Source organism: Candidatus Woesearchaeota archaeon, assembly GCA_016928155.1.
In the GTDB taxonomy this organism is placed as follows: Archaea; Nanobdellota; Nanobdellia; order Woesearchaeales; family JAFGLG01; genus JAFGLG01.
Genome location: JAFGLG010000017.1, coordinates 1 through 57,671, shown reverse-complemented (window position 1 = coordinate 57,671; position 57,671 = coordinate 1). Strand labels below are relative to the sequence as shown.

Genomic DNA, 57,671 nt, shown 5'->3' with positions numbered 1-57,671 from the left:
GAAGCCAATTACTAATATCGAAACTAAATTTGATTATAAATCGGGTGTTCAAAATTAATGATAATCTTTTCATAACCTTCGTGTCAATCATCGCTATAGTTGCAATAGTCTGCCTCACTATAGTGGAACATTTGCCGAGGAGACTGAAGAAGTGATTCTGGTAGACGAGCAGGGCAATGCAGTGGGTCAATTCGCAATAAGAGAAGGTGGCAGGACAGTAGGGGCTGGAGTAGTCACAGAGGTAATTGAATAACTTACATCGCTTCCAATCTCTTTATCCTGTCATTGATGTCAGGATGAGTGGAGAACAAAGATTTCACTTTACCTTTCTTTTTCTTCAGAGGATTCTCGATGAAAAGATGGGCTGTCGCCTTATTTGCAGCTTCCACCAATGGCTCATTGTCATCCCTGATCTTCTTCAGGGCATCGGCCAGGCCTGGCGGGTATCTTGTCAATAAAGCGCCGTCAGCATCTGCCAAATATTCTCTCTTTCTTGATATGGCAAGCTTCATGAGCTCAGCAATCAATGGTGTGAGGAGTGCAAGCACAAGGCCAAGCACGATAAGGATAGCACCAGCAGAACCTCCGGACTCGCGTTTCCTGCCACCGCCCCACAGGAAAGAGCGCAGGATGAAATCTGAGAGGAGCAAGGCAATGCCGACCATGATGACAGTAAGCATCATGATCCTGATATCATAATTCTTGATATGGGACATCTCATGAGCAATGACCCCTTCAAGCTCAGTCCTGTTGAGCTTGTCTATGCATCCTTTTGTGACTGTAATGGCAGCATGCTCAGGGCTCCGGCCAGTCGCAAAGGCATTGATTGCAGTATCATCGATGATGTAGAGCTTGGGGGTCGGGATGCCTGCAGCAATTGCAAGACCTTCCACTGTGTGGAAGAGATGAGGATATTCCTGCTTTGTCACAGGCTTTGCCCTTGACAGGGTAAGGATCATCCTGTCGCCTGTGAAATACATTATCACTGCATAGATTATGGAGATGAAGGCAGCGATGAAGACGCCGATGTATATATCGCCGATATATATCCCGAAGAAATAACCAAGAGCAGAAATAAAAAGAATGAAGAGGATTATCAGGATGACTGAGTTCCTCTTGTTGGCTGAAATTGCCTCATACATCTTGATTCCTTAATCAAAACTTGACCTTGACAGCTTCCCGCTCAACACCCTCTGTCTTGAAATATTCCTTGGATGCGAAGTTGAGCATCTTGCCGACCATGTTCGTAGGGAACTTCTCAAGCTTTGTGTTGAACTTCATCACCATATCATTATAGAACTGCCTGGCATAAGCGATCTTGGACTCAGTGCCTGCTAATTCCTCCTGAAGCATCAGGAAGTTCTGATTGGCCTTCAGGTCAGGATAAGACTCAGCGACAGCGAACAAGGACTTCAAGGCATTAGTTATCATGTCAGAGGCCTTTGCTCTTTCCTGCATGCCACCTTTCATCAATCCTGCCCTGGCCTTTGTGACCATGTCAAGAGTCTCTTTCTCATGCTTGGCATAGCCCTTGACAGTCTCGACCAAGTTCGGGATCAGGTCATATCTTCTCTTCAATTGCACATCGATCTGGCCCCAAGAATTCTGGACACGGTTCTTCAGAGTTATCATGCTGTTGAAGACATAGATCACATAAAGGATGATCACTGCAGCAATGATAAGCACAATCCATAAAGTTGACATTTCAACACCCCCTGTTTGAGGTTTTCATCAGTAAACCTATATTTAAATATAACGAAATATATGTCATATGGAGTCTGCTGGGCAAAATGATGGCTATTAATATATGATATTACATAAAATTTATAAATACATTTCTGATTAGCATATCTGATGAAAAGAGGCCAGGTCACAGTATTCATAGTTCTCGGCATAGTAATCCTGATGATAGTGAGCCTGGTCATCTACATGACAGCCCTGAGACACAAGGGAGAGATTGAGATGACAGTGGAGCAGGCAAGGGTGACAGACTTCGAGCAGATAAGGATGCTCACACAGAAATGCGTCGAGGATGTTGCTGAGACGCAATTCTTCTCTATGGGGCTTAAAGGAGGATATTATACCCTGCCCCCGCTGCATTTCAAATCAATATATTCAGATATACCCTATTTCTATTTTGAGGGATATGTCGGACTGGTGAATAAGACAGACCTTGAGCGCGAACTATCAGAGGCAATCGAAGAGGCATTCCCTTATTGCCTGCAGGGCTTCAGGAACTACAAGATGATGGGATACTCATTCAATGAGCCAAATGTCACAGCCGATGTTGAAGTCGGGATTAAGAACATCATATTCAAGATAAGATATCCTCTTGAAATAAAGAAAGGGGATGCTGTGAAGAGCTATGAGGAATTCGAATATGTTCAACAAGCCAGGATGCTAAACATAATAGATGCAGCGAAGGAAATAGTCCTTGAGGTCATAAAGGATCCAAGATACACCCCCACCTCTACAATATTAGAAATGTCTGCAAAGCATGACCTCCAGATAGACACGCTGTCATACGGGACAATCGTGACATATGTAGTGCAGGACAAGAGCCTACTGAGTGACGGAGGGGTGCCTTACATGTTCCTGTTTTCGACAAAGACAAGCCCAATGAACAACCCGCCCACATTACCCATCGAGGACATGGAAGCAAAGGTGAATGAGACGTTCTACTATGAGATAGAAAGCTTTGACGCAGACTATGACTCTTTCGAGTTCTTTTCAGACAATCCAGCACTGCCAGTGGGAAGATACTCAGGATTCATCAATTTCACGCCAACTGTCACAGGTGTGTATGATGTGAACCTGTCAGTTGTTGATGAACTCAATGCAACAAACTGGAAAATGATAAAATTCACGGTGACAAGATGAAGAAGATAATACTGCTGGTCCTTTTGCTCTTGGTAGCTGGAGTGGTTGCTCAAGATCCACCTGTTGAGGAAACAGACGAGGAGCAGGTTTTTCAAACAGAATGTGAAACCAGGGCTTCATCTGATGTATGCAAAGGATTAAGCGGAACATTTGCTGATAATGTCTTTACAGTGACTGGCGGGGAACCAGAACTCAGTAGTTTCGGAAACAATCAAGTAGTACTGAAAACAAATGCAAAATACAATGGGATGCCCCTGAAACTTGATGGAGCGAGCTCAGTCACAGTCCAAAATGGGGTTGTGACAAACGGGAAGAACACGCTTGATCTGAATAAAGTGAAAGCAGAGTCAGTCTCAGCTATTGGAAATAATAAGTTTCGCATAACTAATAAAAATAGCATCTTAGTTATCTCAAATGTCCAATTTTCGAATACTGGTGGATCAGAAAAAATTACCTATAATGATAAAGATGTTCTTTTTTCTTATTCTGGTGTGAAGGAGGTTTCAGTGGAATATAATAATGAAGAATTAAGTATTGATGGTGTCAAAGTTTCAGGCGATCTTGTCGGCAGCACCATAAGTGTAGACCCCTCTAAATCTGTAATTATTTCTAGTTTGAAGAATTTGGAAAGCTCAGGTAGAGTTATTACATTGGGAGATTTGACTTATACTGTCCATAGCGGGGAAGCTGTAAGATTTAGTAGAAAAGAAAATAGTTATTATGTTTCATCTATAAAATCAGGTATTTTACATTATAAAGACTTTGATATTGCCATTTCCAAAGATACAACTTCAGATACATCTTGGCCCCTACCTACAACCCAGAGCGAGGAATTTGTGGGCCCTTTTAGGATCAACCTTCACGACGATTATGTTGCTATTAATCGTATTTCTGTAGGAAGTGATGATCCAAATTTAAATGTTAAGTGCGAGTATGGTGATACAGGCATTATCACACTTGGAATGGCAAGATTAGCTTTTCATGATGGGAAACCTAATAGTATAAGTGGTCAAAGATCCAATTTTCCCTATAAAGATGGTCATTATAACGTTTATTCCGAACATGAGCTCTCATTTCAGGATAATAAAGTTGAACAAATAATATTCCCCTCTGTTAGTGATACTAGTATGGTCAATTATGTTGAAAATGGTGTCCCTTATAACTTGATCACTTTGTCAAGAAGTGATTTACTTGCAGGTGATGATAACCGTAGGCCTCTACGGATAAAAGTTGGTGATTCTCCAAATATCGAATCTGATATTTTTATTAATTATGATGAAACACAAACCCCACAATCCAAATTTAGTATACAAGGGCCCCAAATTTTTTTTGATTATAGTGTTACATATAATATCAATTATGGTAAGTGTATACATACCCAAAATGATATAGGCAAAGTTTCAGAATTAAAGAATCCAATATCAGATTCATCTGTTACACGAGAAATACCTGTGGCTAATCCAACAAATCAAGGCGATTCTACAACCACGGTTGAAACTCCAAAAGTTGTAATAGTTACTGAGAAAAATGCACCATCTGTCAAAATTTTGGATGACACAGCCCACAACCAAGATACAACAGTACCACTTATCCTTCAACCTCAGGCACAACAAACATCCAATGCCCTTGTGGGTTCGGATCATATTGAAGCGGTAGTTCCACAGCAGACTGGTGATGATACTGACGATGCCTTTGAAAGGGGGTATGTTGAGGTAAAAAAGGGAGATACATTGCAGAAGATCGCTGACCTTTATGGACGTACTGTCCAGGATTTGATGGAGATGAACCCGCATATTGAAGGAAGATGCATAGAGCTTGCAAGTGACAGTACACTTAGCGGAAAAAACCTGATATTCATCGGTGAGGAAATAAAGATTGCAGAATCTTTTTGGGGCAAACAAAAGCAAGGAGTAGTAGGACAAGACCATAAACTAAAGACCATAACAACAAAGGATCTATCTGGAGCAACAGATGAAGCTGCAAATAAAATTCATGAGGCTACTAAACAAGCGGATGAACAAGTGGATGATGGAGTAAGATTTGATGCAAGAAATTTATTCAGCAACAAACCGTTCTACCAACCCACACTATTCGACCCTATTTCTGGACGGCAATATCTGCAAAATCCTTTATTAAGTGATTTGCCACCCTTTGCGTCTGATGTGCAACCAGCATCTAATTCAGATACTACAACTCTTGAAGGTCCGGCTGTATTACGTTCAGATTTGACTGAAAAAGCAGATGAATATGAACACAGAGATGATCTGAGGTTTGGAGAATTTGAGCGAGGACAGGGGGCTCCAACAAGATGGTATCATAGAGAAGGGACTGAGTGGAAAAGAACATACTCAGACATTCCGGTGTCAGGAGAGTCATGGTGTGATGATGCATGCTGGCAAGCAGTGGCCAAGAAGGTCGGAACTGAACTTGGAACAACAGCATTAACTTCTGTCAATAACCAGCAGAGAACAATCAACATATGGCAGCTTGATCCGAGTAAACAAAATGAAGCGAAGGAATTGATAAAAACAAAAATGAAAGACTACTGGTTGCAACAATATCTAATTAGAAATCCAAGTCAATCACTAGTCTGAGTATCGGAACATCTTAATCCTATCATGGAAATCCTTGTCCATACCATCTGGTCATGCATCACAAGTAATTATTTTCTATATTGTAAATAGTTTATTTTGTCATTATATAGTGATAAAAACAATAAAATTTTTATATTGAAACAATTCAGGATAATACATGGATAAAAGTGAGTATTTCAAGGATCTCAAAGAAAGATATGCAGGCCAGCCTGAGCTGGAGAACATCCTTAAGATTGAAAAACAAGCAGGCAGGACAAGATTAAGCATACCTATCGCAGTGGCATCCCTTATAACACTGGCAATCTCTTATTCTCTGTTGGATCATCATGAAGAACCTCCAGAAAAAACAGAACCGACAGAAGAGAGACAGCCAGCGCAACCAATCCCCAAAAAAACCAATCAAAATCATGGCCTGGATGCCATGATATACCACTTCAATGAATTTGGCGAGATGACAGAACAGGACAAAGAAGAATTCAGCTACTCTATGCAAGACATGTTCGAAAAAGGAGAGTGGAGAGAGGCAGTACAGCACTACCTTGAGCTGGCAAAACAAAAAAATGCGTTTGACTTCACTGAGGTCTATGCAACCGGCAGGGGATATGAATCCAGTGAAATACTAATGGAAGGCCTGCACAAGAACCGGATAGACATGGCTGAGCTGACAAAGCTCTTTGTAGATTCGCTTGGCGCAGACCGTACAGCAAATTTCCTGGACAGGTTCGCAACATACACAATGAATCACACAGAACAAGAGATGATGGACCAGATAACTGACGAGATCAGCCACCTATGCGAGACAGGGCATTTCAGAAATCCGGAAAAACCATACACACTGCTCCAAAGAGCATATCAAAACAATAATCTCATATCAATCGCGCCACAATACTACAGAAAATCCTTATCCATGAACAAGAACCTGTCAAGAACAAGCTCTCCAGTAAGAGATATTGACATAAAAGAAGGACTGCAGATCTACCAAGAAGAATCAGACAAAGCACTTCAGAATATTAGCCAAAATCCCAACCATGCAATAGGGGTCCTCTCGCACCCAATAAATTATATTAAAGAGTGGGGAGACAGGGATCAGCAGATGATGTTCTGCCATGAGATGCTCAGTAACCTTTCATATGCATTTAACCATCTAAAGAATAAGCCGGGAGAACAAACAGCATCATATGAGTACCAAGAAACCATGAGCAACCTGCTATTAAAAATCTCTCAAGTGAATCAGATCATGTCTAATAACCTCAGTCAGGGATCTTTCTGATCTCTTTGGCTTTTATTGACCCTATCTTATCTATCTTCTGAAGCCTGCCGCATGGCATCCTGCGGCATCATGTCAAGGCAACCAAAACCTTTAAATAATGCTGTTAACTATATGTTAATAGTTGTTAATGATTTGGAAATAGCAAGAATACGGGCATCAGATGATGACAACAGCAAAAATCTGAGGATACTCCTGAAAGAAACTGCAATCAAGCCGACAATCACTTATCTGGCAGAAGAAACCGGAACAAGCAGGGCAGGATGATGGCTATTAATATATGATATTACATAAAATTTATAAATACATTTCTGATTAGCATATCTGATGAAAAGAGGGCAGGTCACAGTATTCATAGTTCTCGGCATAGTGCTCATAATGATCATAAGCCTCATAATCTACATGTCATCCCTAAGAAACAAGGGAGAAATGGAGATGGCAGTAGAACAGGCGAGTATAACCGACTTCGAGCAGATAAGGATGTCCACGCAGAAATGCGTCGATGATGTTGCAGAGATAGGATATTTTCATCTTGGGCTCAAAGGAGGATACCACCATATACCCCCACTTCATTTGGAAACAATATATTCACCAGTGCCATATTTCTATTACAAAGGTGCAAAATCAGTGCACACAGAGAACAGCTTAGAGATAGAATTAGAAGACTATGTCGATGAAGCTCTCCAGTATTGTCTCAATGACTTCAAGACATATAGGTTCCAAGGATACCAATTCGACAATTTGAGATATGCAACTGATGTTAAATTCAGCGATGAGACAGTCGTATTCAAAGTGGAATTCCCCTTTGAAGTGAAGCAAGGTGAAAAAGTTAAGACTTTCACAGAATTCCAATATTCGAGGCCATCAAGAATGATGACTATCCTTAAAGCCTCTGAGAGAATAACTGACTCAATAGTGAAATATCCCAGACTAATACCAACAAGCACACTGCTTGAAGTATCATCAGACCTGAACCTACAGATAGATACAATCTCCTATGAAGATTCAGTTGTCTATATAATCCAAGATCCTGAGACAGTGAGCATAAATGAAGTTCCCTATGTCTTCCTATTTGCAGCATCATATGACATTGAGAATCATGCCCCAATAGTGCAAGTTGCTGACCTAGAAGCTGAAGTGAATGAATCATTCTATCACAAGGTCGAGGCATATGACCCAGAAGATGATTATATGATATTCAAATCAAGCAATCCGAAAGTGCCTATTGCAAAATACACAGGGATAATAAGCTTCACACCAAGTGAGATAGGTTCATTCGAGACAAACATCAGCGCCACAGATGAAAAGAACATGACAGGCTGGAAAGTCATCACATTCACGGTGAAACCATGAAGAAAATCATTGTCCTTCTAGTATTGCTCTTGATTGTCATAAATGTTGCTGCTCAGCCAACAGAAGAAGGGACAGGAGATGATGAAGAGGAGACACTTTCTGATGACCAACTTCAAGATTTTACCGGAATCAGTTCTCAAGGGGTACAGGCAATAAAATCAGGCAATACAATAACAATAACTAGAGGAAGCGTAGACCTTTCTAATATGAACACAGGAAGCTACACAGTTATCCTTAATTCAGATGCAACCTATGGTAGCACACAGATAAAGAGCGGTCCAGGAATATCAATATCAGGAACAACATTGACAAACACAGCTGGTGGGACTCCTCTCCCATTATCTGCTATAGGACAGGCATCATCAGTTGAGGCTGTTAGTGGTGATGGTGGCGGATTTACAATAACAGGTGGAAACGCACAAAACCAACAGAATCCCATCACTGTGAAAGGGGGCGGACCCGGATCAACTGTTGAAGGATATGATGCACAGCATAATCAAGTAAAGATGAGCAATGATCTTATCCTTCAAGCTGATACAGAGACAACATTTACCACAGATGCAACAGGGAACACAGTTGTAGTAAGCTCCTCTGACAGTTCTGAGACAATCACAATCGTCGGACCAATGCAGCAGACTTATATCAGATCAGGAGATGATCAAGGTAATCTTGGAGTTGAGTTATATTATGGTGGTGCAGTTGGCACTGAAGGAAGATACACAATAGATGATCATGAGATAAGACTCCCAAATGATAGGGGCATCACACCAAGAGCGACTTATGTAAAAGAGAATGACAATGATTATAATCTTCAAGTATATTCAATAGGTGATGACTCAGATATCAGGACTTCAAGCAACAGCCATTTGCTTCTGGCAGATGATTCAGAGTCAATACAAGTCATAACCCTAGGAGATACAACAAGACTCTTAGGACCTGTGAGAGTTGTCGATGAGAATAGTGTTGAGATAAGGATGGAGACAACGCAGCAACCTGTCCTGATTTTAGATGCAACCACTGGGAAAACATATACGGATATGAATGGGGCAGCAGATCTCACATTCCCTAGAACACACGGAATGCTGGCGGGGGTGCATGCAACCGGACAGGCATCATACACCTGGGTTGATGGACAAGGGCTTGTAAGGGCAGAAGAAGGAACAGATCTCAGGATACAACAGTTAGGAGTCCAGCAACCTCAAACAATACTCACACAAAGCCATTCATCTGATCCGATAACATTGACTTTCGGATCATCCCCAACAGGATTAAGTGATGGTACTCAAGTCTATCTCAATACTGTACCTAGAAATGATGGGCCCATAATTTCAATACAGCCCATAACAGGCAATATGGGAGATGGGGTATATTCAATTCAGATAGCAGAAGGCCAACAAGTATTTGATTTCAATGATCCTCTGGGCAGTATGTTGATTGGTTCAGGTGTAGATCCGACACTGGCGGGTCTAATGGGTTTTGGAGGATACAGCGCCAGTGAACAGTTCTTAGCCTATACAGAACCATACGGGCCCGTGATACAACTAGGGCCAGTAGAAACTCCTCAACAGGTGGCAACAAACACACCACCTCAACCTGATCCTGAAGCCCCAGCTGTTTCACACAGGCCATCAAGATCATTTGATGTGGCAGTCGGGACTTACGATGTCAAATCAGGGGACACATTATCACACATTGCACAAGATCTAAGCATGCAAACAGGACAAACAGTGACATGGCAGGACCTTGTCAGAATGAATCCTAATATCCAGGAGAGAAGCGATAGAGGAGGAGACCTTATCTTTGCAGGAGAGCAGATATTTATAAACCCCGGGACAGCAACAGAAGTTAGACAGTACTCGGCTGGTGCGGGGGGGAGGATTCAGATGAGCACGATCTCAACCTCGCAAATGCAAGCCATCAATGAAAGACAAAGAGAGGAAATAAGGCATACCACAACATTCGACATCGGGAACCTAGACCTACTTGACACAGAGCCTACATTTGTGACTGATGCACATCACTCAGAGGAGTTCCTCGCAGATTTTGAGCCATTCCAGGACTGCGGGTCATCCAGCCTATTCTGCGCCATTGGAGACAGATCACCATCTTCACTCTTCAGGTCTGATGCATTAGCAGAAAATCTTCAATTAGGATTTGAGACCACGATAGTAGATGAGCCACTAAGACTGAGAGATGTTTCTGATTCAATTGATGAATATTTTGCAGAAATGAGACAGCAGCGAGCTGACCCTTTTGCACCTGAATTAATATGGGATCAATCATTATGGGAGTCACAGTGGCAATCACAATATGATTTCGGCGATGATTTCGAGCAAAGACTTGATGATGCAATGGGGCCAATGTTCTCATATGATGAACCTACAATAACCAATAAAGGACTAGTGGGAGACAAATCAATAAGAAATGCAGAACAAAGACTAAACACTCATTTCTCAATCGGAGATTGCGATTTCTGCTCAGCAGATGCAAACCAATTTGTGCATGACAAGCTAGAGGAAAAATATGGGGTAACAACTCCTGTATCAAGAGGTTTCTATGTATATGGTGTCTCATCTGAACAATCTAACCAGATCATGCAAAACATGAGGGATTGGTATCAAGAATATTATAGGAATAGAGTGCTCACAGGATATCCTTATTCATTCCTTCAATTGAGGCCTCCAACCCCCCCGCCACCACCTGAGTATGTTGATTCGTACCCATACCCGCCAGGAAATGGCGGTACAGCCTAATAATCCTCATCAAGGATACTTCTTATCTCCTTAGCCTTGTTAGGGCTGATACCCACGGTTTTCTGGGGAATCCCCATATGGCCCAGCTGTCCTAAACAGAAGCTTTATAAACTATCAGTTTATATATATAAACTTGATGTTTATATGAGAGACATAACAGCAGCAGAGATGGAGATTGTACTGACAATAGCCAAGAGCCCGGAGAGGCATTACAATGCGAACAGCATATCCAAGAAAGCCAATATAACACCAATGGGAGCACTGAAGATACTGAAAAGACTGGAAAAAGAGGGTGTCCTGAAATCAAGCAAGATAGGGCAGGCGACAATCTACAGGATAAGCAATGCAGAATATGCCAAAAGATATGTTTCCCTGATGCTGTCAAGAGAGGCGCTGCACGCACCTCCGAGGATAAGGAGATGGATAACAGAGCTCAGAAAAATAAGAAATGCCGACATCATCATCCTGTTCGGATCAGTGCTCAGGAAACCAGACCCGAATGATATCGATGCGCTCCTGATAACTGACAAGAGGAGATTCAGGAGGCTGCAAAAAGAAGTCAATGAGATAAATAAGGTAAACCCGAAAAAAATCCATCCTTTGTACCAAACTTCCGGAGAAATCCAGGAAAATGTTAAAAAGGAACACAAGCCAATATTAGATGCCATCAAGGGCATCCTTGTGACTGGCGAGGACCAATTCATCAGGGTTTACCATGAGTCACGCAAAGAATAAACTAAGATGGTGCCTCAACAAAGCGCAGAAAGAGCTTGAGAAAGGGCACAAACACAGGGGCATTGTCAGGACAGAGCCAAGCCTGACGAGAGCCAAAGAACACATGACCAAGGCAGAACACAACCTGAAAGCCACATTATACCTAAACAAAGGAGGATTCACAGACTGGTGCTCAATCAGCCTTTTCTACACAATATACCATTGTTTCTTGTCAATACTCTTAAAAGAGGGATTCGAAAGCAGGAACCAGGAATGCACATTCTCCCTGATCGAGTCATTGATCGATGACAAGAAAATAAACCTAAATAAGGAGGATATACAAAAAGTGGCACTCATCAATGCACATGAAACAACAGCAATCAGCCTGAGGGAAAAGTATCAATACAACACAAAAACAACACTGGAAAACGGAGAATATGCAGACCTGCTCAATACAGCAAAAAAAATCCTGGACAAGACCAAGGTAATCATGGAAGAGTAATCTCAATAATCCTCATCAAGGATACTTCTTATCTCCTTAGCCTTATTCGGACCGATCTTATCGACTTTCTGCAGTCTCTCCTCTGATGCATCCATGACCTTCTTCACGCTTCCAAAATGCTCAAGCAAAGGTTTAGCGAGACCTGAGCCGACGCCAGGCAAGGATGATACAATATATTCCTGCAATTCCTTCTGAGACATGGGCTTCCTAGAGCCATGAGGATTGAAATCCTTGGATGTCTGCTCCTGCTCGCGCTTTGCCATGATAGCAAGCAGAGAAGCTGCTTCCTGAGAATCCTTTGCCTGCATTATGGGGATGCCATAAGACAAAGCGATAGTAGAAAACATGCCCCTGATAGCATTAGGGTGTATCTTCCTCTGGGAATAGATATCCTCCTGGCCGACAAGCAGGACAAGAGGCCTCTCAAAATTCTTCTTAAGCTCCTTGAGCTGGGACAGAAGACGGCCATCAATAATGGAGTCAACAAAATCAGGCACAGTCTTGATCTCGACAGCGCATCTTGAAGACAAGACATAATCACCGACCTCAAGATTCTTGAGCTGGATAGAGAAACCCTTGCCAATCAGATCTTTCATGATGCCAGAGCCCTTCTCACGCAGGTCAGCATAAACATACAGGGGGGTTTCAGACAAGAATCCATCCAAAGGAGCCTCTTTCCTGGGCTTCTTGAGCTTCATGCTGGTCTTGAGCTCATGCAAAGTGCGGTACATCTTGTTCTCCTTATGATGAGCGCTCCATCTATAACCTTCATCCCTTGTGCCTTTTGTCATAAGGACAAAGACCTTGCCCTTCTCCTGCCTTCCAGTCCTGCCCTTCCTCTGGATCGTCCTGATGACAGAGGGGACTGGCTCGTAAAAAATGACAGTGTCAACAGCAGGGATGTCAAGGCCTTCCTCAGCAACAGAAGTCGCGACAAGGACATTGAAGCCATTGTCCCTGAACTTCTCCAAAACCTCCTGCTGCTCTTTCTGGCTCATCCCTGTATCCTTCTTCTTCATCTGGCCGACAAAAAGCACAGGATTCACCCCATCTATCTTCTTGAGCTCACTGACAATCTTCAAGGCGCTGTCCCTGAACTGGTTGAAGACAATGATCTTCACATCCTGGCCTTTTGACAGTTCGCTCTTGACCATCTCCCTGAGCCTCTCAAGCTTGGGATGCTCCACACCTTTTTCAAAAAGCTCCCTCGCACGATAATAAGCAGTCCTGAAATTGAGATCCCTCACAAGATTCTGCACTGCCTTGACATTAGATGTCCTCGCATCATTATTCAGCTTCTCCATGTACTGGAAAAGAGGGGTGATGCCCTGGCTCTCAAGAAGCTCAAGAGCATGCTGCACTTTCATTGCCTCAGCAAGAAGAGAGACAGCACGCATGAGATCAAAGTCCTTATTGCCGCCCGCGATGTCCTTATGCAAAGAGCCCATAATGGAAAGAAGCTCCTTCTTGCCCATCAAAGTGCTTTTCAATCCCTTTATGTAACCATTATCCTTTATTGTCTGGAGCTTTGAATCAAAGCAGTGCTTCAGATTCTTCTGGATAAGCCTGAAATCATCCGGGAGCTCGACCTTCACCCATGAGATGGCGACATCCTGGATATAAGGCTTGACATCGGGATCATCCTCAGTCCTGATCTCAATCTCCTCGATGAAAAGATTCCTGCAGACCTCAGAGATCTTCTCAAGATCATGGCCGGGAGAAGCAGTCAGGCCGAGGATCCTCGGATACTTCGCCTTATTGTAATAATTCTTTGCAATGAAGACATAAGAATAATCTCCGACAGCGCGATGGGACTCATCAAAGCCTATCAAGGAGACATCCTCCAAAGAGATCTTCCCTGAAATCAGGTCATTCTCCAGGCCCTGGGGAGTCGAGAAGATTATCTTTGATGACTGCCAGAGCTTCTGACGCTTCTCAGGGCTTATCATACCAGTGAAGATAGCCATCTGATCCTCTGCAATATCAAAATTGGTCCTGAAGACATCAAGATACTGGTCAATCAGAGGCCTTGTCGGTCCGAGAAGAAGGATCTTTGAATTAGGGTAGTTCCTTAATCTATGGGCAGCAAGCATCAGGAAGATGTTAGTCTTGCCCATGCCTGTGGGTAGGATGACCAGGGTATTGTAATCTACGCAAGTTGATACAACAGTCTGCTGATAGAGCCTTGGCTCGAAGTTCTTTATCATCCTGCAGAAGCATCATCCTGCATTTAAATAGGTTATTGAGGGGTGTCCAGTGAGGAGTGTTTATTTAAATCTATTTAAGCTGTTGCTGTGATAAAACAGGAGCCACCGGATGATTAAATTTTTAAATCTCCCCACAACAAAATCAAGACATCAAAGGTGGGATATGAAAAAAGGGGACAAGGATTATCTTGAGATGCTTGTGCAGAAGGCACTCCAAAGCGCAAGCCAGAAGACAATAGAGGATGAGATAAGACAGGTTGTTGTGAAGGCAAAAGAAGAGAGCATGCCCGGGCCTGTGAAAGATACCAGATCTCATCCAGCCCCATATTCACGCATATCTGACAAGATGAAGGAATTCTTCAATTATATCGCGAGACACCAGAAGCAGGAGGCAATGCCATACCAGGCATACACTGAAAGCACTCCATCCGGCGCCAGGAAAGAAGAAGCATATGATCTCATACCTGAGCAGATGAAGACAGACGCTGACTCAATGAGCTACAAGACAGCTGAAAAGGTCATCAGGTACAGGATGATGGACCAGCAGCTCCAGACAGCCGGCACGTCAGCAGAATTTGTCACAATGGATGAAAGAGAGAAATTCGACCTCTTCAGCAAACTCAACTTTGCATACAATATATGGAGATACAGCCTGCCGATAGGAAGCTAGGAAAAAAGACCCTTCTCCATATAGCCTTTCTCATGAAGCCAGTAGCTGAATATGTTGACGACAATGAATAAGAACATCAGCACCTTGGTGTTGGCATAGAAATTCCCAATCAGATAACCGAGCAGGAAACCTATTATTATGAGATAATAAGGGAATTTGCCCTTATGCTTCCTGTCATGCAGGATGCGCCCTGACAAAAGCCCTGTCAGGATGATGATGACATAGCTGACAAAAGCGCTCCCTGTGGACAGGGAGAGCACAAAGCCAATCACCAGCAGGATGAAGAAAAAGATCTCAGCCCAGTCCATGTAATACTCCAGGCCTCTCCTGCCTCTCAGCATCCTCATCCAGGCACCTCGATGAAGTAAAGGAACATTATCCAGACAATAGTCCCTATGACCACAGCGCCGAGCAGGCTCAGCCAGAAATTCGTGAAATAGAGCAGGAGGCAAAGGCCAAGGACAAAACCAAAGACCCAAGAGTATGTTGCCCTTGACGAGAAGAAAAGATGCGAGCCATCAAGCGGAGGGATAGGGAGCATATTCACAAAAGCATAGACTATATTCACGAGAAGGGCCTTCTCGACCAAAGGATTTGCCAAAGGCGTCGCCATGATTATCTTAAGGAAAAGGGCGAGCATCACATTGGCCAGAATCCCGCCTGTCGCAACCATCGCAATAGCCCAATAATTCAGGCCATATCTGAAATAAGTCATCCTGTGGCCCATCATATGATGGACAATTATGCCCCCTGGCACAAGGAGGAACCAGAACTTGCCTCTCGTCACCACTGCAATGATGAGCGCAAAGATGATGCCGGCATACCATATCTTGAACTCAGCTCTCAGGCCTATGGAAAGGGCAGCGATACGGTGGCCAATCTGGTTGACCAAGATAGTCAGAGCAACGATCAGCACTGAATTCAGCAGATTAAAGCTCCAAAGAGCAGCATTGAACACAGGCCTGCCATCATCATAGCCCACAACCAGTCCCAGTACAAGGATAGATATCACCAAGTACTTGGTCTCTTCAGCGCTGAAAAGGCCGTACCTCTTGATATTATACCATAGATCTGACATTACAGCTTTTTAAACGGCCTGTATATTAAAAATTTTTCCCTGTTCTTCGCTTTGTGCATCAGCTTTTGAATTCATACGAGAAAGAGTAGTCAGGAGAAGCAGGGGCAGCCCCTTTAGAAAGCATCTTCTCCATGCCATCCTTATGGCCTGCACCAACAACAGCAAGGACCCTCCTGTCAGGCTCATGCTCCAGAATATATGACAAGCGATCAGCCATGTACCTGTTGCGCTCATGGATAAGCACCTTATATATGTTAGGATAACGCTTCCTGATGATGCTTATCATCTTCCTGATGAGCTCCTGCTCAGGCACCTTATCAAGGTCAATGGAATCCAGCCCATACTTGCTCATCTGCCTCTTCCTGAAGAATATTCCAGAGAAAATATCACCCACAATCCTAAATTTCTCTCTCCATGTCAGGGATTTCGAGAAACGGGCCAAGGTTATCTGGATGTCCTGGTCAATCAGCGCAAACCTCACTTTCTTAGCCTTTGCAATCCTCACTGCCTCAAGCATCTCAGAGCCAGGATCCATGCCGACAATCCTGCCGAGCCTCTTCTGGATGAAGCCTCCGATCAGGCTGAAGAGAAAACCGGTGAAACCCACACTCATGGCATCCCTGAAAGAGAAGCCCTTCTGCTTATGGGTCAGGGCATAGAGGCGATGGGGATCAAGCTCAACAGCGATGATATCAGGCCTGAAACCCTCAAAAGCCTCATTCACCTCCTTCACACTCTGGCTTGCAATGTGAGAAGTCCCGACAATCAGCAGATTATCCATTTTTAAATACTTCCTGTTGGGGAAGCCTTGCCTTTTTATAGATTATGACGAAAACTTTATATAGGCATCTGGCATTGGTCTTGGTATCACTTTTTTATCCAAGTTACACTAAAGGAGGGGAAAAATGATCAAGATGAAGAAAATCAGCGAATCCTATGAGATGAAAGTCTTCACAGACAATGGCGATTATTTCGGCGATGTCGAAGAGGCAATCCTCACAAAAAACAAGGTGTTCGGCTGGAGAGTCAAGTCCACAAAATCAAGTTTCCTTAACCGGGTCCTGGGAAGCGCGAAAGGAGTCATCATCCCGCACCAGCTGGTCAAGGCCATAGGTGACATCATGGTGATAAGCAAATCAGCTGTGCCTTCCTATAATCCGGAAGAAGAGAAGGAATAAAGTTTCTTTTTCTAATCTTTTTGTACTGTTAGCCAAGATATTTTTGCACTAACCCTCTTGATCCTTTGCCCTAATCCCTTGACCCATCTGAAAATCCAAGGGATAAAATCAGGATTTATCCAGATTCGCTCTGCGAATCTGGTCGTGGCCACTTGAATTTTCTCTCTAGAAATATCACAAGGCAGAGGATGATGCGAACTACAAAATATCTTCATAAGAAAAAATCAGATTACATCAACAGTGTCGAACATGGCCTTGAGGCCGGTCTTCAGAGATTCATCATCACATATCTTGGAATGGATATAAGGATTGATCATCCACTTGGTCTCATTCGCTGAATTCGGATTCACAAACCACACAGCAAGGCCCCTGATGGCCTTCAGATCCGGCCAAACCCTTATCAGCGCATCAAAATTCTTCTTTGTATTCAGGGTCACAAGAACATAGTTCTTATCCTTATCCAAGGAATCAGCCTTCATGTCAGGCTCAATAAGATAGAGCACTTCCCTATCAGAGAACTTAACAAAAAAATCATCACCCCGCCGGGCGATATCCTGAATCCTCCTGAAATGGGCATCCCTGCTCCTGACATAATCCAGTGCCCACCCAGACAGCTCTTTTGAACTAATCATGAGTATCCCCAAGAGGTCCCTACTTAAATTTTTTTTGAATCACAGATCATGACATCAAAGGTTCGCGCCTGTCACGATAGTGATGTGCGGGCCGGTCGGCTTGACCTTTGCGTCCATGGCGACAAGGAACTTCACCTGCGATCTCTCTGCCATCTGGAGCAGGTTCTTGTCGATGTTGCCGTCCATGACAACAGCATAGATTCCCCTGTTCAGGCTCTTCAGTGTGGACTGGAGCTCTGTAATGGGGACCTTGCCTAGGATGTTCAGCTTGTCGTCTAGCACAAAAGCACCCCTTGTCCCGATAAGGCCCTCAAGCATCTCCTTGAACTTGGCCTTCTCCTCATCAGTGATCCTGGGCCTCTGCACCGGCGGCTGCGGCCTGTCCCTCTGTTCAGGCGGCCTGAAATCCCTCTTCTGCTGGAAATCACGCCTCTGATCCCTGTTGCCATTGCTTATCGTAGGCCTCCTGGACCTCTCCTGATCAAGGTCCTTCCTCGCGCCTATCTCAAGCTTGGCCTGCTCAGCAGTCATCCTGCTCCTCAAAGCCTTGTGGATCTCCTTCTTTGTGATCTCCTCGACTTCCTTGCCGTCAGGGGCCTTTGTAACATAATCTATCTCGCCGACCTCAAGGATCTCCTTAATTATCAGATCACCGCCCCTGTCACCGTCGACAAAGACAGTCACGATCTTCTTCCTGGAGAGCTCCATTATGGTCTGAGGTATGTTGGTGCCGTTTATTGCGATAGAGTTCTTGATGCCATGCTTCAGGAGGTTAAGGACATCAGCCCGGCCCTCGACCACAATGACCTCGTCAGACTCGTCGATCGCGGGGCCTGCAGGAAGACGCTCCCTCCCGTACTCCTGGCACTCCATAATCCTCACAGAATAGGCCACCTCATCGGTGAGCTCCTGCGAGTCAGGCAGGACATTGTCCATCAGGCCTTTCAGCAGTTCCTTGGCCCTCTCTATGACAAAATTCCTCTTAGAAATCCTGACATCCTCGATGTTCTCGACCTTGATCTTCGCATTGCACGGACCTATCCTCTGGATGATCTCCAAGGCAGCTGCAATGATGGATGTCTCAGCCTTGTCAAGCGAAGAAGGGATTATTATATTGCCCTTTGTCTTACCGTTCTTTGTCTCGACATCGACCTCAATCCTGCCAATCCTTCCAGACCTCTGGAGCTCCCTGAGCTCGAGATCAGATCCCAATAATCCCTCTGTCTGGCCGAAAATCGCGCCAATGACATCAGGCCTGTCAACAACACCCTCAATATCAATAGTGGTATGGACTATATATTTTGCAGATACCGGGCTTATCTTACCCATTTTATTTCCCTCCTATCAAAGAAAAAGCTACTCACTCCCCAAAATAATCCAAATCAGCCAAAACTGAGTGATCCAATGAATGTGAAATAGCCTTTCTCATTTTAATAATCATCCTACTCACAAATTACATCAGAACTAATACCCTAACCAACCCCTAATGATGAAATGAAAGTGTTCTTCTGCAATATGTGATCTTATGACAATGAATATGATGCCCGATGCACTAACTCCCAAACTCATCGCTTGATAATGGAAGCGGTAGCGAATCACTCCCTCATCGTATGCTCTGTTGGGTACTCTCGTGACGGGCTGTATTGCACAAGAGTGGCTTGATATCACTGCCGAAACACAAGGTTTCTGCTCAAAAAAGGACCCATTTGTGCAAATTCGGTATATCCAATCAATGATTTCATGAGTATATAAAGATTTTGTTTTGCTCTGAAAAAGCGCATTTTCCAGTTCTATCGAATCAAGAAGAAATAAGCAAGAGCTGATGAGCATAAAAACCCTGGCAAAGCACTTTGCAGTGCTTTGCTAGGGAAAAAGAGGTGGTTAGCATGATGATTTGATTGACAACCAAATCTGTTACCATTGTATAGGCATAACTTATATTTATATGTTTCGATTTTTGTTACTAATTAGTAAATATTTGTTTTGGGATTGTTGATATTCTTATTATCATTGAGTCTCTTTTGGTATCTTTTTATACTTACAATGTAGGTATAATACTTACATTGTGAGTATTAATACTTACATTGTAGGTAAAGAATTACTTACATTGTAAGTGTAAGTTTGTTCTTAGTATAGAAAAGTTAAAAAAGAAGCAGGCAAGAAGGCCTAATATGCCAGAATTCGCGTATGATCTCAAAATACCAAAAGAAAGGATAGCTGTACTGATAGGAAAGAACGGAGAGACAAAAGCACAGCTCGAAGAAGCGACCAGCTCCAACCTGGATATAGATTCAAAGGAAGGGGATGTGACGATAACAGGAAATGATGCAATAGGGCTTTATTCAGCGAGAGAGATCATCAAAGCGATCGGCCGCGGATTCAATCCCGAGATTGCACTGCTACTCACAAAACAGGATTATGTCCTCGAGATCCTTGAGGTCACAGATTATGTCAAGGACAAGAAAAGCCACATGGAAAGGATAAAAGGAAGAGTGATAGGGACAGGCGGCAAGACAAGGAAGACAATAGAGACCCTGACAGGATGCTCTGTCTCTGTGTACGGAAAGACAATCGGAATAATCGGAGAGGCAGAGTCAGCGACAATCGCAAGGAGAGCAGTCGAGTCATTGCTGAACGGAAGCCCGCACAAGAATGTCTACAAATGGCTCGAGAAAAGATACAAAGAATTGCAGATGAGACAATTTGCAGAAAGGAACCTATAGAAAAATTAATAAATAACCCAGAAGGGGACCAGGCAAATGACAAAAGAGGGTGACAAATCAAATATCGCCGAGCAGATGGCGACAAAGCAACGCGAGATATCGGTCGCAGAATTCTTCGAGAAGAACAGGCATCTTCTCGGTTTCGACAACAAAAGGAAGGCACTGCTGACCGCAGTGAAGGAAGCAGTCGACAATTCACTTGACGCATGCGAGGAAGCGAAGATACTCCCTGAAATATCAGTGGAGATAATAGACATGGGGAATGACCGCTTCAGGATAATTGTCGAGGACAACGGGCCCGGGATCGTGAAGAAACAGATACCCAAGATATTCGCAAAGCTTCTCTATGGGAGCAAATTCCACACCCTCAAGCAGGCAAGAGGTCAGCAGGGCATCGGAATCAGCGCAGCTGCGCTGTACGGCCAGCTCACAACAGGAAGGCCGATCAGGATCACCTCAAAGACAGGGTCGAATGAGCCTGCAAACTACTGCGAACTCCATATCGACACGCAGAAGAACCATCCTGACGTCAAGAAAGAGGAATCAGTTGAATGGAACAAGGACCACGGCACCAGGCTCGAGCTTGACCTAGAGGCATCATACCAGAAAGGGCCGCAGAGCGTCGATGAATACCTGAAGGAGACAGCGACCATAAACCCCCATGCGACCTTCGTCTATACCAATCCAAAGGCAGAGCAGATAATATTCCCGCGGGCCACTGATGAACTGCCGGCAGAGCCGAAGGAGATAAAACCGCACCCTCACGGCGTGGAGCTAGGCGTCCTGATAAAGATGCTGAACAACACTGAGACGAGAACACTGCAGCAGTTCCTTGTCACAGAATTCTCCCGGGTCGGTCCGGGCACTGCAAAAGAGATATGCCAAAAAGCATCAGTCCTAACAAATGTGAAACCGGAGAGCGTGAGCAGGGACCAGGCTGAAAGGCTGATAAAAGCGATCCATGACACCAAGATAATAGCGCCCCCCACTGACTGCATCAGCCCACTCGGCCACGAGCTTGTTCTGAAAGGGATGAAGAAGGAATTCCAGGCAGAATTCTATGCCTCAACCTCAAGACCGCCGAGCGTATACAGGGGCAATCCGTTTGTCATCGAAGCAGGGATAGCATATGGCGGGCAGCTTGAGGCAGAGAAGAGCGCAACTGTGCTCAGGTTCGCCAACCGGGTGCCGCTGCTGTATCAGCAAGGAGCCTGCGCCATAACAGATGCGATAACCGAGACCACATGGAGGTCATACGGGCTGCAGCAGAGCCAGAACTCGCTGCCGGTCGGCCCAGTCGTCATACTGGTACATTTCGTATCAGTATGGGCGCCTTTCACATCAGAGGCAAAAGAAGCGATCGCCCATTACCCGGAAATCAGCAAGGAGATAAAGCTGGCGCTGCAGGAATGCGGCAGGCAGCTGTACAAATATGTAGCCAAGAAAAGAAGGGTCGGAGACGAGCTCCAGAAAAGGAGCTATATAGAGAAATTCCTGCCCCATGTCGGATCCGCGCTGAAGGACCTGTGCGGCCTGGACGACGCCCAGGAGCAGAGAGTGCTCACAAACCTCAAAGACATACTGGAGAGCTCAAGGAAACAGGGTGTAGAGATGAAGGACGAAACCATAGTGACGAGTGATATGGATGAGTAAGAATGTGCTGGACGGGATAAAGGACATAGCAACCAGCATATACAAAAGCATAATCAAGAAAGAGAAGCCTGAGATAGCCATGCCTCTGAGGGCGCTCAACAATGTCACCTATGATCCGAAAGTGGGATATTTTGAGCTCCTGGGGAAGATGAAGAACAGGACACTCACAGCGAGCACTGTCAAGACATTCGCCCAGACACTGAGGCTGATGTCATTCTCGAAAGAGCTCATAAAGACAGATGACATCGCGACAAAAAGGGAAGCGTACTACATCTCAAAGAACTGGGGCGACGCAAGGTTCAGGGAGCAGCCAGAATCCGATGCTGTCATGGATGATATAGAAGCGATGCTGATGGTCAACAGGGAACAGATAGGGTTCATCCCGGAAGAGAAGGGAGGCGATGTCGCAGGCAAGCTTGTTGTCGTCGACAAGGACCCTTCCACAGGGAATGAGGTGAAGATAGACTGCAGCAAGATGGGGACAGGGGCCTATTCGGTGCCCAGCTCAGTCGAGCACCTCGGTTTCGAGACGAATGCCAAGTTCATCCTTGCGATAGAGACGGCAGGTATGTACCAGAGGCTCGTCAAGCACTCCTACTGGAAGACAGCGAACTGCATACTGATAAGCCTCGGCGGAGTGCCGACAAGGGCATGCAGGAGATTCATAAGAAGACTGTCTGACTACAAGAAATTACCAGTCTATGCCTTCACAGACGGGGACCCCTACGGCTGGCTGAACATCTACAGGACCCTGAAAGTGGGTTCAGGGAATGCGGCGCATATCAACAAATACTTCTGCGTGCCGAACGCCAAATTCTTCGGGATCACAGCACAGGACATCGTCGATTACAAGCTTCCGACGCACCCTCTGAAGGAAGTCGACATCAAGAGGATAAAGGACGGGATGAAGAACGACCCGTTTGTCAGGCAGTATCCGCAGTGGCAGAAAGCGCTCAAGGATATCACGACGCTGAAAGTCAGGGCAGAGCAGCAGGCTCTTGCTGCGCGCGGACTGAATTCCGTGATGACAGAATACCTTCCGGCGAAGCTTGAGAATCCGAAGACATGGCTGCCTTAGGGCTCAGTCAGGTCTTTCCTGTAATAGAAATGCAGCATTATGAATGCCGCAATCACAAAGGTGACAACACTTATCATCAAGTAGTCCTTATTGAACCTGAAATCAAAGAAGCTGAAATCTCCCTCATCCTCCGGATCTTCATGAAGTGCCTGTCCAGAATCTGACACGACACCCAGATCTATCTCCTTTGACATCTCGAACTGCTGGCCGAATGAAGTCTGATAGGCAAGAAGCATACCCAATCCCATATCTGCAGAGAAATCACCTTCGGGAGTCATGATCCTGATATCATCTATGGAATCATGCATGCGGGCAGGAAGAGTGCCGATATGCTTCTCGAAACCTGAAAAACCAGGAATATCCGAGCTGACAGACAAAGACACATTATTATATCCGCATGATCCGATATTCCTGATCCTAATTGGGATAGATATGCTGCCAATATTATCAGTGATATCATATTCCAACAAAAGAGGGGCGCAATACGGCCTGATGACAGATGATGACTCAAAATGAGTCTCAATACTGTCCAAGACATATGATGTCCCTACAAAGACAGAAAAATTGCCTATCCTTGTCGACGACAAATTCAAGGTCAGGTTCACAGATTCCTGAGGGCCCAGCTTGCCTTTCCAGCCGAGGTTGAGGAGCCTCTTGTCCTTTTCCAGGATCTTAAGAGAGTCAGGGACATCAATCCTGGTGTCTATATCAATGGATCTCTGAGCAAGATTCTTCATCCAGACAGAGAAAATGAAGGAGTCACCCAATCCGACAGACCCGTTCTGCGGGGAGAGCACCAAGGCAAGCTGATGCGGCAGGACTGTTATCTTCATAACCTGGGAATTCATCTCTGCCTTCTTCTCGCCGTCATCATAGCTCAGGCGGGCTTTCGATTCCAATGTGATGTTTGATTTCGGCACAATCCTGTAACTGAAAGACCGCTTCTCACCAGGCTTCACCTCTCCCCGCCACTTCACAAGATACGAACCATCCTGAAGATTCACTGAAGGCCCATATGGTGTGATGTCGAAGAAATCAGGGAAAATGACTGAGTATAAAGTGTTCTGGGCAGACAGGTCACCTGTGTTCTCGAGAGTGACTTCAATCCTTGCAGACTGGCCGATATTGAGCTCAGGGATGTCGATCGATTGTCTTATCGTGATCCATGCAGGGCTCGGCCTTGATTCACTTATATTGAAAGAAGCCCTGTTGATATCCTTATCAAGAGTCGCATTATGATGATCATATCGGAGATTATTGAAGCAGACAGTGAAATCATCCTTCTTCTCACATGTGTTGTTTATCAGTATCATGCCGAAGCCATCAGGCAAAGTGACAGTCAGCTTGTTGGAGGAGCCCAAAGATACCCTGAACTGGCCTTCAGTGTAGTTTATCCACAAATCCTCAAGATAAAGCACAGAACCAGAATAAACCTTTTTCTCATAGGCTCCTAATGATACAGGGATCATGATCAGCACTAATAATACTGACAGAATAAGCACACCTTTTTTTGACATAAAATCTTTCAATAGGGTTTCTTATATAAAGTTTAGCAGAACATTTAAAAATGGTGTATTTTATCATTATCACAGATGCGCCTATAGCCTAGCCTGGATAGGGCGACAGCCTTCTATGCTTTGGATATAGAAGCAAAGAGAGCTGTAGATCGAGGGTTCAAATGCGGCAACTGAAGTTGCGAACTTTCAGTGCCCTGAAAGTCCCTCTAGGCGCGTTTTTTTTTGGTTCTGTACTTGTTCTCTTAATCCTTTGCCTTGCAGTGTTCTTAGCTGGAAAATTCAAGGGATCATATCCTGGTTTATCCAGATTCGCTGTGCGAATCTGGCCAGGACCTCTTGTATTTTCAATGGTTATAGAGTGAAAGGGGCGCAGAATCAGGCGATTCAGTAGATAATATTTATAAAGGTCAAGAATTCACACAGGATTAGCCGCATCAAGCGCGGGTAGCCAAGCGGCTAAGGCAATCGCCTGCAGATTGCTGTATTGAGCTTCGGCGATGATATAAAACAGACAGCGATCATTCGGGGGTTCGAGTGCAGCCACTGGCGTGGCTTACTTTCAACGCCAAGGCGCCGAAAGTCCCTCTCCGCGCTTCATTTTTTTTTTCTGAAAACTTTATTAAGATATAATAATCCCACAAAACATGAAGAAATCGCTAAGATATCTGGCTTATTCTGGGATATTGGCAGCCGGGATAGGGATATAATAAATTTTAACTTACTCTTTCGGGAGTTTCTTCCTTTTTACTTTTTCAGGCTCGTCAAGATAATTTTCCTCGCTAATAACTTGTTTCTTAGTCTTGTTCTCTAATTCTTGCCTTGCCTTTCCTGCAACTTTTCCTCCATCTCTAGAAACCTGTTTATGCTCAGAAAAAGTATTTGGATCATGAACCCGTTCTAGTTCAGCTGTCGATGCTTCTCCCAACATATTGAGGATCAGTTCCAAGTCGGTCATGTGATCCCTCAGGTTCTCATTTTTCAAATTCTTGAATAGTCTATATTCAGATGGGGTCATGCCAAAAGTTGCTTTGGATATCTCTGCTGTCAATATTGAGAAACCGATTTGGCTATCAACTCCACGTTTTTTCCATTCATCAGTCAGATCCTGCCTAACAGCAATTCCCCTAAGGCGTTTTTCTATCCATGCCTTCGAGTAACCTTTCTGCTCATAAAGCTCTTTCATACGCTCTTGAGCAAGCTCTGGATCCTCTATCTCCTGAATTCGTTCATATCCCACTTGTGCGAGCCACAGCTTGAAAGGCTCAGCTTTTTTTGAGGGAATTGATTGTATAATCCTAAAAAGCGCTTTTACATTTGCGCAATCTGTCTTATAATACTTGCCATCTGCAGAGAGCAGCTTCAGTTGTACACAAAATGTGGACAAGTCAATTTCATATTCAGATTCCCTTTTCTTAAGCATACTCCAGTAATTCCTTGGATTAGAGCTGTCAGTCAAAGCCTGAACGACATCAATGACTGAGAAAAACCACTGGTCCTGATGCCAAATCCTACGGATTCTCCTGTCCTGGAAAACAACCAAAGCATTATCTTTATCCATAAACTTACTAATAATTTAATGGTTTATATATTTCACTCCGAAATGACCAGTGGATTTCCGGAAAAAAGATAAAGCAACCTTTAAAAACCTGCCAACCTACCCCCCACCATGAAGAGATCACTAAGATATCTGGCTTATTCTGGGATTCTGGCTATCATGATAATACATAAAGATGAAAATCAAAGTAAAAATGAGAAAATACTAGTTTAACCAGGGAATTCTTTACATTTGCAGTTCCCGCCTGAATCAAAATAACAAGTCTGACAATTACTCCCTTGTCTTGCTTTACATGTATCAGGAATCGGCCACCAGTTATCAACCACTTCACATCCAGTATCAGTATGCGGATCAACTTTTGTTAGTGGTCTATTTGGTGCTTGTTCTTCTCCCACTTCAGCAATCGGCTGCCCAACCAAATCTCCACCTTCAACCCCTGTTGTGACATAGGTGGGCATTGCCTGTCTCTTTCCTACTCCTGTCACCAGAACCACTAATGCGACTATTGCTATTATGGCAACGATTGATAAGAATGCGAATGAATTATCACCTTTTGCTTTTATCTCGACCTCTTTTTTGGCCATGTTATGGCACCCCCTTTGAGTGTGATACATCATCTAATCGCTTCTCTTTTATATAAATTATCATATAAACTATTGGTAAGATTTAAATAATACTTCCCTTTAAGGGTAGTAATATGGGAAGGCATAGCAAGGAAGAGGATGTATTGAGATTATTCTTTGAAAACCCAGCAAAGCACTGGCATTTCTGCGAACTGAACAAGGAAATCAGGATTGCAGAAAGCAAACTAGCAAAATGGCTCAAGAGATTCCAGGAAGAGAAGATCATCACGCGCACAAAAGAAAAAGGCAAGATGCCTTACTATGTCAGCAATCATGAGGATGGAAACTACAAACTGAGGAAGAGGATATATGCAATGAATCAGTTGTGCAGTTGCGGAATCCTTGATGATCTTGCAGATGTGGAATGCGCAATCCTGTTTGGAAGTTTTGCCAGGAGCGATTGGTATTTCGGAAGTGATATTGATATCTTCATCTATGGAGATGGCGAAATCAACCTCCAACAATATGAATCGAAACTCCGTCGAGAAATCCAGATATTCTCCGTAAAAAACAAGGAAGAATTAAAAAAGTTCAGACGTAGTGTGATCTACAATGTACTGAGGGGTGTTGTTGTCAAAGGTACAATACCTCAAGAGGTCTCAGCATATGTCGAACTTCAGAAGCAAAGAAGAGGTGCATAAAAGATGCATGTCAGACAGGTACTTAGTCTATCTGGAACAGGTTGACTTCGGCAAGATCATGACAAACATAGAAATCACTAAAGGAGATACAGAAGTTGCTGAACAGGCAATATTCAGCAAGAACTGGAATACAGGATTAAAGCTTTACTATGATATATTGCGCACCCTCGCAGCAACTTATCTCCTATTTGAAAAAGTCAGATCCATCAATCACCAATGCCTCTTTGCATATCTCTGTGTCAAGCATCCAGAACTTGACCTTGACTGGAGCTTCTTCGAAAGATTCAGGACAAAGAGAAATGGCATCCATTACTACGGCAATCCCATATATGAAAAAGACTGGAAAGGCATCCAAGTGCAGGCATTATTGTACATCAAGACATTGAGTGCAGCTATTGAAAATAAGCTGGACTTGCCATAAACCTAAATCATTGGGGTAATATTTATAAAGGTGGCTGATACTGGTATTCTGGGGATTGATGAGATGATTGAAGATAAAACCGGAGATTTCTAAGCTGAATCACAAAAATCATACAAGGGTGAAATCATGCAATGCGACATGTGCGGGAATGATACAGAACTTGTCAAGGCAGAGATAGAAGGGACAATGCTAAGCGTATGCGATGCCTGTGCAAGGTATGGCAAGGTGATAGAACAGCCGAGAAGAGCTGAGAGACTACCCCCAAGCATCGCAAAACAAAGGGCGACTCCTGCTCCAAACAAAGAAATCGTCCAATACATAATCCCAGAATATGCAGAGATAGTCAAGAAGGGAAGAGAGAAACGAGGACTCAAGCAGGAAGAGCTGGCAAAGGTGATGGCAGAGAGAGAAAGCCTGATACATAAAGTCGAGTCAGGGCATTTCAAGCCAGGCATGGAACTTGCCAGGAAGTTCGAGAAATATCTGGGAGTGAAGATCATCGACCAGCACGAGGAAGTCAGGGGAACAGCAAAAGCATCTGAGTCAGGAGAGGGATTCACGCTCGGCGACGTCATCAAAGTGAAGAAGAAATAGCAAAAAAAGCGAATAAGAAATAGCAAAATGAAAAAAAAGGCAGTGATAGCCGGGATATTTGTCCTGTCCGTGATATTCTACATATGGCTCTGGCAGCAATACCCGGGACTCATCTGGGATGAGAATGTATATCTCGGCAATGCGAGAGCCAGGATAGGCGTGTCAAATTTTGCAGAGGACTTCAGGTTCCCGCTGCTCGAATACACAATAGCAGGCATCTGGATGATCACAGGCGAGAGCCTAGCTGCAGCAAAACTGCTCATGATAGCCTATACACTGGCAATGCTGTATGTGTTCTATCTGATAATCAAAGAAGAGCTAAACCCAGAAAATCATACCTATTTCCTATTGATATCATTCTTGACGCCAATACTATTGACCTGGAGCTTCAGGGTATATGGGGATATCGCCGGCATGCTGTTCGTGCTTCTCAGCTATTATCTCATGATCAAGGAAAGAAAAAGCCAAAGCATATACCTGATTCTCGGAGCAGGAGCTTGTGCAGGCATCGCATTCCTGTTCAGGTTCCCTCTTGCATTGTTCGGCGCTTCAGTCACGGCATATCTAATCCTTAGGATATTCTTTGAAAAATACAAAATAAGAATGCTGTTATCATACTTTGCAGGGATAGCGCTATCCCTGATACCATGGATGATATACAACTCCCTAAATTATGGGAATCCCCTCTGGGATTTCACAGCACAGTACAGTGTTGTTGATATATACACAACGTGGCAGCCGATCAGCATTTTCTTCTGGAACTTCGCAAAGAACTTCCATGTGCTGTCAATATTCTTCCTGCTCAGCCTATTCATCTTCGTCAACAGACTGCATGGATACAGGCAAAGAAAGACAGAGACATCCATGATAGCTTTCATATTCCTGATCATCTCACTCTCGTACTATATCTTCTTTGTAAACATGAAGCTGGAGAGGTATCTTCTGGCAATCATGCCATTTATACTGCTTTTCGCCTTCAAGGCAATAGATGAAATGGAATCATGGATGCAGAGCGCAAAAAGAAAGCAATTCAGGGCGATGATCATAATACTGGTCTTCATTTCAGCGGCCTATGCCATACCGACAATAGACCTTATCATGGAGAGAGGGTGGTGCAGGACCAATGGGCCGATCGAGCAGGCATCAGACCATATAGGAGAGCTGGGAACTGAGGAATGGGTGCTCTCAAACTCATGGCCATGGTTCGGCTATTACAACAACGCGCATGCAGCAAGCCTGTGGACAGAGAACATCACGATGCTGCTCCAGAAATACAATGTGAAATACATTGTCTATTCGACATACGATAATGTGCCATTTGACAAGAGCGTGCTTGATGAGTCAGAACTGATTAGGATGGAGAAGAGCTTCACAAATGACTGCGGCATGTCCGCTTATGTCTATTCATCAGCTGATCCTGCTGAATGATGAATCAGATACAGCCTGTGTCTGGTTATCAGGATTCCGCAGAGCCTCTATTGTCCCAGCAATGACTTCCTTCTCTGTGAAACCCTCGAACTTCTGGCTGTTGATCATAATGGTCGGAACAGAATTGACCCCGTATATGGTCTTGACAGCATCGACAGCAGCATTGTCAGAGTCGACATCAAAAGAGTACACATTCACATTGAAGAAATTCTTCCTTATATAAGTCAAGATGAAGCCCTGTTCTTCGCAATCATCACAGATGTCCTCATCATTCGAGTAGAAATAAAGGATCAGGATGCTGTCCTTGCCGCATCTCTCATTTATCCGCTTCTCAAGCATCCACTGACGCAGCTCAAGCACGGAATAATAATCCTTAAGATGCAGGACTTCCCTGCTCTTCTTACCAAGGATGTTCTCCATATGATCCAGCTTAGTGCCAAGCTCGTGGAGCTCATTGATCAAAGGAGTTGAGTTGATGTTCTCGCAAGCCAATTCAGCAAAGAGATCGAACTGGAGCTCAGTGCTCAAAGTATCGACCTTCAGCTGATTCTCAATGTCATCCACAGTCTCCAGCTTGAGTCCAGCGAAATAATTGCCCACAAGGATGCCAATCAGAAATATGAGCGTGGTGGTAGCAAAAACAGCAAGATACTTCGTCTTCTGAACCCTTTTCCTATCCATGCCCATGAGGGGAACCCACCTATTTTAAATATATTTTGGCCCCCACTTTATCTTCCTGCCAGTCGCCTTATAAATGAGGGAAACAAGCCACCAGAAACCAAAGAGGGGCATATAAAACACTATATAAGACAAATAAATCCACTTGATCTTTGACTTCTCATCCGACATGCTCTTTGCTATATAAATCATTGACAGACCCAGGATGAGAAGGAACACTGCAAGATAGACAACAGCATTGAGATTAAAGTAGAAGAGATCGAAATTTGGCTTGAGCATCTCCTTCAGATCAAATCCTATATAATACCAATTCCTCAGCGTAGTGAAAGAATCCCTGATGAGCTTCCCAAAGGTATAGACCAAAAGGATGACAGCCAGGCCGACAGAAATCAGGGAGCCAGGCAGGATGAAGATGCCAAGATTGCCATGCCTGAAACCAAAAAGCTGCCTGTAATCCATCAGATTATCAAGGAAGCCCTTATACCATCTCAGCCTCTGCCTCAGGAGAGGCCTGAACCTCTTCGGGCCCTTTGTATAGACGCATGCGTCAGCAGAGTTCTCGATGATATAGCCATGGCTCTGGATCCTGAGCGCCACTTCAATGTCCTCTGTGAGATTGTGGGTCGAATAACCGCCATACCTATCAAAAAATGATTTCCTGAAGATAGAAAAAGGGCCGGGCGTGACATGGATGCTGTTCAGGAAAGCGAAAATCTTCCTCAGGAAGATGCCGAAAAGATACTCAATGGACTGTATCTTCTGCAGCAAAGACTGGGGATCACCTATCTTCATGGACGGGGTGACAGCCATTATCTTCGGATCATTGAAATATCCCACGATCTTCTTCAATGCGCCGGGCTCAACCCAGGAATCAGCGTCCAGAGCCCCGAAGAGCTCACCTCTTGCCTTCTTCAATGCCAGATTAAGCGCAGTCCCCTTGCCTCCATTCATCTTAGAGAAAACCCTGACCCCCTGCTTCCTATACAAATTTGCGACCTCCAGCGTGCTGTCAGTGGAGCCGTCATTGATGACTATGATGTCAAGCTTCTTCCTCGGATAATCAAGAGCAAGAAGGGACTCGATGGTACGTCTGAGAGTGCTCTGCTCATTGAAAGCAGGCACAGCAATAGTGACGACAGGAAACCTGCCATTTACAGGATTCTTCAGGCCCCCCCTGTTCTCATACAATGTTATCAGGAAGAAGATGGCAGTGAACAGGCCAAAGTATGACATCACATACACAAGCACTGTCCCGAAATCAAGATTCATCATCAATCAACTCAAAACCGACCCATTCAGGCCTTGCATCCAGCACTTCCCAGATCTCAATGCCATCATTGGCAAAGACCCTGCTGAACGTCTCATCATTCCTGAACAAGAACCGCAGGCCCTGATTCTCCTTCTCCCATACCAGGCCCTGGTCCATGCGGGAATCGATGAAGATATACTTCACATCATACTTATACAGCATCCTCTTAGTATCGTCAAGATCAGAGGAGCTGAAGATGGTATCTATGTCATGATATATGGCATCCGCATCTGAACCGCCATATGCAATAAGCGGATCCGGCAGGACAGGAAGACCGGAATAATATCCTATGATATGCGCATTAGAGAAATGGCTCAGGACGACACCAGAGCCTGAAAGGAAAGATGAAGCCTCGACATAATCATCATCAGGATAAAATGAGCTCACCCTGTTCACCAGGGAAAAAGATGAAAAGATGAGGCCGCAGAAGACGATTATGATGGTCAGATCCCTGATCTTGGATATCTGCCAATCAAGCCTCACCAGGCTGTTGAGTCCTAAGCCAGCGAAGATGGCAATGATGATGCCGGCGGGTATGAGGAGATCCATGCCTGTGCTCGGATAATAGAATATCAGGAAGAAAAGGAGGACATAAGCCCAGATATATCTGAACTTATCTTTCCAGGAAACAAAGAGGCCTATGACAGCAAGTATCAGGTTATATATGCCAAAACCCTTGAAGCTCCCGAAATCAGACACCAGCTGGGAGAGCACAGATGCCGAGGACAGCATGCTCACCTGGTTGTACTGGAGGTATACATGAATGCTGAAGAGATGGAATATCATGAGAGAAACAAGAAGAGAGAGCAGGAACACAAGATGACCCCTCCTCTGGCGGATCATATGGACGAAGAATATCATGAGCATTATCGAAGCGTAAGCGATGTTGAAGAATGCCAGGACAGAAATGCATATTACAGACAGATAATTGACGGCCCTTGAAGGGGATGAGAAGCAATACAGCCCGATTGCAGACAATAAGAGGGCCAAGGAGAGAGCATTCGAGAATGAGAATATGAAAATCAGCCCGGGAGAGAGCAGGATGCATACTGCAAAAAGGACCAGCTTCAGATTGTCAGAATCAGCCCTCCTGAGATTCAGACAGACAAAGAACATGAAAAGCATGCCTATCATGAAAGGCAGCAGCCTGCTCAGGATGATACCTTCAAGCCCGATCATGAGGAAGAAGGCTACGAGGCAATCATAAGGTGAGATGAAGATATCGTCGACAAATGGATCATCCACAGATGACTGTCCGAGAATCTGTTCAGCTGCCCTGAGATGATAGTAAGGCTCCTGCCCGACCAGGGCGGAATTGTCCTTATAAGCCCTCAGCAGATGCGGCATCGAAAACACTACGGATGACAATACCAATATGATCACAAAAACCAATTTCCGATTGCCAAGCAAATCATTCTTTCTGGCCATTTTTCTCCAAGGGCTCCAATGTGCATCTATTCTGATAGATGATTATGCCCTCCTCATCGTATACTTCCTCAAAACACACCTCATCAACATATCTGAGACCCTCAATGCCATAGAATCCAGCTGCTCTGGGGCTCATCATGATAAACTCGGCGTCATACTTCCCGAAGATCATTATCGCCTCAGTCTTGAACATGGTGGTGAAAAGGTCAGTAAGGTCGGCATACCTGATCTTAGCGTCCTCAATCAGCAGGAAATTCGAATCCAGGATATTCTTCCTCTTCGCAATGTGGTTTATCTTATGCCCGTCATCCATCATTGATACCAGAGTGGCATCCTGAGGCAGGCTGTCCCTTGCCCACTCAAGGGCAGATATCTTGGCTTCTGTAGTCGAGTCAAGGATCTCCCTCTGAGCAATCACATAGGAAGGGAAGACAGTTGTTGCCAGAATCAGGATGATCAGGACAGAGTGCCCGATATACCTCAGCCCGGCGAACCTGGTCTTCCGGACAGCACTGTCGAAATGACCAAAGAAAAGGCCCACAAGGATAGTGAGGACAAGCCCGAAAAACACAAGCCCTGTCTCAAGCTTTATCAGCCTCAGCCAAAGGAGGATGGCGACAGAAAGGGTGAAGCCGCCGACAAGATAGATATCCTTGTTCTTCTGGGTGAAGAGGTACCTGTAGATCGTGTAAGCACCAATCACAAAAGAGATGCCCCCGATCAGCCCCAATATCTCAAAAAAAGAGATCTGCTGGAAATAGAGATCCAATACCTGCGGAGGGACATTCTGCCATATCACATGGATGCCGTGGAACAAAAAGGCTTTTTTGAAGATAAGGAACTCCACCCATATTATCAGGAAAAGCGAGAACAGTATGACCTCGATCTCTTTGCGGAGCAGCCTCAATCCCTGGAGCTTCGCCAGGAAGATATAGAACACAAGGCCTATGATGAAGAGGAAAGCGGTGGAATGGATGAGAGGCAGGATGAAAATCAGGATGATGAACTGGTTCATGAAAAGATCCTCTTCGATCCGCATATAGCAGTATATGAGATAGAATATGAGCGGGACAACAAGACTGAGGACAGAGACTGAATTGATCGTTGTCTTGATATAGACAGGGACGAAGGCACTCAATGCAGAGGATGCTAAAGCTGACATGCCTGACCTGGTTATCTCATAGGTGATGAGAAAGATGATGACAACAACAGATGCAGCAAGGAGATTCGGAATGACCTTGAACACAATGGCTGACGGAAGGAAAAGACCGAAAAAGGCAAGAAAATAATGGAACAACGGAGAGAATATCGCGAGCCTTCCCTGAAAACTCAGCGTATCATTGAATATGGGGAATCCTGTCTCTTGGATCGACTCAACCTGACGCATGCTGAAATACGCAAGGTCATCTGAATAATACGGGGCCTGATACGCAAGATATATCCTCAGGCATGAGCAGACAATGAAAATCAGAGCAAGAACTATCCAATACCTGAGCCCAATGCCCCGGCCATCAGCGCTTTTAGAAGCATTTAAAACATGTCTGGAAGGCTTTTTGGCATTCTTGACCCTAGTTCCACGCTTCTGCTGAGATCTCCCCATTATCCTGCCAAGCTCTCTCCCAAACCTTAAATAGTTTTAGCAACTCTTTTAAATACACAGCCTGCAATATATGTCTTTCAGCCGATAAATATCCTGCTGATAATTTTGGTAAAAATGGTTTATACGCCTTTTATGCCAAGAATTCTGCATTTATACGGATTCTGGCTGAGAGAAAGATTTAAATATTATAACCAGAAAACAAGGCTCAGGATAGACGTGTCCATATAAAAAATTGTCCATATTGAAAAAGAAGGGGTAACTTTGACAAAGATAAACAAACTCGTCTTACACGGATTCAAATCATTCGCCAAAAGGACTGAACTTATATTCGGAAACAAATTCAATGTCGTGCTTGGCCCGAACGGCTCCGGAAAATCGAACATACTCGATGCAATCTGCTTTGTTCTCGGAAGGTCAAGCTCAAAAGCGCTAAGAGCAGAGAAGTCAGCAAACCTCATCTACAACGGCGGGAAGTCGAAGAAGAGCGCAGCATTCGCAGAGGTATCGATATATTTCGACAATATGGACAAGACCTTTCCGACAGAAGACAAGGAGATAAAGATCACAAGGATAGTCAGGCCGAACGGGGTCAGCATCTATAAAATCAATGAAGAGAAGAGGACAAGACAAGAGATTCTAGACCTCCTGGGGCTTGCCAGGATTGACCCGGAAGGGTATAACATAATCCTACAGGGGGACATAGTCAAGTTCGTTGAGATGTCCCCCAATGACAGGAGGATGCTAATAGAGGAGATATCAGGCATTTCAAAATATGAGGAGAAGAGGCAGAAAGCCCTCATGGAGCTGGATAAGGTAGAGCAGAAGCTGAAGGAATCTGAGATAATACTCGGAGAGAGAGAAAACAACCTCAAGAATCTCAAGAAAGAGAGGGACCAGGCAGCAAAATACCAGAACCTCAACAGCAAGATAAAGACGAACAAGGCCACATTCCTATGGCGGCAGATAGAGAAGAAGCAGGCAGAGAAAGATGAGTTCGACTCGAGGGCCAAGAAACACCAGGAAAGGATAGACAAGGTCACCAAGGAGATCCACGAGCTGAAGACCAGGATGGCAGAGCTCAAGGAAAAGACAGATGCAATAAACAAGGAGATAGAGCAGAAAGGCGAGAAAGAGCAGGTGGACATGCACAAGCAGGCAGAGAAGATAAGGGTGGAGATCGCGACGCTGAAGAACAAGACAGAAGCCCTGAAGAACGAGATTCACCGGATAAACCAGAGGGAAGAGCAGCTCCAGAAACAGAAAGACGAGATAATCGAGAAGAAAAAGAGCCTTGAATTCGAGAGAAGCGAGCTGGGCAAACAGCTGAAGTCCAGGGAGAACGAGAGGGAGCTGATAAGCAGGAAGATAGATGACTTCAGGAAAAAGCATGACCTTCAGAATGCAGCAGAGCTAGACAAGGAGATAGAAGGACTCGACAAGAAAGCGGATGATATGCAGAAAGGCCTGGGCGACCTCAGGCAGCAGCAGCAGGACCTTCTCAGGGAGAAGGACAGGATAGAGTTCCAGGTCCAGGCAATAGACGAGAAGATGGAAAAAGTGCTGATGCTGGAGAAGGAGAACAAGGCCCAGATAGAGGACCTGAAACAGAAGAAGAAGGAGTTCAAGTCAGCGACCCTGGAGCTGAACCAGCTGCTCAACGAGGATTCAAGCCTGTCAGCGCAATTAGGCACAGCAAGGTCAAAGACACTCACGATCAACGAGGAGCTCTCTAAGCTCAGGGCGCGAGAGATGAGCATAAAGGAGATATCCCTCGGGGACACCGCCCTAAGGAAGATCCTGGAGCAGAGGAAGAGCATAAAAGGCATCTATGGTGCGGTATCAGAGCTAGGAGAGGTAAGCTCCAAATACTCGCTTGCGCTAGAGATAGCGGCAGGGCAGAAGATAAAGGGGGTTGTCGTGGAGAACGACGCAGTCGCAGCAAGATGCATAAGCTATCTCAAGGACAACAAGCTCGGGGTAGCCACATTCCTCCCGCTCAACAAGGTGCACGGCAAGCAGGCAGACCAGGCAGCGAAAGCCCTTAAGGACACAAGCGGAGTCCACGGGCTGGCAATAGACCTGGTGAGCCATGAGCCGAAGTTCAGGGGCATATTCTCATATGTATTCGGAAGCACAGTGGTCGTCGATGACATACAGACAGCAAGAAGGATAGGTGTAGGGACAGCCAAGATGGTGACACTCGGGGGGGACCTCACTGAGCTCAGCGGGGCCATGAAAGGCGGTTACAGGTCGACCAAGAGGCAGGGCTTCAGCTTCCAGGAGAAAGAGGTCATCAAGGACATCTCCAAGAGAGAGAAAGACCTAGAGGACCTGGAAAGGATGGTGTCAGCCCTCGAAAGCAGGAAAGAAGAGAACGAGAAGAGGATCGACAGGCTGAGGCAGCTCAAGGTGAACCTCGAGGCGGACATAATAAAGATAGAGAAGACACTCCACCTTGATTCAGGTGACATGGATGTCTCGAAAAAACAGAAGAAGGAGCTGAACGACAGGACAGGCAGCGTCGACAAGCAGATGAACATGGTCCAGAGCAAGATATCGGAAGGCAACCGGTCGCTGGCCGAGCTGAAGATGAAGAAGCAGGAGCTCAGGGACAAGATAAACGAGCTGAGGAACCCGAGGCTGCTGGCCGAGCTGAACACATTCGAGCAGAAAAAGAGCGAGCTGAACGAACAGATAAGCAAGCTGCAGATAGAGACAAGCAACATCGATGCGCAGACAAAGAACATACTGGACCCAGAGAATGCCAGGATAGACAGGCTGCTGGCAGACCAGAAGAAAGAGAAAGCGGACTTCGAAGGCCAGATCAAAGACAACCAGGGCATGATGGCCGGGCTGGATACAAAGCTCAAGGAGAGCGAGAAGATCGAGAAGAGGTTCTACGAGCAGTTCAAAAGCCTTTTCACAGACAAGACAAAGATAGACACAGACATCAAGAAGCTTGACGACAAGCTGACAGCGCTCTTCGAGCAGGAAAGGAAAGAGGACCACCTTATAAACTCAATAAACCTTGAGAACGCCAGGGTCAAGGCAGACCTCGACAACCTCCAGAACGAATTCAAGGACTATGAAGGGGTCAGCCTGGACAAGCAGAAATCAGAACAGGACCTCAAGAGGGAGATAAGCCAGTTCGAGAACATGGTGCAGAACCTCGGTTCAGTCAACCTCAAGGCACTTGAGATATACGACAATGTCGAGCATGAATACAAGAACCTGCACGAGAAGAAGAAGAAGCTGGAGACAGAGAGGTCCGACGTGTTGCTCATGATAAACGAGATAGACACGAAGAAGAAAGACCTTTTCCTCAAGACATTCAATGTGGTAACAGAGAACTTCAAGAACATATTCTCACAGCTGTCCACAAAAGGAGACGCTTACCTTGAGCTTGAGAATGAGAAAGAGCCGCTCGCAGAAGGGGTCAGGATAAAGGTAAGGCTATCAGGAAAGAAATTCCTTGACATAAGAAGCCTCTCAGGAGGCGAGAAGACCATGACAGCGCTGGCATTCATATTCTGCATACAGGAACATGAGCCGGCGTCATTCTATGTGCTTGATGAAGTGGATGCAGCGCTGGACAAGAAGAATTCAGAGAAACTGGCAAAGCTCGTCGCACAATACTCTGACAGGGCCCAATACCTCATGATAACACATAATGATTCCGTTGTCTCAGAAGGAGAGATACTCTACGGCGTCTCCATGGACGAACACGGAGTGAGCAATGTCGTAAGCCTCAAGGTCTGAAGCCATCAAAAACCATATTCAGCTCCTTCATCGTCTTTGACCAAGGATATTTCCTGACAATGGTCTCGCGGGCCTTCTTACCTATGCTTCTCCTCAATGATTCTGACCCGATGAGCATGTCAAGCCTTCTGGCAAGACCATTGGCGTCACCAAAATCGAAGAAGAAACCATTCTGCCCATCCCTGATATAATGCCTTATGTAACCGACTTTTGTCGATACAACAGGCAAGGCGCAGGCCATGGCCTCCATGGTGGCAAGAGATGAGGTCTCTGTCAGTGATGGCATGACAAATATATCAAAAGCCCTGAGATAGTCCTGCACATTATCCACATTCCCAGTGAAAATGACACGTTTGTTCGTGCGGGACCCAAGCTCCTCAATGCCCGTGCCGACGATAACAAGCCTGACATCATCATGCACCCTTGAGATTATATCAAAAGCCTCATACAGGGTAGGAAGATCCTTCTCCCTCCCAAGCCTCCCTGTGAATCCTATGATAATATCATCCCCAAAAGAAAGCTTCTTCTTAGCATCAGCCTTTTTTGCTGACGGCCTGAACTCTTCTGTGTTGATGCCCAGATGCACGACATGTTTCTTTGTCCTGATACCTTCCTTAGTGAGCAATGAGCCAATCTCTTTCGAAGGGACAAGAAGAAGGTCAGCCTTATTGTAGAGGCTGCGGGCGAGGCTTTTTGTTGTATGCTTCACAATGCTTTTGGCATACCTGTGCAGCTTGATGGATTTCTCAAAAAGCTCCCATTCAATGGAATGCACATAGCAGACAAGAGGCTTGCCATACCTCTTGGCATAATTCACAGCAAAAAAACCTATCGGGCCGAGAGACTGGGAGAAGACCACATCACAATCTTCCACCATCTCCCTTATCTTCCTCATGCTGGGCTTAGCAGGGCTGTAATCACCCACATGAAACCCGAAAGTGGGGAGCAGCTCGGCAGAGACTCCCCTGATGCCCATGCTCTTGCCCGGGAATCCGGGGCCGATGACGCTTATGTCAAAATTCCTGGCGAGCCCCGGAAGAATCTCGTGCAGGAACCGCGATATCCCATCCCACCTCGGCAAGTAATTGTCAGTCGCAACCAATATCCTCATTCTATCTCTCCTTATAGAACTTCTCAGCCCATCTGCAATGATTCTTGAGACCGAAATAAAACGCCTTCCAATAGACCGAAGTCATCAGAGTGAAGATGGTATTCCTCTGGCTCCTGAACATGAAAATCGCCTTGAGCTTCTTCCTGAACTGCCCGGTGATATCAACGTACATCTCAGGAAGGTCCTTGCTCTTCCTGAACGGTGTCCAGACGTCGAATGTATAAAGGTCTGACTTCAGGCCGAGCCCATCATAAGCCTCAAGGACCAGAGAATGTACAGCCTTGTGGTCGGGGTGGGCATCATTCGCTGAGTGGGTGAATACCTTATCCGGCTTTGTCTTCCTGAGAACCTTGATTGTCTCCTCAAGGACCTGCTTATTCCTGATCTCCCTATCGACATTCATGTCCTCAAGACCGAAGTAGACAGTCTTCCTGACACCGATGAATCTCGAGACCTCAAGCCATTCCTTCTTCCTCATCCCTTTTGTGATGTTCTTCTTCAGAAGTATATTGCTGCTTTCCCCATAAGAGAAGATGACACAGGTCACATCATGGCCTTCCCCGATGTATTTTATCAGTGTCCCGCCAAGACCAAATACATTATCATCATCATGGGCTGTGAATACAACAATTCTCGGTCTCCTCATGAGAACAAAACATGCGAGATGTCATTAAATAATTTTCGGTAAGGAAAGAATCAAATGCGCCGACCGGGACTTTCGCATAGAGTTTCGAACCCGGATAAACGGCTGACTTCACCTGCTTGGAAGGCCGCTGTCATAGCCATTAGACCATCGGCGCATCGTGTTCCGGAGAAATGAAGCATTAATAAAGATTGCGGTTCAAACGCCCAGCTCACCCCTGAGCTTTTCAACAAACTGACTGAAATCACGCTTCTTCACATTGGCGCCGCAGGCATTCCTGTGGCCCCCACCATAACCCTCAGCAACAGTCAAGGCAGATTCCAAAGCTTCCCTCAAGTCATGCTCCTTAGACGATCTCAAGCTCAACTTGATCTCCTCATTCTTCTCGCGTCCGACAAGGATGATCCTTTCAGGGAACATGTAAAGAAGCTCATTGGAAAGATCAGATGTGAAGCTGGTCTTGTTCGCGTGGTAGATATGCACGATCATCCCCTTCTTCTTATCACCGGGCCCGTGCTTCTCCACTATCTCGCGCATGATAGAATCATACTCTTCCTTCTCCTTAAGATATTTCTTATATATGAACCTGCCGCGGTCGGTTGCCTGATCAAGTATCTCAACCGGAGACTCAATCCTTGTGAGGATCTTAATGCACTTGAAGACCTCAGTTGTCTGGCCCTTGAGGATGTATGAGAGTATCCTTATCAACTCACCCAGCCTAGAGGCAAAATAAGCATCCTCGGGCTTCTTCACATCCTCGCCCACCAGTTCAGGAAACACTTCCCTGAACCTGTCGAAGAAATCAGGAAGATGCCAATCACCCACACACCCCACAGCAGCGATCCAGAGATTATTCTTATCCTCAAGCTTCGGGTCAACCACCTTATAGCACCAGTAAGTCGTAGGCCTGTTGTCAGAGTCCTCATGCTTCCTCGGATTGAAATAATGGACATTCGAGTGAGAGATATCCTGGACCTCATGATGATCAAGCCAGACAATATCAGCCTTTATCTCATCAAAGAACTCATCGCTCACCATGGGCTTGTCGAGGATGAAGACCTTGTCAGCACCGAACTCAACAGCTTTCCTGGCCATCTCCTTCTTTACCTCAGGAGCGACCTTCAGGATTATGCCCTTGCCCTCTCTCTTATACCTGTACAACAGCAGGAAACTGCAAAGGCCATCGACATCGTCATCAAAATAGAAAAGGGGCTTGCTGCAATCATCAAGATGCCCCCTGATACTATCCAGTTCCTTATCCTTAAGCGCCATGAACACCCACCCTGTAAATCCTTTCAGATATATCCCTTATCTTCCTGACATCATCCAATGCCTTGAACATGAGCTCGCCATGCCTGTGGACTATTATCTCACCATGCTCATCAATCACGAGCAGCATCGGAGTCTCCATCACAACCTTGAAGCGCTTCTTTATGCTGTCAAGATCGAGCTTCTGCGACTTCAGGGGTCTTGCGGAATATGCTGCTTTTGTCTTGCATCTCTCGACAGTAAAACCGAACTTATCCGCCCCGCACACAGGGCATCCCGGCCTTTTCTTCACCTTGATCCTGGAGAGCTCCCCCTTCCACACATCCAAAATCATCAGATCCCTGGAAGCCGGATGACCAGTAAGCATCTTTATGGCTTCTGTGACCTGCAAAGAGGCGATCATCGGCGGTATGGTGTTGATGATGCCAGACGATGTGCAGTCAGACTCAGAAACAGCATCCCCAATGATGCATCCCAAACAAGGCCCTTCATGCGAGACAAACATCATGCCCCTTGTCTGGACAACGCTGCCAAAGATGAATGGGATAGAATGAGCATATGCATAACTGCTGATCAGGAGTCTTGATCCAATATTATCAGTCGCATCAATAATCAAATCGCAATCAAGGAGGTCCAGATTACCCTCATTGAGCCGGGCATCATAGGACTCCACTTCAATACCAGAATTGATCAGTGCAAGCTTCTTCTCAGCAACAGAAACCTTGAGCTTGCCAATATCTTTCTCATCAAAAAGGCATTGCCTCTGGATATTAGAGAGCTCTACTTTTTCGTCATCAACCAGGATGAGCCTGCCTATCCCCGCCCTTGCCAAAAGTTCAGCTGAACAGGATCCAAGAGCGCCTACACCAATAATAGCCACAGAAGATCCAGTGAGCTTCTTCTGGCCGTCCCTGCCAATTTCCGTCAATGCTACCTGTCTGGAATATCTCATCTTGATCTCAACAGAATAATCCCCTGCTTTTAAAGCTGATCCGGGTCATCAATAAGCTCCTTGAGCCTCTTGGCCTGCTCCTCAACAGTTATAAGCAAACTGGTATCAGCAAAATACTCTTTGGCACAGTCTGCACAGTAGAAATCGCTTGAGTCCTTGATGCAGAAATCAGCCTTCTCATGACAAATGATGCATTTTTTAGGCATAAAAGGGGGATAAGTGGAGCATTTTTAAATGTGACGGAAATATCAGCTTATTGCAGCCTAAAAACATCAATCTTCTGAAAATCCATTGAAAATGATCATCTTCTCATACAGATATTCTTTCCTTATAATAATTGTCTTTTCTGGCAATAATTATATCCTCTTGCAACGATCACATCTTCTTATAATGATCATCTTTTCTTATAATGATCATCCACTTCATATATCTTTAAAAAAACAGGGATAAATGAATGCAAGATGCCAAGACTCTGCCTTAAATGCAAATCTGAAACAAGAGGATCAGACTATTGCCCGAGATGCAGCAGGCAGATGACAGCATACAGGACAAAAAGCTTCATTGAGAAATTCTCAGACAAGAAAGAGATGGAGTCAAGCAGCCCAGGGGTGTTTGTAGGACTGCAGGAATATCCAAGGCTTTCAGTAGGGATACTCAATCCGATACAGAGACAAGATGCATGGCAGTATGATTCCCCCAAGTTCTGGTCTGAATCGGATTTCCGCATTGAGAAGATAATGGATTTCAGGAGCAGCGTGATAAACTCGCGCGGATTCACAATAGCAAAGAGATTCGACAAGCAAGTAGAGATGGCACAAGAAGTGGCGATGGCATCAAAGCCAGTGGATGTGGAGGTAGAATTCAAGAAAAGGCCATTCTTCCGCATGAACCTCGATCCATTCTCACCGCCAGTCGGGGCTTATGGCGACATTGAAAGAGCAGAGATTACAAGCAGCCCTTCGATAAATACAAAAATCGAGAAGGTTGTCGGCGAGACAGACCTGAGAGCAGTCGAGGGAGTCAAGATACTCTACGAAAAGCAGATCGATGAGAACCAGATAATCAAACTGCTTTCTGTGGGGACACTTGGGGTGGGGGCTGACAGAAAACTTGTGCCGACAAGATGGAGCATAACAGCAACAGATGACATGGTGTCCAAGTTCAGGGTCGAAGAGGTCAAGAACTTCTCAGAAGACGGCAATTATGCTTACTTCGGGGGCTATCTGGGAAATTATTATCTGATCCTTTTCATCCCGGGAGTGTGGAGCTATGAGCTGTTCGAGATATATGCCGGGTCAGGCAAGGAAAAAGAGCTGAAATACTCAACAGACCACGAATTCTTTGGGGGAAGGAAGGATTATGCGCAGAATTGTGTCGGCGGATATTATGCAGCACGCTTGGGTATTGCAGACCTGATGAGATGCAAGAAGTTCCAGAGCTCTGTGCTATGCCTCAGGTTCATAACAGATGAGTATTATGCGCCGCTCGGCGTTTGGGTGGTGAGAGAAGCGACGCGCAAGGCGCTGAAGGCAAAACCGCTGGAATTCGGCGACAAGGACCTGATGCTGCATTATGCAAAGATATTTGCGCAGAAGAAATTTGGCATCGATCTGGATGGGATATTCAGGAAAAGTCTGCTGTTGAAGGAGTTGAAGACGCAGAAACGTCTCAGCCAATTCTAGCATATACCCGATCCGCCAACCTTATCCTCTCAACCAGCAGAATGGCACTAATCAGGATAGGATTATTTCGGCAGCTTATCAGCCATATCTGCCAATTCTTTCCTGAAGCGCTCGATAGTCTTGACAATATGCTCTGGCTGGGTCTTGTAGATCCCGCTCAGATTCTGCACAGGGTCGCCTTCAATCTTCTCTTGTGAGACAAGCTCTGGATTGAACTCAGGATCAGGACTTCCTTTCTTGATTATCTTCTTGGCACGCTTCCACTTCTCAAAAAGCTCCTGGCCATGTGAAGCCAGAAGATCCTCGTCAACACCAAGGATTCCAGTCAGCTGCTCGACCAATGCCTTGGATTCGCTCAATGTATCAAGAGCAGCATCACCTGCAGTGAACTCAATCCTCACAATGCCATCCTGGATCTTAGTGGATCTCAGGATCTTTATCTGCTGAATCTCACCAGTGAGATCCACATGGGTGCCGCCGCATGCTTCAATGTCAAAATTAGAATAATCAACAACACGGATCTCCTTGCCAGGAACAGCACCACCCTGATAAAGCCTGAAGCCATACTTTGATTCAGCCAAGTTCCTCTTCATGAAAGATTTGTAGACAGGCTTATTAGCCGCTATCATCTCATTAGCAAGTTCCTCAATCTTCTGCAAATCCTCTTTTGATATCTGCTCATAATGCGTTATGTCAAGTCTTGCCTTATCAAGACGCTTCTCAGCACCTGCCTGCCAGATATGGCTCCCAAGAATCTTCCTTGCAGCGCCATTTATCAGATGAGTAGCAGAATGATGCTGGGTGAGCTGCAATCTTCTGGAGAAATCAATCTTTGAATGAATCTTATCGCCTTCCTTGAATGAAGGATTCTCGAGGAAATGCAAAATGTGCGGGCCCTGCTTCTTTACGTCAATGACCTTGATATCATCCATGGTGCCGATATCATGATCCTGGCCGCCAGAAGTTGGATAGAAAATGGTCTGATCCAGGATGACAATATTGTCGATGACCTTGATGACCCTGCTTGTCAGCTCGCATATCTTGAAATCATCAAAGTATAATGCCTTTGTATCCGGCACACCATGCAGATCATAGACCTTCTCCTTCTCTTTAGCCTGGGATGTCTGCTCATGCTGTTCTGCAACCAGTGCATAAAAACGATCAGGGACCTCAATATCCTTACCATGGGATTCAGCCTCATCGCTTATCAGGTCAGGGGTTATGCCATGACTATCATAAAGCTCGATCAGCTTCTTTGTATCAATATCCTGCTCTCTCTCAAATATCCCCTTGACAATCCTCCTTGATTTCTCAAGAGTCTGATAGAATTTCTTCTCTTCGACATCAAGGATCTGCTCGACATCATCAAGGTTCTCACTGAGTTCCGGAAATATTGGCCTGAGATAAGAGGCATGCAGCCTGCAAAGCTCAGGAAGCCTGATGTTCCAGCGGTTCTTTTCGATGAACTGCAATGCACGCCTCAATATGACCCTGAGATTATATCCTCCACCCACATTGCTGGGAAGAGCTCCGTCGGAGATTGCGAATAACAACGAGCGTGAATGCTCTGCAACACTGTATAATTGAGAAAGAGGGATGATGCTCTGCTTCAGACTGCTCTTGCTTATACATGTCTTTTTTGAAACTTCATCCCAAGCCTTGTCGATGTTCTCCACTTCATCAACATTGAGGTAAGAGGCATATGGCAGGAATTTCTTCATGATACTATCATCAATCTTGATTCCAGTCTCCTTATGCAGGAATTTTGTGACTGTGGGAAATGTTGTCTCATAGCTTGTGCTTGTTGCTTTGGTGAACCAAGCGTTTCGCTCATGGCCCATACCCATATCCAGCACCTTAAGATTCAGCTCCTTGTTGCCTCCAGGAGTCTGCTGGTACATCATATAGACCTGATTGCCAAGCTCTAAACCTCTCGAGAAAAATTCCATGCAAGGGCCGAAGTTTCCGCCGCCTGCCCAAGCATCCTCATGGAAGATTATCTCCTCGTTCGGGAGGCCTAATCCTTCCTTAAGCCAGGTGTGGATATCGCGGAAATACTGGTCCTGATTCCAATTCTCGGGAGGCATGAAGGCATGCTGGCCGATCATCACAAAGCCAGTGTAATGCGCGCCTGTGATGCCGACATTATCAATATCATTGAACCTCAAGCAGAACTGCGGGACTACCAACGGGTTAGCTGGCGGATCTATTGTCCCATTCACCACATAAGGCTGGAAGTCATAGATGGATGCCTGCACGAAATCAGTATCATCACGCCACCTGGCGACAACAGGATAACGCTTAATCGGTGTGTATCCAAATTTGCGGAAGAGCTCTGCAAACCTCTGCCAAGCTTCGATATAATCCATCCTGTTCTTGGCAGGAGAACCCTCAAAGAACCTGAATCCACCAGAGCATGCCGGATCACCGCATACCTTGCTGTCCTTTATTGCCCAGAAAGGCTTGGAGCACTTTGTGCAGATCTTCCTGATGAAGCCTTCTTCTTTCAGGACTGAAGTCGCATAGTACTTATCAGGGTCATCCCATGCTGTTTTCCTGAAATCTGCCTTGATCTGCTTGTCAGGGATCATGATTTTGAGAAGCAGGTGAAGCTTTAAATATGTTATGGTGCTATTTTAATAACCTGATCCTGCCTTTTTCCTCAATCAGGTCACCGCTGTCTATCAATTGATTGATGAGGTCTTCGCTGTAAGATTCCGCGAGCTTGACAAAGTCAATCGGTCCCAGTTTTTTTACAACTTCCAGAAGTTCCTCTTTCTCATTCTTCTTCATACTGCCGAGATGCTCAAGGACTGCATCGATATGCTTGCAGGTGCCTCCCACTTTTCTTGCGCGGAAGAGATATTGGGCACAAGTACAGCTCTTCTTCTTAGGATCAACTTCATAGAACTGGTTCTTCTGGGAAGAGCTTGGGATCCTGTAACCATCCTTTGTCTTGATAAGTCTCATTTTGTGCAGATGCTCAGCAAGCAGATCCTGAATATATTGTCTCAGAGCGTTTCGAATTCATCATGCGATCAGCCGGGGATAACCTCATCATCGACAGGGCATCAGAATCAGAACTTGTTTATATCTTTTACCTTATTATCTTATATTCCTTACCTTATTATCCGCTCCGATGAGCTTCATGACACGGTTGTGGAACTGAAGAACACGCTTCCCGAGGCCTTTCTGGAATGACTCATATCTCCTGGATTCCCTAACAATACCCACAACTCTACCCTCATGAAATCTCAAGTCTGCATAGGAAATGATGATCTCCTCCTTGGTCTTCGGCATGAAATCCTTCTTCGGGAGGGGGAGATTCTGCCTGATAATATCAGACCTCCGTAAACCAGCACCAATATGATTCAGGCAGACATCCTGGTATCTCCTTGAAAGCCCTTCTTTCTTGAGGATCCTTGCACCTTCGATGCCATGCCTGATATTGTCCTTGGCAAATGGGGGATATCTAAATCTTCCAATATCATGCAGAAGTGAAGCTGATGCCACAAATCCAATGTCAATATCATGACCATTCTTGACTGCTTTCTTCGCATAAGCGACGGCAAGCTTGCTCAGTCTCTTTGCATCAGATGAGACAATCCTGTAAGATCCTTTTGTACCAGACTTTGAATATCTCTTAAGAAGCTTCAGGGCAAACTCTTCTGTTATAATATCTTTCATCAGAAATAAACAATCTTCACCTAATAAAAATGTTTTGGAGGACAGCAGGACCGGTCAATGGATGATGCTGCACCGCATGCTCCAGATTCTCGGGTTCCTCTACCCGACCACAGGCAAGAATCAAGTTTCCCCCATCCTTTTTTGCCTGCCTGGAGATCTGATCCGCCTCTGAGATCCATTCTCTTGCCTCTGCCATAAAATCCCTTTGCGAATCCCTTGGCCTGAACTGCACAATGCCAGCACTGAAAGTGAGCTTCTCGAAATGCATGCCCGGATCGATGTCTTCAAGATTCAGGTTGTATATCGCTGATTGGATAGCGAGAGCCTGTTCCATGGCTTCAGAGTATTCGCTGTCCCCTCTCCTGCCAGGGAGGAGCACCAATAATTCGTCTCCGCCATACCTGATACCCTTGTCATCAGGACCGAGATTAGAAAGGAGGGTGTGTCCAATCAGAGCCAGCACCTCATTTGTGGCGATGCTGCCATACAGCTTGTTGAACCTGCCGAACTTGTCGAAGTCAATGAAAATGAGCGAAGACAGAGCGGGCCGCCCGCCATCTTGGCAGGCATAAACATTCCTGATCTCCTGTGCGACCAGCGGTTCTGCAAGACGAGGATTATACAAGCCAGTCCTCCAGCAGATATCCCTTTCCTTCATGAGTGAAATCACCATCCTCTCCTTCTGCCTGTCCAGCCTCTCGACCGATCTCTTGAGAGACTCAGACCTCGCAGAATATTCTTCAGTAAGGCCAAGACATCTTTTCCTGCTGCCGATATATTCTTCTGCTGACGGGATCTCAAGCGCAGGGATGGCATACTCTGTCCTCATCTGTGTGTCGACGGCAAACAAGACATTGTTGATCATATCCCTCCTTGCCGGAGGCTCTATCCCGACAGTGCTCTGCCCGAATTTCAGGATATCAGTCAGGCTCTGCTCGACCTTTGCCTGCATCGCGACCATCTGCTGGTGGGCTGCCAAGAGGTCATTCCTGAAAACTTCATAGCTTTGTATCCTGCTGTCAAGCTCACAGGCGATATCATACAACTGGGGGACGGGTTCTGAAGCCATATTATCCGCATTGCACAGGTTGATTTAAATTATTTTTGGGGATGTGGAGATGATATCAGTCACTGTCATCACTGTCGTCATGGACAGTGAAAAAAAAAGAAAGCGGCTCCCTATAAAGGGTTTTTAGGGGTGGGGAGTGATTGAGTAGAACACAGCATAGGGAGCCTTGCTGAGTGTCATGTGTCATATCAGTGACTTTCTGTTCACCTCTTGAATCCACATCAATCCAATCTTGATCAGCACCTTGTTGAATCTTGTCGAAACCTTGTAGACCTTCTTGTACATGTCATAATCGATAAGGCCCATTGATTTCATCGGAGTGAGTATCCTGTCATAAAACTGCCTCTTGTTGTAAGAGATCTTCTTCGCTTTTGATTTCAGGGGGCCTTCCGGCTCTTCCAGCAGGTTGCCCTCATGCAGCTTGGTGGCAAACATCGACATCTCTGTCTTTCCCATCACTCCGTCATTTGCCTTCATGGCATTTATGAGCAGCTTTGCAACTATGACCTGCTGCTCGGTCGCAAAAATGATTTCGTAAATATCATTCGGCAAGTGATATTGGTCAAATAATATTACCATCTTAATAGCTATAAAATACGACTGATATATAAATGTTACTATTCTGTATACTAGTTAGGGGGAAATGTATAAGAAAAAATATATTTTTTTATGAATCATGTATGAAAATAATAAAAATCAGACAGAATCAGACAATCTGCTAACTAAAATCAATCATGCTTTAAATGCACAGATTCTGCAATCTCCCTAAGCTTCTGAAGATCATCTTTGATATCTATATCCAGCGCAAATGCAGCTGCATCCCCACCCCTTATCTCGATGAATTTGAGGCTTGCACCAAATATCTTCGGAGCTCTGTGTTCAAGCTCATCAACACCCAGGCTACCTAATTTATACTTCACAATCAGATTTGTTATATCAAGCACATTCCTCATAAAAAAATATGCCGCTGCAAACCATGGTCCGGGGTAAGTCCTCAGAGAAGCTGCTTTCCCAAAATTTTTCCGTAACAATGGAGAATCCAATGATCCGTCAGCCAAGAATATGCTCGCATCACGGAAACCATATCTCCTGCCAATGGAATAATCCTGATCCCTCCCGATGCCCGGATCATGATCAGGCACCAGACGAAAGTATCTCCTGTCCAGTCCAAGACGACCAACCTGGTCCTGGCAGACAATACCCATGTATAGATCATGTTCCAGACCATAGCTGATACATCTGTCAACGAACCTATCTACAGCTGTCCTGCCTTCCCTTCCAGTCTCGTGGATCAGGGGGAGATCGCATGCCATCACGAGAGCATGACCTGAAGCACCAGCCTGCCCATAAGCAGAAAAAAAATTATGCACAGGACTGTTCCCTTTCCTGACCGGCACAAATGTCACCGGAGTACGGCATTGACAAACATCAATGATGTTCTCAAGGCCAGGCAGGCCTGCGACGATGATATGATCAACACTCGTGCTCTGATCAAGCGCAGCCAAAACCCTGCCGATGAGAGGGACATAAGAATCCCCATCACCCACATTGATCAGAGGCTTATAAGTATTCCAGAGGAAATCCTTCCTGTTTATCGCATTATATATCTCAACATCCCTCTGCCTGCAATCATCCTGCCCCGCAAGAACAATGGCCTTCATAAACCGGGGGGATTACGCTCCCATTAAATATATTATTGCGCTGGAAAAGAGAGGTTCATAAATGCAAAGTTAATGCAAATTCTTTCATTCACTGAAGAAATCAGAGATGAGCTTTCTGTAATCCCTTGTCACAGTCATCTTGGTGTCAGCTGGGAAATGCCTGTAATAGTTCTTCCATGCAAAACGCTCGTCAAGAAAAATCACGAGACCGCGATCTGTCTCAGACCTGATGCACCTGCCAGCAGCCTGCAGGCATTTGGAGAAGGCTGGAGCGATATAACCATAGTCCCAGCCCTTGCCGAACTTGGCATCATAATAATCGATCAGCGACTTGATCTCAAGGTCCGGCTGCTGGAGCGGCAGGCCAACGACAACGACAGCCTTGAGGAGATCACCAGGGAGATCAATGCCTTCATAGAAATTCCCACCTGACACAGCGAGCAGGACAGCGCCGGAATCATTATAGCTCTTGAAATTGTCGAGCATCCCGAACTTCTCGTCCTTTGTCATCTCAGGCTTTTCGAGAAAGACAGTCTTGCTGATATCCATCAAAGAATAGATCCTATCCCTCAGAGAATAGCTCGGGAAAAAGACCACTATGTTACCCGGGACCAGGCTGATGATCTCCGACACAATCTCCGCAATCCTCCTGAATTCCCTGTCATTCCTCCTGTCAAACTTCGTTGTCGTCTCATTGACTATCACGGTGAGCTTGTTCTCTTCAGGGAACGGTGACCTGAAAGAGATTATCGCTGTGTTCTCAGGAAATCCCAGCAGATCGGCATACATGTCTGTCGGGTTAAGCGTGCCTGACATCAGGATAGAGGAATGCGAATTCTCCACCACCTCTTTTGTGAGCATGCTCGGGTCAAGGCAGCGGTAAGAGAGCTGGACAAACGGCTCTTTTCTCAGCTCACGATATGAGATTATCCTGACAAAACCATCATCAGGGCCAGGCCATTTCTCGAGGAAAGACGCTATCGCACCAATCGAAGAGGATTTGTTCATCTCCCTGACTGATTCAGCGACAGAACTGAGGTCCGCAACAATCTCATCATAATCCTTGATGGCAGCGATCCTGTCTATGAAATCCTGCTTATCAATGATCTTCTCCCTCCTGCTTAGGTTAAGATCAGACGAGAGATCGTTAACCACATTCTGGATAGATGTCAGCAGGTCGATCGTCTCTGAATACTGCATCTTCTTCGCCTCATACAGGGCCTTCCTGATGCTGAAATTGGATATCTTCTCGCTCATCAATGCCCTCATGCGCCCAGGAAGATTATGGCCCTCGTCGACGATGATTATGGAATCATGCAGGGTCTTTCCAGACCTGATGAAGAATGATTCCCTTATCTTCGGATTGAAGACATAATAATAATCAGCGATTATCACGCTCGACCTTGCAGCGATCAGCGCAGCCACCTCATAAGGGCAGAGCTTATGGTCCCGGCACAGGCTTATCAGCTGATCAGTATGCATAGGTCCCCTGCTGTCAATCTCAGAGATGGCAAGCGAAGCCTCTTTTGTCGGTCTAGAGCCTTTCTTCGTGTTCTCATAGAATTCGCATGTCCCCTCTTCCCTGAGATGCCTGCAGTACTCCCTGAACTCATGGGAGTTCAGAAGAGAGATGCCCGGCTGGAGACACATCCATTTCTTGCCGATGATATCTGTGACAAAGAATTCCTCTCCGAACCTCTCCTTGATCTCTTTCAGCGTATCTATCGCAATCCTGTGCTGGGTGTGCCTTGAAGTGAGAAAGAAGACAGTCTTCTTATGCTTCAGACTGTATGAGAGAGCAGGACCAAGGGTGGCCACTGTCTTGCCAAGACCTGTAGGGGCATGCACGACAATGTTGCTCCCTGATTTCAAGGATTGCTCAACAAGCTCAATCATCCTGTTCTGGATATCCCTAACTTTCTCATATGGAAAGAAGATATCCCTCATGCTCCCATTGCCCTTATCAACTGATGCATCAGCCATTAAAACCCCCTAAATCTGCAATTAGGACACCCCTATTATAAGATTTGCCCTTTACCCACACACGATCAGCAGCATAAAGACGTATGAAAATTATTTCCCGGATTATATACTAAAAAATATAAATATTTAAAATATCCTTCTTTTCCCTACTTTAGTAATATATATAATAAACTATATAAATACTGGTTTTATCCTTGTTTTGTCTTAGCATAAAACAGGAAAAAAGGGGTCGAGAAGCAACACACAATCGGGGGTATAAAGATGAACAACAGCGAGATTTTCAATGTCTTTTTCCGCGAAAAGCCTGCAATGATGCTAGTCGGCCTCAGGAATGCCAAGAATGAGATCTATGCCTCTTCACTGGCAAAGCAGATAGACTGCACTTATTCTCACGTCGTCAAGATGCTCCAGGAGATGGAGAAGGCCCAGCTCATCAATTTTGACAAGCAGGGACGTCTGAAGCTCCTCACCCTCACCAAGAAGGGACAGGAAGTCGCTGACCATATAGACGCGATAAGGGCCCTGCTAAACAAATAAAGCACTGCAGAAACTTCCTATCTGGACGACAGACAATCAAATAAACAGATCCTAGAGCTATCCAACACTCTCACTCATAAGCTCCTCTTTCAACACAGACCTGACCTGCCTGATGAACTGCTGTTCCTTTGACGAGGGGATCAATGCACCGGCAGCAGACATATGCCCTCCGGACTGGCCCCCCAGATTCCTCATTGACCTGTCAAGGAGATCCTTCAGATCATAATCCCTCTTCTCTGAGGAGAAAGAGCGTCTCATCGATATCTTGGTGTTGCCGTCAACCTGCTGCGCCATAGCCACCACGAGGGTATCCCTGGAAAAGCCTGATTTGGCTATCATTGAAGCCAGAGTGCCCACTATCGTCGGCATCACATTATCCTGGGCATTCACTATCACAAAACCATCACCCTCAACCACAAGACCTGACTTATTCTTCCTCTGGGCCTCAAACCATTTCATGGCGACAATCAGCTCACGCCTGTAGGAATTCATGTTAGCGATCGCTTTGTTCAGATACTTCCTGTCGCCGAGGCATGTGCCGATACCAAGCGAGGCTTTGCCGAGCCTGCCGCAGGAATTCAGAAGAGTCGCGAATTCCCTCGCATCCCTAGTCGGGCTCTCCTTCTCCTCTTTCGGCAGTACATAGATTGTGCCGAGTATGTCTTCCGGATTGTCCTCAGACATCCTCTTCATGATAATGCCTCCGATAAGCCTCTTCATCTCTTTCCTGTCCAGATTGACAAGCTTCTTCCAGGCAGAACCTTTCTTCGGGTCAATCCCAAGACCCCTGAGAAACCCGATAGCATCTGTCTCAGAGCCAGTAACTCCAGGTATGAAAGGATCCATGCTGTTGGCCAGGACCTTGTATAATGGTTTTGTCTGGACACCAAAAAGCCTAAGACCCCTGAACACCGAGATGTTCCCGGCCTTCAAAGCATCTTTCAGGATGATATCATTGAGATGGTCGAAACCATTATGCTCCTGCAGGTCACCGATAGCCCCGACAATGGCGATATGCGCCATGTCCTCGTTCCTCCTGTCCATGGATCTTGCAAAGAAATAGACAACGCCGCTGCCAGAGATGCCTGCTGTCCCATCGATGCCGCTCAGATGCGGGTTCACATGAGTTATGTTTTCTGGGACCCTTATCCCATGGCCAGGCCTGTGATGATCAAGGATGAAGACATCCCGTCCCTTCAGATACCTGACGACGAGGTCAAGCTGGCCGCTCCCGAGGTCAGTGAAGATGTAATGCTTATGGTCCTCATTCATCAGGACCTCTGCAGAATTCTTATCCAGATTATGGATGATGGAGATGGAATAGGGCCGCTTCTCCCTGGACAGCGCCCTTATCATCACTGCAGCAGCCGAGATGCCGTCTGCATCCAGATGGGAGATTATCCTTATGTTCTCATTCTTCGGGATTGCCCTGAATCTCTCAACTGCCAGGTCCACAGAGCTGAAGAAACCAGAGAAGTCCTTTTCCCCTGAGCCTTGCCTGACCATCATTCAATCAGCAGGCCTATGTTCTGGGAATCATAGTTCCAGTCAGCCGGGAGCTTCTTCGCCCTCTTATAATATTTCACGAGCCTCTTGATCTTGGATTCGGTGAGGGTCTGGCCTCTCAGTGCAGGCATGTCCTTCGCGTTCTCAGTAAGATGCTTCCTGATGTTCACCAACTTCTTGAGGAGCTGAGTCAGGTCTTCAGGCAGCTTCGGAGCAGCCTTCTTCTCGACGAGAATCTGATTTATCTTCCTTTTGCAGATTATCCTGACGCTAGGGACACCATAGACATCCCTAAGGATCAGGCCGATCTGGCTCGGGCTCTTGCCCTCTTTCGCGAGCTTGGCTATAAGCATCTCAACTTCCTTGTCCTTGTACCTGCTCCAACTCGGAGCGACTTTCTTTATGGGTTTCTTTGAACCAGACTTGCCTTTCTTCCTTGAATACATCCTTGCCATTTTTTTGCCTCCATCATCTCGGAGACCAGAATGAGATATCAGATCTCCGGCATAAGCGAGCTTGCACCAGCTTATCCATGAATGATTCCTGGAGAAAAGGGTGGTTTTTAAATTTTTTTGTATATAATTTCTATATAGAAAAATAATATTATCCTATTTTCTGTTTAAAAATATTTTTAAATCAACGAACAAATAGTGGTCATATGGTACTTGAGCACCTTTTCCCAGAAGACTGGCTAGAAAAGAAAATCAGGTATTCTTTCATCCTCGCATTCGTGTATTCATCATTATCTATTGTTGCAGCCAGGCTGCTCTTCAAGTCGAATTCAGGGATAGTCAGCATAGCATTCACGTCACTGCTGCTGCTGCCGTATCTAGAGAAGCTTTTTGAGAAGGAAGAGAAGATCGAGCTGAAAGAAAAAAGCTTCACACTGCGCAAGCTGTTCAGAGACAACAGGAAAACCGTGAAGGTCTACTTCTCTCTCTTCTTCGGGATCTATCTTGCGTACCTGCTCTTCTCATTCATACTCCCCCAGCTCGGGATAGACATACTCCCCATCTTCAAGGAACAGCTGAGGCTCGAGGGGGTCACAGGAAACCTGATATTCACAAAATCATTATTCATACAGATTTTCCTGAACAACTGGTGGGTGCTGCTCGCCTGTTTCCTCCTCTCGCTGATGACCGGAGACGGAGCAATATTCTTCATAACCTGGAATGCATCCACGTGGGGCACAATACTCGGATACAGGGCCCTTGCAGCAGGGCTTGCCGGATACCATGACCCCTGGACAAACCTCCTCATCATCGTCGTCTTCACATTGCCGCATCTTGTGCTGGAAGGCGGGGCATATATCCTCGCTGCAATATCAGGATCAGTCATATCCGATGACATAATCTCAAAATCACAGGAGATACGCAAGTTCCTCATGGTGGCAGCAGGGGCAGGAATAGGCTATTTTTTCCTGTTCATACTCATACGGCAGATGTTCTCAGGGATATTCGCAGGGTTCCTAAACATCGCATTGATGCTCTTCATAATACATTCCCTCAACATGATATTCGATGACAAGAAGCACAAAGAGGTGTTTGTCTACAACTATTACCTCCTGGTCATCGCCATACTCATATTCATGCTCGGAGCCCTTGTTGAGACATTCGTGCTTGGGAATATAGGTGCCCTGACAAAAGTCTATGCAGCGAGCAGCATGTTCGCATTCTGAACCGCAATATTTTTATATCCCTTATTTCTGACGCCGGTCATGACCGGCCGGGGTGAGATCATGTTCGATGAAGACGAGTATTATGATGATGAGACAGACCATAATGATGATGAAGGCCATGATGACTATGACACCTCTGATTTCGATGATGATGAATGAAGCTCCATTCTATCCATATTTTTTATCATAAGAAACATAATCATCATAAGAAAAAATAGCCCCGCCCGGACATTCGATCCAAAGCAAGCTTCGGACTTTCGAACCGAGGTCCACGGATGTCTCCAAATCAGGTCAAAACCCGACATGCCAGAGTCCGCGATGAATGACCTGGAATTCTGTTCCAATTGGCCACTACACTACGGGGCTGCATAGCCTTGATGGAAAATGTTCTGTTTATTAATTTTATGCACAAAAAGTACAGAAGGACTCAAGCAAGCGCTCCGATGCATTGCAGAATCAGAAAAATAGGGCCAACACCAAGGTTCCAGGGTTGATATATGCCAAAGCTAGAAATCAGCTTGGACCAATACTATGCTTTGGTTGACATGAGCCAGAATCGGATGGCCAGACCCAAACAAATATAAGGATGATATCACTTTTTTTATTATGGAAGAAACAAATCATTTTTTCTTTGTTGCAGTTGTCGCAATAGTGGCAATTGTTTGTCTTGTTGCCTTAAGCTCTATACAGAAGGATTTGGGGGCATACGCTGTCTATGACTATGATTTCCCTGATAATACAGATGAAAATATTGCAGGTTTGGGCAGATCGAGTTTTGATCTGCAATTGAGTGTTGTTCCGGCCTTGCCTTCTGAAACAGGCATTTCCCAAAATTTGCAGCATAATAAATAACAAAAATCGCACTAATCCCCAACCTAAACACTAAAAAACCAAGGTTTTCTGTGTCCTAAAACTACCTTGTATCTTTATGAGTTCGGAGTATCTGATCGTGCGATTTGTCAAAATAGTGGCAAAGGAAAAAAAATCATATTTCGGCTCCAATTTACACCCGAACCACTATTTTGAGCACCCTGAAATTCCGCCTTAAATCCTGATTT

The 57,671-nt window shown here is 45.3% G+C and carries 52 protein-coding genes, 4 tRNA genes and 1 pseudogene (1 of these 57 running past the window's edge); 26 read left to right on the top strand and 31 right to left on the bottom strand.

Annotation, left to right across the window (positions count from 1 at the left end; translation table 11 throughout):
* Both JW968_07175 and JW968_07170 read left to right on the top strand, forming a co-directional pair.
* Positions 1 to 58, top strand: the end of a protein-coding gene (locus tag JW968_07175; GenBank protein ID MBN1386718.1) for a hypothetical protein. Its footprint begins 428 nt before the window's first position; the window shows 58 of its 486 coding nt (coding positions 429-486); its start codon lies beyond the left edge, outside the window; the stop codon is at positions 56 to 58.
* Between the two features lie 126 nt (positions 59 to 184).
* Positions 185 to 253: pseudogene (locus JW968_07170) on the top strand (hypothetical protein).
* A 1-nt stretch (position 254) separates the two neighbouring features.
* On the opposite strand, the gene htpX reads toward JW968_07170, so the two are convergent.
* Positions 255 to 1,142, bottom strand: coding sequence for a zinc metalloprotease HtpX (gene htpX / locus JW968_07165; GenBank protein ID MBN1386717.1), 888 nt, complete (start codon positions 1,140 to 1,142; stop codon positions 255 to 257).
* A gap of 13 nt (positions 1,143 to 1,155) precedes the next feature.
* Positions 1,156 to 1,704: a LemA family protein gene (locus JW968_07160; GenBank protein MBN1386716.1), complete on the bottom strand. Its 549-nt coding sequence runs from the start codon at positions 1,702 to 1,704 to the stop codon at positions 1,156 to 1,158.
* Between the two features lie 150 nt (positions 1,705 to 1,854).
* Here JW968_07160 and JW968_07155 point away from each other — a divergent pair, with 150 nt between their 5' ends.
* From JW968_07155 to JW968_07120, 8 genes are all read left to right on the top strand, one after another.
* Entirely contained in the window at positions 1,855 to 2,880 is a 1,026-nt protein-coding gene (locus JW968_07155) for a hypothetical protein (GenBank protein ID MBN1386715.1), read from the top strand.
* Positions 2,877 to 5,474 (top strand): LysM peptidoglycan-binding domain-containing protein, encoded by a 2,598-nt coding sequence (locus tag JW968_07150; GenBank protein ID MBN1386714.1) that lies wholly within the window; start codon positions 2,877 to 2,879, stop codon positions 5,472 to 5,474. Before JW968_07155 ends, JW968_07150 begins: the two co-directional genes overlap by 4 nt.
* A gap of 157 nt (positions 5,475 to 5,631) precedes the next feature.
* Positions 5,632 to 6,744, top strand: a complete 1,113-nt coding sequence (locus tag JW968_07145; protein MBN1386713.1) for a hypothetical protein — start codon at positions 5,632 to 5,634, stop codon at positions 6,742 to 6,744.
* Positions 6,745 to 6,855: 111 nt separating this feature from the next.
* Complete coding sequence (locus JW968_07140) at positions 6,856 to 7,008, top strand: hypothetical protein (GenBank protein MBN1386712.1); 153 nt, start codon at positions 6,856 to 6,858, stop codon at positions 7,006 to 7,008.
* Between the two features lie 60 nt (positions 7,009 to 7,068).
* A complete protein-coding gene (locus JW968_07135; GenBank protein MBN1386711.1) occupies positions 7,069 to 8,094 on the top strand; it encodes a hypothetical protein in 1,026 nt (341 codons plus the stop codon).
* Positions 8,091 to 10,847, top strand: coding sequence for a LysM peptidoglycan-binding domain-containing protein (locus JW968_07130; protein ID MBN1386710.1), 2,757 nt, complete (start codon positions 8,091 to 8,093; stop codon positions 10,845 to 10,847). Before JW968_07135 ends, JW968_07130 begins: the two co-directional genes overlap by 4 nt.
* 144 nt (positions 10,848 to 10,991) lie before the next feature.
* Entirely contained in the window at positions 10,992 to 11,582 is a 591-nt protein-coding gene (locus JW968_07125; protein ID MBN1386709.1) for a hypothetical protein, read from the top strand.
* Positions 11,563 to 12,063, top strand: coding sequence for a HEPN domain-containing protein (locus JW968_07120; protein ID MBN1386708.1), 501 nt, complete (start codon positions 11,563 to 11,565; stop codon positions 12,061 to 12,063). The genes JW968_07125 and JW968_07120 overlap by 20 nt, the downstream gene beginning before the upstream one ends.
* Positions 12,064 to 12,065: 2 nt before the next feature.
* Here JW968_07120 and JW968_07115 read toward each other — a convergent pair whose 3' ends face one another.
* A complete protein-coding gene (locus JW968_07115; GenBank protein ID MBN1386707.1) occupies positions 12,066 to 14,270 on the bottom strand; it encodes a DEAD/DEAH box helicase in 2,205 nt (734 codons plus the stop codon).
* Positions 14,271 to 14,433: 163 nt separating this feature from the next.
* Here JW968_07115 and JW968_07110 point away from each other — a divergent pair, with 163 nt between their 5' ends.
* Positions 14,434 to 14,940, top strand: coding sequence for a hypothetical protein (locus JW968_07110; protein MBN1386706.1), 507 nt, complete (start codon positions 14,434 to 14,436; stop codon positions 14,938 to 14,940).
* Here JW968_07110 and JW968_07105 read toward each other — a convergent pair.
* Genes JW968_07105 through JW968_07095 form a run of 3 tightly spaced genes read right to left on the bottom strand, consistent with a single transcriptional unit; the run spans position 14,937 to position 16,799 of the window.
* Positions 14,937 to 15,287, bottom strand: a complete 351-nt coding sequence (locus JW968_07105; protein ID MBN1386705.1) for a hypothetical protein — start codon at positions 15,285 to 15,287, stop codon at positions 14,937 to 14,939. The two genes, JW968_07110 and JW968_07105, sit on opposite strands and share 4 nt — an antisense overlap.
* Positions 15,284 to 16,018: a hypothetical protein gene (locus tag JW968_07100; GenBank protein MBN1386704.1), complete on the bottom strand. Its 735-nt coding sequence runs from the start codon at positions 16,016 to 16,018 to the stop codon at positions 15,284 to 15,286. Before JW968_07100 ends, JW968_07105 begins: the two co-directional genes overlap by 4 nt.
* A gap of 58 nt (positions 16,019 to 16,076) precedes the next feature.
* Entirely contained in the window at positions 16,077 to 16,799 is a 723-nt protein-coding gene (locus tag JW968_07095; GenBank protein ID MBN1386703.1) for a TraB/GumN family protein, read from the bottom strand.
* A gap of 124 nt (positions 16,800 to 16,923) precedes the next feature.
* Between JW968_07095 and JW968_07090 the strand changes: the two genes are divergently transcribed.
* Positions 16,924 to 17,196 carry a PRC-barrel domain-containing protein gene (locus tag JW968_07090; GenBank protein MBN1386702.1) on the top strand — a complete coding sequence of 91 codons (273 nt, stop codon included), beginning with the start codon at positions 16,924 to 16,926 and terminating at the stop codon, positions 17,194 to 17,196.
* A gap of 224 nt (positions 17,197 to 17,420) precedes the next feature.
* Here JW968_07090 and JW968_07085 read toward each other — a convergent pair whose 3' ends face one another.
* Together JW968_07085 and JW968_07080 are read right to left on the bottom strand one after the other, a co-directional pair.
* The gene (locus tag JW968_07085) at positions 17,421 to 17,828 is read right to left on the bottom strand and encodes a hypothetical protein (protein MBN1386701.1); all 408 of its coding nucleotides are present in this window, start codon (positions 17,826 to 17,828) and stop codon (positions 17,421 to 17,423) included.
* Positions 17,829 to 17,882: 54 nt separating this feature from the next.
* Complete coding sequence (locus JW968_07080; GenBank protein MBN1386700.1) at positions 17,883 to 19,157, bottom strand: DNA primase; 1,275 nt, start codon at positions 19,155 to 19,157, stop codon at positions 17,883 to 17,885.
* A gap of 842 nt (positions 19,158 to 19,999) precedes the next feature.
* Here JW968_07080 and JW968_07075 point away from each other — a divergent pair.
* The 3 genes from JW968_07075 to JW968_07065 are packed head-to-tail and all read left to right on the top strand — an operon-like array spanning position 20,000 to position 23,282.
* Positions 20,000 to 20,551 (top strand): RNA-processing protein, encoded by a 552-nt coding sequence (locus JW968_07075; protein ID MBN1386699.1) that lies wholly within the window; start codon positions 20,000 to 20,002, stop codon positions 20,549 to 20,551.
* A 36-nt stretch (positions 20,552 to 20,587) separates the two neighbouring features.
* Positions 20,588 to 22,204, top strand: coding sequence for a DNA topoisomerase VI subunit B (locus tag JW968_07070; GenBank protein MBN1386698.1), 1,617 nt, complete (start codon positions 20,588 to 20,590; stop codon positions 22,202 to 22,204).
* The gene (locus JW968_07065) at positions 22,197 to 23,282 is read left to right on the top strand and encodes a DNA topoisomerase IV subunit A (protein MBN1386697.1); all 1,086 of its coding nucleotides are present in this window, start codon (positions 22,197 to 22,199) and stop codon (positions 23,280 to 23,282) included. The genes JW968_07070 and JW968_07065 overlap by 8 nt, the downstream gene beginning before the upstream one ends.
* On the opposite strand, the gene JW968_07060 is transcribed toward JW968_07065, so the two are convergent.
* Positions 23,279 to 24,799, bottom strand: coding sequence for a hypothetical protein (locus JW968_07060; GenBank protein ID MBN1386696.1), 1,521 nt, complete (start codon positions 24,797 to 24,799; stop codon positions 23,279 to 23,281). The genes JW968_07065 and JW968_07060 overlap by 4 nt on opposite strands.
* A gap of 77 nt (positions 24,800 to 24,876) precedes the next feature.
* On the opposite strand from JW968_07060, the gene JW968_07055 reads away from it, so the two are divergent.
* Both JW968_07055 and JW968_07050 read left to right on the top strand, forming a co-directional pair.
* Positions 24,877 to 25,014, top strand: a tRNA-Arg gene (locus JW968_07055).
* 223 nt (positions 25,015 to 25,237) lie between these two features.
* Positions 25,238 to 25,393: transfer RNA gene (locus tag JW968_07050), tRNA-Cys, on the top strand.
* A 124-nt stretch (positions 25,394 to 25,517) separates the two neighbouring features.
* On the opposite strand, the gene JW968_07045 is transcribed toward JW968_07050, so the two are convergent.
* Positions 25,518 to 26,357 carry a Bro-N domain-containing protein gene (locus JW968_07045; GenBank protein ID MBN1386695.1) on the bottom strand — a complete coding sequence of 280 codons (840 nt, stop codon included), beginning with the start codon at positions 26,355 to 26,357 and terminating at the stop codon, positions 25,518 to 25,520.
* Between the two features lie 206 nt (positions 26,358 to 26,563).
* On the bottom strand, positions 26,564 to 26,938 hold the full coding sequence (locus JW968_07040) for a hypothetical protein (GenBank protein ID MBN1386694.1): 375 nt from the start codon (positions 26,936 to 26,938) through the stop codon (positions 26,564 to 26,566).
* A 113-nt stretch (positions 26,939 to 27,051) separates the two neighbouring features.
* Here JW968_07040 and JW968_07035 point away from each other — a divergent pair, with 113 nt between their 5' ends.
* The 4 genes from JW968_07035 to JW968_07020 all read left to right on the top strand — a co-directional run bounded on the left by JW968_07035 (position 27,052) and on the right by JW968_07020 (position 30,061).
* Positions 27,052 to 27,618, top strand: coding sequence for a nucleotidyltransferase domain-containing protein (locus JW968_07035; protein ID MBN1386693.1), 567 nt, complete (start codon positions 27,052 to 27,054; stop codon positions 27,616 to 27,618).
* Positions 27,584 to 28,039, top strand: coding sequence for a hypothetical protein (locus JW968_07030; protein ID MBN1386692.1), 456 nt, complete (start codon positions 27,584 to 27,586; stop codon positions 28,037 to 28,039). Before JW968_07035 ends, JW968_07030 begins: the two co-directional genes overlap by 35 nt.
* A gap of 126 nt (positions 28,040 to 28,165) precedes the next feature.
* The gene (locus tag JW968_07025; GenBank protein ID MBN1386691.1) at positions 28,166 to 28,633 is read left to right on the top strand and encodes a TIGR00270 family protein; all 468 of its coding nucleotides are present in this window, start codon (positions 28,166 to 28,168) and stop codon (positions 28,631 to 28,633) included.
* A 27-nt stretch (positions 28,634 to 28,660) separates the two neighbouring features.
* On the top strand, positions 28,661 to 30,061 hold the full coding sequence (locus JW968_07020; GenBank protein ID MBN1386690.1) for a glycosyltransferase family 39 protein: 1,401 nt from the start codon (positions 28,661 to 28,663) through the stop codon (positions 30,059 to 30,061).
* Here the strand turns inward: JW968_07020 and JW968_07015 are convergent.
* From JW968_07015 to JW968_07000, 4 genes are all read right to left on the bottom strand, one after another.
* Positions 30,041 to 30,742, bottom strand: coding sequence for a hypothetical protein (locus JW968_07015; protein MBN1386689.1), 702 nt, complete (start codon positions 30,740 to 30,742; stop codon positions 30,041 to 30,043). The genes JW968_07020 and JW968_07015 overlap by 21 nt on opposite strands.
* A gap of 24 nt (positions 30,743 to 30,766) precedes the next feature.
* Positions 30,767 to 32,011 (bottom strand): glycosyltransferase family 2 protein, encoded by a 1,245-nt coding sequence (locus JW968_07010; GenBank protein ID MBN1386688.1) that lies wholly within the window; start codon positions 32,009 to 32,011, stop codon positions 30,767 to 30,769.
* The gene (locus tag JW968_07005) at positions 31,998 to 33,395 is read right to left on the bottom strand and encodes a hypothetical protein (GenBank protein MBN1386687.1); all 1,398 of its coding nucleotides are present in this window, start codon (positions 33,393 to 33,395) and stop codon (positions 31,998 to 32,000) included. The genes JW968_07010 and JW968_07005 overlap by 14 nt, the downstream gene beginning before the upstream one ends.
* Before the next feature lie 64 nt (positions 33,396 to 33,459).
* Entirely contained in the window at positions 33,460 to 35,076 is a 1,617-nt protein-coding gene (locus JW968_07000) for a hypothetical protein (protein ID MBN1386686.1), read from the bottom strand.
* 261 nt (positions 35,077 to 35,337) lie between these two features.
* On the opposite strand from JW968_07000, the gene smc reads away from it, so the two are divergent.
* Positions 35,338 to 38,835 (top strand): chromosome segregation protein SMC, encoded by a 3,498-nt coding sequence (smc, locus tag JW968_06995; protein ID MBN1386685.1) that lies wholly within the window; start codon positions 35,338 to 35,340, stop codon positions 38,833 to 38,835.
* Here the strand turns inward: smc and JW968_06990 are convergent.
* The 6 genes from JW968_06990 to JW968_06965 form a co-directional block, all read right to left on the bottom strand.
* Positions 38,825 to 39,946, bottom strand: a complete 1,122-nt coding sequence (locus JW968_06990) for a glycosyltransferase family 4 protein (GenBank protein ID MBN1386684.1) — start codon at positions 39,944 to 39,946, stop codon at positions 38,825 to 38,827. The genes smc and JW968_06990 overlap by 11 nt on opposite strands.
* A 1-nt stretch (position 39,947) precedes the next feature.
* Complete coding sequence (locus JW968_06985; GenBank protein ID MBN1386683.1) at positions 39,948 to 40,592, bottom strand: PIG-L family deacetylase; 645 nt, start codon at positions 40,590 to 40,592, stop codon at positions 39,948 to 39,950.
* Between the two features lie 55 nt (positions 40,593 to 40,647).
* A tRNA-Gly gene (locus JW968_06980) sits at positions 40,648 to 40,746 on the bottom strand.
* A gap of 41 nt (positions 40,747 to 40,787) precedes the next feature.
* Positions 40,788 to 41,861: a DHH family phosphoesterase gene (locus tag JW968_06975; GenBank protein ID MBN1386682.1), complete on the bottom strand. Its 1,074-nt coding sequence runs from the start codon at positions 41,859 to 41,861 to the stop codon at positions 40,788 to 40,790.
* Positions 41,851 to 42,810 carry a HesA/MoeB/ThiF family protein gene (locus JW968_06970; GenBank protein MBN1386681.1) on the bottom strand — a complete coding sequence of 320 codons (960 nt, stop codon included), beginning with the start codon at positions 42,808 to 42,810 and terminating at the stop codon, positions 41,851 to 41,853. The genes JW968_06975 and JW968_06970 overlap by 11 nt, the downstream gene beginning before the upstream one ends.
* A 29-nt stretch (positions 42,811 to 42,839) precedes the next feature.
* Positions 42,840 to 43,016 (bottom strand): hypothetical protein, encoded by a 177-nt coding sequence (locus JW968_06965; GenBank protein ID MBN1386680.1) that lies wholly within the window; start codon positions 43,014 to 43,016, stop codon positions 42,840 to 42,842.
* A gap of 255 nt (positions 43,017 to 43,271) precedes the next feature.
* On the opposite strand from JW968_06965, the gene JW968_06960 reads away from it, so the two are divergent.
* Entirely contained in the window at positions 43,272 to 44,492 is a 1,221-nt protein-coding gene (locus JW968_06960) for a hypothetical protein (protein MBN1386679.1), read from the top strand.
* A gap of 62 nt (positions 44,493 to 44,554) precedes the next feature.
* Here the strand turns inward: JW968_06960 and JW968_06955 are convergent, their stop codons facing one another.
* The 7 genes from JW968_06955 to JW968_06925 form a co-directional block, all read right to left on the bottom strand.
* Positions 44,555 to 47,083: an alanine--tRNA ligase gene (locus JW968_06955; GenBank protein MBN1386678.1), complete on the bottom strand. Its 2,529-nt coding sequence runs from the start codon at positions 47,081 to 47,083 to the stop codon at positions 44,555 to 44,557.
* Positions 47,084 to 47,123: 40 nt separating this feature from the next.
* On the bottom strand, positions 47,124 to 47,462 hold the full coding sequence (locus JW968_06950; GenBank protein MBN1386677.1) for a hypothetical protein: 339 nt from the start codon (positions 47,460 to 47,462) through the stop codon (positions 47,124 to 47,126).
* Positions 47,463 to 47,597: 135 nt separating this feature from the next.
* Positions 47,598 to 48,179 (bottom strand): HDIG domain-containing protein, encoded by a 582-nt coding sequence (locus tag JW968_06945; GenBank protein ID MBN1386676.1) that lies wholly within the window; start codon positions 48,177 to 48,179, stop codon positions 47,598 to 47,600.
* A gap of 16 nt (positions 48,180 to 48,195) precedes the next feature.
* Entirely contained in the window at positions 48,196 to 49,248 is a 1,053-nt protein-coding gene (locus JW968_06940) for a diguanylate cyclase (protein ID MBN1386675.1), read from the bottom strand.
* 183 nt (positions 49,249 to 49,431) lie between these two features.
* Complete coding sequence (locus tag JW968_06935) at positions 49,432 to 49,827, bottom strand: hypothetical protein (protein MBN1386674.1); 396 nt, start codon at positions 49,825 to 49,827, stop codon at positions 49,432 to 49,434.
* 149 nt (positions 49,828 to 49,976) lie between these two features.
* Positions 49,977 to 50,909 carry a nucleotidyltransferase family protein gene (locus JW968_06930; GenBank protein MBN1386673.1) on the bottom strand — a complete coding sequence of 311 codons (933 nt, stop codon included), beginning with the start codon at positions 50,907 to 50,909 and terminating at the stop codon, positions 49,977 to 49,979.
* Between the two features lie 84 nt (positions 50,910 to 50,993).
* The gene (locus JW968_06925; protein MBN1386672.1) at positions 50,994 to 52,892 is read right to left on the bottom strand and encodes an ATP-dependent DNA helicase; all 1,899 of its coding nucleotides are present in this window, start codon (positions 52,890 to 52,892) and stop codon (positions 50,994 to 50,996) included.
* Positions 52,893 to 53,153: 261 nt separating this feature from the next.
* Between JW968_06925 and JW968_06920 the strand changes: the two genes are divergently transcribed.
* A complete protein-coding gene (locus tag JW968_06920; GenBank protein ID MBN1386671.1) occupies positions 53,154 to 53,429 on the top strand; it encodes a hypothetical protein in 276 nt (91 codons plus the stop codon).
* 57 nt (positions 53,430 to 53,486) lie between these two features.
* Here the strand turns inward: JW968_06920 and JW968_06915 are convergent, their stop codons facing one another.
* Complete coding sequence (locus tag JW968_06915) at positions 53,487 to 54,938, bottom strand: DHH family phosphoesterase (protein ID MBN1386670.1); 1,452 nt, start codon at positions 54,936 to 54,938, stop codon at positions 53,487 to 53,489.
* Positions 54,935 to 55,390: a 30S ribosomal protein S15 gene (locus tag JW968_06910; protein MBN1386669.1), complete on the bottom strand. Its 456-nt coding sequence runs from the start codon at positions 55,388 to 55,390 to the stop codon at positions 54,935 to 54,937. Before JW968_06910 ends, JW968_06915 begins: the two co-directional genes overlap by 4 nt.
* Positions 55,391 to 55,593: 203 nt before the next feature.
* Here JW968_06910 and JW968_06905 point away from each other — a divergent pair, with 203 nt between their 5' ends.
* On the top strand, positions 55,594 to 56,613 hold the full coding sequence (locus JW968_06905) for a stage II sporulation protein M (protein ID MBN1386668.1): 1,020 nt from the start codon (positions 55,594 to 55,596) through the stop codon (positions 56,611 to 56,613).
* A gap of 215 nt (positions 56,614 to 56,828) precedes the next feature.
* On the opposite strand, the gene JW968_06900 is transcribed toward JW968_06905, so the two are convergent.
* Positions 56,829 to 56,979, bottom strand: a tRNA-Gln gene (locus JW968_06900).
* Between the two features lie 240 nt (positions 56,980 to 57,219).
* Between JW968_06900 and JW968_06895 the strand changes: the two genes are divergently transcribed.
* Positions 57,220 to 57,465 (top strand): hypothetical protein, encoded by a 246-nt coding sequence (locus JW968_06895; GenBank protein ID MBN1386667.1) that lies wholly within the window; start codon positions 57,220 to 57,222, stop codon positions 57,463 to 57,465.
* Positions 57,466 to 57,671 lie beyond the last annotated feature (206 nt).

What these genes read in the sequence shown, in the direction of transcription:
- htpX (MBN1386717.1), bottom strand. Translation starts at nt 1,142, where the DNA reads ATGTATGAGGCAATTTCAGCCAACAAGAGGAACTCAGTCATCCTGATA.
- JW968_07160 (MBN1386716.1), bottom strand. Translation starts at nt 1,704, where the DNA reads ATGTCAACTTTATGGATTGTGCTTATCATTGCTGCAGTGATCATCCTT.
- JW968_07155 (MBN1386715.1), top strand. Translation starts at nt 1,855, where the DNA reads ATGAAAAGAGGCCAGGTCACAGTATTCATAGTTCTCGGCATAGTAATC.
- JW968_07150 (MBN1386714.1), top strand. Translation starts at nt 2,877, where the DNA reads ATGAAGAAGATAATACTGCTGGTCCTTTTGCTCTTGGTAGCTGGAGTG.
- JW968_07145 (MBN1386713.1), top strand. Translation starts at nt 5,632, where the DNA reads ATGGATAAAAGTGAGTATTTCAAGGATCTCAAAGAAAGATATGCAGGC.
- JW968_07140 (MBN1386712.1), top strand. Translation starts at nt 6,856, where the DNA reads ATGTTAATAGTTGTTAATGATTTGGAAATAGCAAGAATACGGGCATCA.
- JW968_07135 (MBN1386711.1), top strand. Translation starts at nt 7,069, where the DNA reads ATGAAAAGAGGGCAGGTCACAGTATTCATAGTTCTCGGCATAGTGCTC.
- JW968_07130 (MBN1386710.1), top strand. Translation starts at nt 8,091, where the DNA reads ATGAAGAAAATCATTGTCCTTCTAGTATTGCTCTTGATTGTCATAAAT.
- JW968_07125 (MBN1386709.1), top strand. Translation starts at nt 10,992, where the DNA reads ATGAGAGACATAACAGCAGCAGAGATGGAGATTGTACTGACAATAGCC.
- JW968_07120 (MBN1386708.1), top strand. Translation starts at nt 11,563, where the DNA reads ATGAGTCACGCAAAGAATAAACTAAGATGGTGCCTCAACAAAGCGCAG.
- JW968_07115 (MBN1386707.1), bottom strand. Translation starts at nt 14,270, where the DNA reads ATGATAAAGAACTTCGAGCCAAGGCTCTATCAGCAGACTGTTGTATCA.
- JW968_07110 (MBN1386706.1), top strand. Translation starts at nt 14,434, where the DNA reads ATGAAAAAAGGGGACAAGGATTATCTTGAGATGCTTGTGCAGAAGGCA.
- JW968_07105 (MBN1386705.1), bottom strand. Translation starts at nt 15,287, where the DNA reads ATGAGGATGCTGAGAGGCAGGAGAGGCCTGGAGTATTACATGGACTGG.
- JW968_07100 (MBN1386704.1), bottom strand. Translation starts at nt 16,018, where the DNA reads ATGTCAGATCTATGGTATAATATCAAGAGGTACGGCCTTTTCAGCGCT.
- JW968_07095 (MBN1386703.1), bottom strand. Translation starts at nt 16,799, where the DNA reads ATGGATAATCTGCTGATTGTCGGGACTTCTCACATTGCAAGCCAGAGT.
- JW968_07090 (MBN1386702.1), top strand. Translation starts at nt 16,924, where the DNA reads ATGATCAAGATGAAGAAAATCAGCGAATCCTATGAGATGAAAGTCTTC.
- JW968_07085 (MBN1386701.1), bottom strand. Translation starts at nt 17,828, where the DNA reads ATGATTAGTTCAAAAGAGCTGTCTGGGTGGGCACTGGATTATGTCAGG.
- JW968_07080 (MBN1386700.1), bottom strand. Translation starts at nt 19,157, where the DNA reads ATGGGTAAGATAAGCCCGGTATCTGCAAAATATATAGTCCATACCACT.
- JW968_07075 (MBN1386699.1), top strand. Translation starts at nt 20,000, where the DNA reads ATGCCAGAATTCGCGTATGATCTCAAAATACCAAAAGAAAGGATAGCT.
- JW968_07070 (MBN1386698.1), top strand. Translation starts at nt 20,588, where the DNA reads ATGACAAAAGAGGGTGACAAATCAAATATCGCCGAGCAGATGGCGACA.
- JW968_07065 (MBN1386697.1), top strand. Translation starts at nt 22,197, where the DNA reads ATGAGTAAGAATGTGCTGGACGGGATAAAGGACATAGCAACCAGCATA.
- JW968_07060 (MBN1386696.1), bottom strand. Translation starts at nt 24,799, where the DNA reads ATGTCAAAAAAAGGTGTGCTTATTCTGTCAGTATTATTAGTGCTGATC.
- JW968_07045 (MBN1386695.1), bottom strand. Translation starts at nt 26,357, where the DNA reads ATGGATAAAGATAATGCTTTGGTTGTTTTCCAGGACAGGAGAATCCGT.
- JW968_07040 (MBN1386694.1), bottom strand. Translation starts at nt 26,938, where the DNA reads ATGGCCAAAAAAGAGGTCGAGATAAAAGCAAAAGGTGATAATTCATTC.
- JW968_07035 (MBN1386693.1), top strand. Translation starts at nt 27,052, where the DNA reads ATGGGAAGGCATAGCAAGGAAGAGGATGTATTGAGATTATTCTTTGAA.
- JW968_07030 (MBN1386692.1), top strand. Translation starts at nt 27,584, where the DNA reads ATGTCGAACTTCAGAAGCAAAGAAGAGGTGCATAAAAGATGCATGTCA.
- JW968_07025 (MBN1386691.1), top strand. Translation starts at nt 28,166, where the DNA reads ATGCAATGCGACATGTGCGGGAATGATACAGAACTTGTCAAGGCAGAG.
- JW968_07020 (MBN1386690.1), top strand. Translation starts at nt 28,661, where the DNA reads ATGAAAAAAAAGGCAGTGATAGCCGGGATATTTGTCCTGTCCGTGATA.
- JW968_07015 (MBN1386689.1), bottom strand. Translation starts at nt 30,742, where the DNA reads ATGGATAGGAAAAGGGTTCAGAAGACGAAGTATCTTGCTGTTTTTGCT.
- JW968_07010 (MBN1386688.1), bottom strand. Translation starts at nt 32,011, where the DNA reads ATGATGAATCTTGATTTCGGGACAGTGCTTGTGTATGTGATGTCATAC.
- JW968_07005 (MBN1386687.1), bottom strand. Translation starts at nt 33,395, where the DNA reads ATGCCGCATCTGCTGAGGGCTTATAAGGACAATTCCGCCCTGGTCGGG.
- JW968_07000 (MBN1386686.1), bottom strand. Translation starts at nt 35,076, where the DNA reads ATGGGGAGATCTCAGCAGAAGCGTGGAACTAGGGTCAAGAATGCCAAA.
- JW968_06990 (MBN1386684.1), bottom strand. Translation starts at nt 39,946, where the DNA reads ATGAGGATATTGGTTGCGACTGACAATTACTTGCCGAGGTGGGATGGG.
- JW968_06985 (MBN1386683.1), bottom strand. Translation starts at nt 40,592, where the DNA reads ATGAGGAGACCGAGAATTGTTGTATTCACAGCCCATGATGATGATAAT.
- JW968_06975 (MBN1386682.1), bottom strand. Translation starts at nt 41,861, where the DNA reads ATGGCGCTTAAGGATAAGGAACTGGATAGTATCAGGGGGCATCTTGAT.
- JW968_06970 (MBN1386681.1), bottom strand. Translation starts at nt 42,810, where the DNA reads ATGAGATATTCCAGACAGGTAGCATTGACGGAAATTGGCAGGGACGGC.
- JW968_06965 (MBN1386680.1), bottom strand. Translation starts at nt 43,016, where the DNA reads ATGCCTAAAAAATGCATCATTTGTCATGAGAAGGCTGATTTCTGCATC.
- JW968_06960 (MBN1386679.1), top strand. Translation starts at nt 43,272, where the DNA reads ATGCCAAGACTCTGCCTTAAATGCAAATCTGAAACAAGAGGATCAGAC.
- JW968_06955 (MBN1386678.1), bottom strand. Translation starts at nt 47,083, where the DNA reads ATGATCCCTGACAAGCAGATCAAGGCAGATTTCAGGAAAACAGCATGG.
- JW968_06950 (MBN1386677.1), bottom strand. Translation starts at nt 47,462, where the DNA reads ATGAGACTTATCAAGACAAAGGATGGTTACAGGATCCCAAGCTCTTCC.
- JW968_06945 (MBN1386676.1), bottom strand. Translation starts at nt 48,179, where the DNA reads ATGAAAGATATTATAACAGAAGAGTTTGCCCTGAAGCTTCTTAAGAGA.
- JW968_06940 (MBN1386675.1), bottom strand. Translation starts at nt 49,248, where the DNA reads ATGGCTTCAGAACCCGTCCCCCAGTTGTATGATATCGCCTGTGAGCTT.
- JW968_06935 (MBN1386674.1), bottom strand. Translation starts at nt 49,827, where the DNA reads ATGGTAATATTATTTGACCAATATCACTTGCCGAATGATATTTACGAA.
- JW968_06930 (MBN1386673.1), bottom strand. Translation starts at nt 50,909, where the DNA reads ATGAAGGCCATTGTTCTTGCGGGGCAGGATGATTGCAGGCAGAGGGAT.
- JW968_06925 (MBN1386672.1), bottom strand. Translation starts at nt 52,892, where the DNA reads ATGGCTGATGCATCAGTTGATAAGGGCAATGGGAGCATGAGGGATATC.
- JW968_06920 (MBN1386671.1), top strand. Translation starts at nt 53,154, where the DNA reads ATGAACAACAGCGAGATTTTCAATGTCTTTTTCCGCGAAAAGCCTGCA.
- JW968_06915 (MBN1386670.1), bottom strand. Translation starts at nt 54,938, where the DNA reads ATGATGGTCAGGCAAGGCTCAGGGGAAAAGGACTTCTCTGGTTTCTTC.
- JW968_06910 (MBN1386669.1), bottom strand. Translation starts at nt 55,390, where the DNA reads ATGGCAAGGATGTATTCAAGGAAGAAAGGCAAGTCTGGTTCAAAGAAA.
- JW968_06905 (MBN1386668.1), top strand. Translation starts at nt 55,594, where the DNA reads ATGGTACTTGAGCACCTTTTCCCAGAAGACTGGCTAGAAAAGAAAATC.
- JW968_06895 (MBN1386667.1), top strand. Translation starts at nt 57,220, where the DNA reads ATGGAAGAAACAAATCATTTTTTCTTTGTTGCAGTTGTCGCAATAGTG.